The sequence below is a fragment of the Vogesella facilis genome (assembly GCF_042648525.1).
GTDB classification, from domain to species: domain Bacteria; phylum Pseudomonadota; class Gammaproteobacteria; order Burkholderiales; family Chromobacteriaceae; genus Vogesella; species Vogesella facilis.
The window spans coordinates 1-55209 of sequence record NZ_JBHRXN010000012.1 but is presented as its reverse complement, the minus strand read 5'-3'; the positions used below and the strand labels follow the sequence as shown (position 1 = coordinate 55209).

At 59.9% G+C, this 55209-nt stretch carries 58 protein-coding genes; 18 read left to right on the top strand and 40 right to left on the bottom strand.

The features are described 5' to 3' along the window. Positions 1 to 87: 87 nt before the first annotated feature. From ACFOLG_RS06825 to rfbB, 18 genes are all read right to left on the bottom strand, one after another. On the bottom strand, positions 88 to 1557 hold the full coding sequence (locus ACFOLG_RS06825; protein WP_386089949.1) for a lipopolysaccharide biosynthesis protein: 1470 nt from the start codon (positions 1555 to 1557) through the stop codon (positions 88 to 90). After that, positions 1550 to 2572, bottom strand: a complete 1023-nt coding sequence (locus tag ACFOLG_RS06820; RefSeq protein WP_386089946.1) for a glycosyltransferase family 10 domain-containing protein — start codon at positions 2570 to 2572, stop codon at positions 1550 to 1552. Before ACFOLG_RS06820 ends, ACFOLG_RS06825 begins: the two co-directional genes overlap by 8 nt. Beyond that, entirely contained in the window at positions 2569 to 3732 is a 1164-nt protein-coding gene (locus ACFOLG_RS06815) for a DegT/DnrJ/EryC1/StrS family aminotransferase (protein WP_386089944.1), read from the bottom strand. The genes ACFOLG_RS06820 and ACFOLG_RS06815 overlap by 4 nt, the downstream gene beginning before the upstream one ends. Before the next feature lie 2 nt (positions 3733 to 3734). Continuing rightward, positions 3735 to 4661: a GDP-L-fucose synthase family protein gene (locus ACFOLG_RS06810; protein WP_386089941.1), complete on the bottom strand. Its 927-nt coding sequence runs from the start codon at positions 4659 to 4661 to the stop codon at positions 3735 to 3737. 11 nt (positions 4662 to 4672) lie between these two features. Then, positions 4673 to 5791, bottom strand: a complete 1119-nt coding sequence (gene gmd, locus ACFOLG_RS06805) for a GDP-mannose 4,6-dehydratase (RefSeq protein ID WP_386089938.1) — start codon at positions 5789 to 5791, stop codon at positions 4673 to 4675. A 65-nt stretch (positions 5792 to 5856) separates the two neighbouring features. Beyond that, on the bottom strand, positions 5857 to 6849 hold the full coding sequence (locus tag ACFOLG_RS06800; protein WP_386089936.1) for a CgeB family protein: 993 nt from the start codon (positions 6847 to 6849) through the stop codon (positions 5857 to 5859). 46 nt (positions 6850 to 6895) lie between these two features. Then, positions 6896 to 7813, bottom strand: coding sequence for a glycosyltransferase family 2 protein (locus tag ACFOLG_RS06795; protein WP_386089933.1), 918 nt, complete (start codon positions 7811 to 7813; stop codon positions 6896 to 6898). Between the two features lie 245 nt (positions 7814 to 8058). After that, the gene (locus ACFOLG_RS06790) at positions 8059 to 9003 is read right to left on the bottom strand and encodes a transketolase family protein (RefSeq protein ID WP_386089931.1); all 945 of its coding nucleotides are present in this window, start codon (positions 9001 to 9003) and stop codon (positions 8059 to 8061) included. A gap of 1 nt (position 9004) precedes the next feature. After that, entirely contained in the window at positions 9005 to 9811 is an 807-nt protein-coding gene (locus ACFOLG_RS06785) for a transketolase (RefSeq protein ID WP_386089929.1), read from the bottom strand. A gap of 5 nt (positions 9812 to 9816) precedes the next feature. Beyond that, positions 9817 to 10860, bottom strand: coding sequence for an NAD-dependent epimerase/dehydratase family protein (locus tag ACFOLG_RS06780; protein WP_386089927.1), 1044 nt, complete (start codon positions 10858 to 10860; stop codon positions 9817 to 9819). Between the two features lie 8 nt (positions 10861 to 10868). Beyond that, positions 10869 to 12194, bottom strand: coding sequence for a lipopolysaccharide biosynthesis protein RfbH (rfbH, locus tag ACFOLG_RS06775; protein WP_386089925.1), 1326 nt, complete (start codon positions 12192 to 12194; stop codon positions 10869 to 10871). A gap of 5 nt (positions 12195 to 12199) precedes the next feature. Further along, complete coding sequence (gene rfbG, locus ACFOLG_RS06770; protein ID WP_386089923.1) at positions 12200 to 13285, bottom strand: CDP-glucose 4,6-dehydratase; 1086 nt, start codon at positions 13283 to 13285, stop codon at positions 12200 to 12202. Next, a complete protein-coding gene (gene rfbF / locus ACFOLG_RS06765; protein ID WP_386089921.1) occupies positions 13282 to 14055 on the bottom strand; it encodes a glucose-1-phosphate cytidylyltransferase in 774 nt (257 codons plus the stop codon). The genes rfbG and rfbF overlap by 4 nt, the downstream gene beginning before the upstream one ends. 14 nt (positions 14056 to 14069) lie before the next feature. Beyond that, positions 14070 to 14618 carry a dTDP-4-dehydrorhamnose 3,5-epimerase gene (gene rfbC, locus ACFOLG_RS06760; protein WP_386089919.1) on the bottom strand — a complete coding sequence of 183 codons (549 nt, stop codon included), beginning with the start codon at positions 14616 to 14618 and terminating at the stop codon, positions 14070 to 14072. 16 nt (positions 14619 to 14634) lie between these two features. Next, positions 14635 to 15504 carry a glucose-1-phosphate thymidylyltransferase RfbA gene (gene rfbA / locus ACFOLG_RS06755; RefSeq protein ID WP_386089917.1) on the bottom strand — a complete coding sequence of 290 codons (870 nt, stop codon included), beginning with the start codon at positions 15502 to 15504 and terminating at the stop codon, positions 14635 to 14637. Positions 15505 to 15521: 17 nt separating this feature from the next. Next, the gene (locus tag ACFOLG_RS06750) at positions 15522 to 16064 is read right to left on the bottom strand and encodes an SDR family oxidoreductase (protein ID WP_386089915.1); all 543 of its coding nucleotides are present in this window, start codon (positions 16062 to 16064) and stop codon (positions 15522 to 15524) included. Between the two features lie 13 nt (positions 16065 to 16077). Then, positions 16078 to 16416, bottom strand: a complete 339-nt coding sequence (locus ACFOLG_RS06745) for an SDR family oxidoreductase (protein WP_386089912.1) — start codon at positions 16414 to 16416, stop codon at positions 16078 to 16080. After that, on the bottom strand, positions 16413 to 17477 hold the full coding sequence (rfbB, locus tag ACFOLG_RS06740) for a dTDP-glucose 4,6-dehydratase (RefSeq protein WP_386089910.1): 1065 nt from the start codon (positions 17475 to 17477) through the stop codon (positions 16413 to 16415). The genes ACFOLG_RS06745 and rfbB overlap by 4 nt, the downstream gene beginning before the upstream one ends. 341 nt (positions 17478 to 17818) lie before the next feature. On the opposite strand from rfbB, the gene ACFOLG_RS06735 reads away from it, so the two are divergent. The 9 genes from ACFOLG_RS06735 (at position 17819) to ACFOLG_RS06695 (ending at position 25800) form a co-directional block, all read left to right on the top strand. Further along, on the top strand, positions 17819 to 18754 hold the full coding sequence (locus ACFOLG_RS06735; RefSeq protein ID WP_386089908.1) for an MraY family glycosyltransferase: 936 nt from the start codon (positions 17819 to 17821) through the stop codon (positions 18752 to 18754). A gap of 165 nt (positions 18755 to 18919) precedes the next feature. Then, positions 18920 to 19207, top strand: coding sequence for a co-chaperone GroES (gene groES / locus ACFOLG_RS06730; protein ID WP_088965452.1), 288 nt, complete (start codon positions 18920 to 18922; stop codon positions 19205 to 19207). A 47-nt stretch (positions 19208 to 19254) separates the two neighbouring features. Next, the gene (groL, locus tag ACFOLG_RS06725) at positions 19255 to 20895 is read left to right on the top strand and encodes a chaperonin GroEL (protein WP_386089904.1); all 1641 of its coding nucleotides are present in this window, start codon (positions 19255 to 19257) and stop codon (positions 20893 to 20895) included. 135 nt (positions 20896 to 21030) lie between these two features. Next, the gene (locus ACFOLG_RS06720) at positions 21031 to 21777 is read left to right on the top strand and encodes a Nif3-like dinuclear metal center hexameric protein (protein WP_386089902.1); all 747 of its coding nucleotides are present in this window, start codon (positions 21031 to 21033) and stop codon (positions 21775 to 21777) included. A gap of 124 nt (positions 21778 to 21901) precedes the next feature. Continuing rightward, positions 21902 to 22486 carry a ubiquinol-cytochrome c reductase iron-sulfur subunit gene (gene petA, locus ACFOLG_RS06715; protein ID WP_349590608.1) on the top strand — a complete coding sequence of 195 codons (585 nt, stop codon included), beginning with the start codon at positions 21902 to 21904 and terminating at the stop codon, positions 22484 to 22486. 14 nt (positions 22487 to 22500) lie between these two features. Continuing rightward, a complete protein-coding gene (locus ACFOLG_RS06710) occupies positions 22501 to 23838 on the top strand; it encodes a cytochrome b (RefSeq protein WP_386089898.1) in 1338 nt (445 codons plus the stop codon). 13 nt (positions 23839 to 23851) lie between these two features. After that, positions 23852 to 24613, top strand: a complete 762-nt coding sequence (locus tag ACFOLG_RS06705) for a cytochrome c1 (protein WP_386089896.1) — start codon at positions 23852 to 23854, stop codon at positions 24611 to 24613. Positions 24614 to 24768: 155 nt separating this feature from the next. Next, a complete protein-coding gene (locus tag ACFOLG_RS06700; protein WP_386089893.1) occupies positions 24769 to 25371 on the top strand; it encodes a glutathione S-transferase N-terminal domain-containing protein in 603 nt (200 codons plus the stop codon). A 9-nt stretch (positions 25372 to 25380) separates the two neighbouring features. Continuing rightward, positions 25381 to 25800 (top strand): ClpXP protease specificity-enhancing factor, encoded by a 420-nt coding sequence (locus ACFOLG_RS06695; protein ID WP_386089890.1) that lies wholly within the window; start codon positions 25381 to 25383, stop codon positions 25798 to 25800. A 184-nt stretch (positions 25801 to 25984) separates the two neighbouring features. On the opposite strand, the gene ACFOLG_RS06690 is transcribed toward ACFOLG_RS06695, so the two are convergent. The 8 genes from ACFOLG_RS06690 to dapC form a co-directional block, all read right to left on the bottom strand. Next, positions 25985 to 26800: an MlaA family lipoprotein gene (locus ACFOLG_RS06690; RefSeq protein ID WP_386089887.1), complete on the bottom strand. Its 816-nt coding sequence runs from the start codon at positions 26798 to 26800 to the stop codon at positions 25985 to 25987. Next, complete coding sequence (locus tag ACFOLG_RS06685) at positions 26797 to 27096, bottom strand: STAS domain-containing protein (RefSeq protein ID WP_386089884.1); 300 nt, start codon at positions 27094 to 27096, stop codon at positions 26797 to 26799. Before ACFOLG_RS06685 ends, ACFOLG_RS06690 begins: the two co-directional genes overlap by 4 nt. Then, positions 27093 to 27701, bottom strand: a complete 609-nt coding sequence (locus ACFOLG_RS06680; protein WP_386089881.1) for an MlaC/ttg2D family ABC transporter substrate-binding protein — start codon at positions 27699 to 27701, stop codon at positions 27093 to 27095. Before ACFOLG_RS06680 ends, ACFOLG_RS06685 begins: the two co-directional genes overlap by 4 nt. Before the next feature lie 32 nt (positions 27702 to 27733). Beyond that, complete coding sequence (gene mlaD, locus ACFOLG_RS06675) at positions 27734 to 28225, bottom strand: outer membrane lipid asymmetry maintenance protein MlaD (protein ID WP_386089878.1); 492 nt, start codon at positions 28223 to 28225, stop codon at positions 27734 to 27736. A 12-nt stretch (positions 28226 to 28237) separates the two neighbouring features. Continuing rightward, the gene (gene mlaE, locus ACFOLG_RS06670) at positions 28238 to 29023 is read right to left on the bottom strand and encodes a lipid asymmetry maintenance ABC transporter permease subunit MlaE (protein WP_386089875.1); all 786 of its coding nucleotides are present in this window, start codon (positions 29021 to 29023) and stop codon (positions 28238 to 28240) included. Then, complete coding sequence (locus tag ACFOLG_RS06665) at positions 29020 to 29832, bottom strand: ABC transporter ATP-binding protein (RefSeq protein ID WP_386089873.1); 813 nt, start codon at positions 29830 to 29832, stop codon at positions 29020 to 29022. Before ACFOLG_RS06665 ends, mlaE begins: the two co-directional genes overlap by 4 nt. Positions 29833 to 30012: 180 nt before the next feature. Further along, the gene (gene dapD / locus ACFOLG_RS06660) at positions 30013 to 30834 is read right to left on the bottom strand and encodes a 2,3,4,5-tetrahydropyridine-2,6-dicarboxylate N-succinyltransferase (protein ID WP_386090039.1); all 822 of its coding nucleotides are present in this window, start codon (positions 30832 to 30834) and stop codon (positions 30013 to 30015) included. Between the two features lie 53 nt (positions 30835 to 30887). Further along, the gene (gene dapC, locus ACFOLG_RS06655) at positions 30888 to 32069 is read right to left on the bottom strand and encodes a succinyldiaminopimelate transaminase (protein ID WP_386089870.1); all 1182 of its coding nucleotides are present in this window, start codon (positions 32067 to 32069) and stop codon (positions 30888 to 30890) included. Between the two features lie 58 nt (positions 32070 to 32127). On the opposite strand from dapC, the gene ACFOLG_RS06650 reads away from it, so the two are divergent. From ACFOLG_RS06650 to ACFOLG_RS06630, 5 genes are all read left to right on the top strand, one after another. Further along, a complete protein-coding gene (locus tag ACFOLG_RS06650) occupies positions 32128 to 33042 on the top strand; it encodes a DMT family transporter (protein WP_386089867.1) in 915 nt (304 codons plus the stop codon). Between the two features lie 137 nt (positions 33043 to 33179). Continuing rightward, positions 33180 to 33500 carry an ArsR/SmtB family transcription factor gene (locus ACFOLG_RS06645; protein ID WP_386089865.1) on the top strand — a complete coding sequence of 107 codons (321 nt, stop codon included), beginning with the start codon at positions 33180 to 33182 and terminating at the stop codon, positions 33498 to 33500. Positions 33501 to 33514: 14 nt separating this feature from the next. Next, the gene (locus tag ACFOLG_RS06640; protein WP_449369281.1) at positions 33515 to 34093 is read left to right on the top strand and encodes an ArsI/CadI family heavy metal resistance metalloenzyme; all 579 of its coding nucleotides are present in this window, start codon (positions 33515 to 33517) and stop codon (positions 34091 to 34093) included. Beyond that, positions 34086 to 34580 carry an arsenate reductase ArsC gene (locus ACFOLG_RS06635; RefSeq protein ID WP_386089862.1) on the top strand — a complete coding sequence of 165 codons (495 nt, stop codon included), beginning with the start codon at positions 34086 to 34088 and terminating at the stop codon, positions 34578 to 34580. The genes ACFOLG_RS06640 and ACFOLG_RS06635 overlap by 8 nt, the downstream gene beginning before the upstream one ends. Then, a complete protein-coding gene (locus tag ACFOLG_RS06630; RefSeq protein ID WP_386089860.1) occupies positions 34577 to 35272 on the top strand; it encodes an aquaporin in 696 nt (231 codons plus the stop codon). Before ACFOLG_RS06635 ends, ACFOLG_RS06630 begins: the two co-directional genes overlap by 4 nt. Here ACFOLG_RS06630 and ACFOLG_RS06625 read toward each other — a convergent pair. From ACFOLG_RS06625 to ACFOLG_RS06595, 7 genes are all read right to left on the bottom strand, one after another. Continuing rightward, positions 35254 to 35979, bottom strand: coding sequence for a substrate-binding periplasmic protein (locus ACFOLG_RS06625; protein WP_386089857.1), 726 nt, complete (start codon positions 35977 to 35979; stop codon positions 35254 to 35256). The two genes, ACFOLG_RS06630 and ACFOLG_RS06625, sit on opposite strands and share 19 nt — an antisense overlap. Before the next feature lie 64 nt (positions 35980 to 36043). Further along, complete coding sequence (locus ACFOLG_RS06620; protein WP_386089855.1) at positions 36044 to 36586, bottom strand: hypothetical protein; 543 nt, start codon at positions 36584 to 36586, stop codon at positions 36044 to 36046. 3 nt (positions 36587 to 36589) lie between these two features. Further along, positions 36590 to 36793: a SlyX family protein gene (locus ACFOLG_RS06615; protein ID WP_386089853.1), complete on the bottom strand. Its 204-nt coding sequence runs from the start codon at positions 36791 to 36793 to the stop codon at positions 36590 to 36592. Positions 36794 to 36866: 73 nt separating this feature from the next. Further along, positions 36867 to 38150: a Na+/H+ antiporter family protein gene (locus tag ACFOLG_RS06610; RefSeq protein WP_386089851.1), complete on the bottom strand. Its 1284-nt coding sequence runs from the start codon at positions 38148 to 38150 to the stop codon at positions 36867 to 36869. Between the two features lie 176 nt (positions 38151 to 38326). Next, positions 38327 to 39955: a methyl-accepting chemotaxis protein gene (locus ACFOLG_RS06605; RefSeq protein WP_386089849.1), complete on the bottom strand. Its 1629-nt coding sequence runs from the start codon at positions 39953 to 39955 to the stop codon at positions 38327 to 38329. Between the two features lie 145 nt (positions 39956 to 40100). Continuing rightward, complete coding sequence (locus ACFOLG_RS06600; RefSeq protein WP_386089847.1) at positions 40101 to 40568, bottom strand: outer membrane lipoprotein; 468 nt, start codon at positions 40566 to 40568, stop codon at positions 40101 to 40103. A gap of 111 nt (positions 40569 to 40679) precedes the next feature. Then, a complete protein-coding gene (locus ACFOLG_RS06595) occupies positions 40680 to 41621 on the bottom strand; it encodes a LysR family transcriptional regulator (protein ID WP_386089845.1) in 942 nt (313 codons plus the stop codon). Positions 41622 to 41705: 84 nt separating this feature from the next. Between ACFOLG_RS06595 and ACFOLG_RS06590 the strand changes: the two genes are divergently transcribed. Further along, on the top strand, positions 41706 to 43121 hold the full coding sequence (locus ACFOLG_RS06590; protein ID WP_386089843.1) for an MFS transporter: 1416 nt from the start codon (positions 41706 to 41708) through the stop codon (positions 43119 to 43121). 53 nt (positions 43122 to 43174) lie between these two features. Here ACFOLG_RS06590 and ACFOLG_RS06585 read toward each other — a convergent pair whose 3' ends face one another. Next, the gene (locus ACFOLG_RS06585; protein ID WP_386089841.1) at positions 43175 to 43570 is read right to left on the bottom strand and encodes an acyl-CoA thioesterase; all 396 of its coding nucleotides are present in this window, start codon (positions 43568 to 43570) and stop codon (positions 43175 to 43177) included. A gap of 113 nt (positions 43571 to 43683) precedes the next feature. Next, entirely contained in the window at positions 43684 to 44472 is a 789-nt protein-coding gene (locus tag ACFOLG_RS06580) for a class I SAM-dependent methyltransferase (protein WP_386089839.1), read from the bottom strand. 96 nt (positions 44473 to 44568) lie between these two features. Here ACFOLG_RS06580 and ACFOLG_RS06575 point away from each other — a divergent pair, with 96 nt between their 5' ends. Continuing rightward, a complete protein-coding gene (locus ACFOLG_RS06575; protein WP_386089836.1) occupies positions 44569 to 46791 on the top strand; it encodes a DNA internalization-related competence protein ComEC/Rec2 in 2223 nt (740 codons plus the stop codon). On the opposite strand, the gene ACFOLG_RS06570 is transcribed toward ACFOLG_RS06575, so the two are convergent. Genes ACFOLG_RS06570 through ACFOLG_RS06555 form a run of 4 tightly spaced genes read right to left on the bottom strand, consistent with a single transcriptional unit; the run spans position 46761 to position 51576 of the window. Continuing rightward, entirely contained in the window at positions 46761 to 47669 is a 909-nt protein-coding gene (locus ACFOLG_RS06570; RefSeq protein ID WP_386089834.1) for a response regulator, read from the bottom strand. The two genes, ACFOLG_RS06575 and ACFOLG_RS06570, sit on opposite strands and share 31 nt — an antisense overlap. A gap of 2 nt (positions 47670 to 47671) precedes the next feature. After that, positions 47672 to 50224: an ATP-binding protein gene (locus ACFOLG_RS06565; protein WP_386089832.1), complete on the bottom strand. Its 2553-nt coding sequence runs from the start codon at positions 50222 to 50224 to the stop codon at positions 47672 to 47674. Between the two features lie 33 nt (positions 50225 to 50257). Continuing rightward, positions 50258 to 51025 (bottom strand): ParA family protein, encoded by a 768-nt coding sequence (locus ACFOLG_RS06560; protein WP_386089829.1) that lies wholly within the window; start codon positions 51023 to 51025, stop codon positions 50258 to 50260. 41 nt (positions 51026 to 51066) lie between these two features. Beyond that, positions 51067 to 51576, bottom strand: a complete 510-nt coding sequence (locus ACFOLG_RS06555; RefSeq protein WP_386089827.1) for a surface-adhesin E family protein — start codon at positions 51574 to 51576, stop codon at positions 51067 to 51069. A 143-nt stretch (positions 51577 to 51719) separates the two neighbouring features. On the opposite strand from ACFOLG_RS06555, the gene recQ reads away from it, so the two are divergent. Together recQ and argJ are read left to right on the top strand one after the other, a co-directional pair. Then, on the top strand, positions 51720 to 53519 hold the full coding sequence (recQ, locus tag ACFOLG_RS06550; protein ID WP_386089825.1) for a DNA helicase RecQ: 1800 nt from the start codon (positions 51720 to 51722) through the stop codon (positions 53517 to 53519). A 60-nt stretch (positions 53520 to 53579) separates the two neighbouring features. Beyond that, positions 53580 to 54797, top strand: a complete 1218-nt coding sequence (gene argJ / locus ACFOLG_RS06545) for a bifunctional glutamate N-acetyltransferase/amino-acid acetyltransferase ArgJ (RefSeq protein WP_386089822.1) — start codon at positions 53580 to 53582, stop codon at positions 54795 to 54797. 206 nt (positions 54798 to 55003) lie between these two features. Here the strand turns inward: argJ and ACFOLG_RS06540 are convergent. Next, positions 55004 to 55209: hypothetical protein (locus tag ACFOLG_RS06540; protein ID WP_386089820.1), on the bottom strand; the 206-nt coding region annotated here is incomplete at its 5' end.

The following is a 55209-nucleotide window of genomic DNA, read 5'->3' as shown; positions in this document are numbered from 1 at the left end:
ATTTATGAAACATGATTTCATACGCTGAGTGCTTGGATGTCGCTCTCGAGTATCTAGCCGATCTGGTAACAATTATCCTCTTGATCTCTATTTTTTTTCTACCGGAAGACAAATCGTCATAAGCGCATGAAAAGAAGAGTTGTATTTCGTCAGCGTAATAATGCCAGCCATGCTTATCGTTCCGCATGTGACTAGAATGGCAATGTGTTGCCAAACCGTTGTGGCGTCAAAGCTGGCAGAGAGCAACACAGGCAATAATCCTAATAGGGAGGCCATTGCCCATATCTTATAATCCGGTAATAGACGAGCGATCTGTTGCATTTTAAAAGTTGAAGTAACCAATGCAAGGAGCATGGCTGCAGTCAGTACCCATGGTACAGCAGAGATCGGCGCATCAATCTTGTAAAGAAAGGTAAAGCCTATTAAAGAAAAAATGACGGCGACTAGATAAGGGTAAATCATTGATGTTGTTTTTTTGTTAATCTGTGCGGCTTGGTTGATCATGTTGGTGCTAGCGCGGCATCCTTCCAGAAGCATGGCGATGCTACAAAAAATAGCGGCCCCTGCAAAACGTGGGTCAGCCAAGATAGCCAGAAAATTGGATGCCGTTGCAACGCCTAAGCCCAACATGGCCAAATAAATTGGCATGATCGTATTAATCATCTGATTGAATGCAATAAGACTGTCGTTACGGTTGTTAGCGCTCAAGCGATGATAATATTTTGGGTATACGATCTGAGTGGTGATGGCTTCGATAATTGACCAGAACTGGCTAGCAACACCCATGCCAAGAACAAGCAGCCCCAAATTGTAAGCCCCCCACCTTGATTCAACTACAAAACGATACCCTCCTGTCAACGCCCAAAGCATGCCAGCCGTTATTGCTAACGGAAGGCAGTAGTCTTTAACTGATGACCAATCCAAGAAAGATCGGTTGACTTCTGCTTGGCTGCTATTATTGGCCGATAATAAATGTAGGGCCACCGCAGCACCAACTGCCAGGCCAATCAGTTGTCCATAAAGCCAGGTTACAGCCTTAGCTTGCCACATGACTAGTAGAATGGATGCAGATAGTGCCAGCGTGACGGTTAGCATGCCTAGCAGTGCTGACTGACCACGTCTGCCAAGCATATTTAGCATAGGAACCAACGTGTTATTCCATGTTCCAAACCATACGAACAAGCCCAGCGAGCAAGCTATTAATACCGACGTTCCAAAATCTTTAGTAAGGCTTTGAACATGAGTTGAACCATACCAAACCAGCCCCGCTACCGTGGCAAGTAATGACAAGATACTTAAATAGGAGTTATATTTTTTCATTTGCTCCAGTAATATACCTTGCTGATGCCAGTGGTGAGTATGCCTGTTGATGTATTGGCCAACGGGGTTGATCAAAAACAAGCCAAAAAAACTAGCAAATGCGGTCATGAGCCCTAGCAAGGCAAACTGCTCGACGGATAGCCAATATGTCATTGCACGCAAAGCCAGCAGGCCAATGAGTGCTTGACCTAGCCTTGCTAAGGCTAACCAAACCATTCCTAAATTTTTTTTATTCAAAACTAATTCCAATATCTTTTGCAATATTTTTAGCGACCACTTCGGAAAAGTGCTCAGCTGAGAATGGTATCGCAGAATCGCTTTTCAAGAAATTAATAATATTTTTTTGATAATCAATGTATTCTTCTTCGCTGATTCGTTTCAGGGCCTCATGCAATTGATCGTGATTTTCAAACTTCCTTCGATCAATAAAACAATTTGCCGGAATGATGTCCGTGATGTTCGGAGCGCCCCAATAAATTGGTATGCAGCCTGCAAAGAAACAGTCAAATATTTTTTCGGTTACATAGTTGTTGAAGCCCGTAGCATTTTCGTAACAAAAGCAGTATTTATAGTTTTTCAATACGGCTATTTTTGATTCAACCCTTCCTCTATAGGATGGAAAGGGCGTGTGGCCAAGTGCCGAATAAATCTTTCCTTCAATTTTTGTTAATAATCTCCCCGATTTACCGTAGCGCATTGGCGGAATGTTCCAGCCAGTACCATAAAGGTGAAAGTCGTCTAGAGCATTCTTTTCATACCAGCGTATGGTTTCGACTCTCTCAGAGTAAAGCTCTCTTTTATCGGGTTCGGCTGCTGTTTTGTTTCCAGAAATCATACAAGAAAACGTAGCTCTGTCAGCAAAGCCATCACAAGATGGAAAACTTAGCTCTTGTGAAAAAAATACCTCTGTAAGTGGAGTCGATGTTGAAAGACTTTTATCCCAAGAAAAAACTCTATCAAAGCTATCTAAAACTTCTTTATTTGATCCGTTAGGTACAATAAGTGGTGTTTCAAGCTTTATCAAGAATTTTTTTATTTGGCTCTTCCGCTGAATATTTTTTGCATCAATATGAATTTCAAACTCCGAGTCTGATTCGTTAATCATGTCGGCAGTTTGTAAATCAAATCCAAGTATGCCTAATTTGTTTTTTAAAAGGCGCATCGGAAGCATGCAGTTATCACGGTTGGCGGCCGAGTCGGGGTCGAAAGCGACGTTTTCAACCCCTAACCCAAATATCTTGGCTTTCTTCATTTGTTAAATGTGGTGTGAAGATATTTGAGATGGTCTTTCAGATTGTAATGATGGTTTCCAACAAAAAAACCATATTGATCGATGTGCTCTGCATTTTCGAGCTCATTGTGGATGGAGTAGTTACACCATTTTAAGACTTCATTCTTTGCAAAATTTCCTGCAACAATAGGTCGGACATCAATACCAGCATGCATGAGTTTGTCTGTTAGTTGATTACGGCTGGTAGGTGCATCTGATTTTAGAATCAAGGCAAAGCCAAACCAGCTGCTATCTCCAATTTCTTGTTGAATATCCAGCCACGGATGGTTTGCGAACAGCTCTTGGAAATAAGCGGCATTCTCGCGGCGAGCCTGGATCATGCCGGGTAGTTTTTTGAGCTGTTCCTGACCAATTGCTCCACTCATTTCCAATGGACGTAGGTTGTAACCAGGCAGAACAAAACGGAATGACTCTTCGAATGGGTTATCGCTCTTTTCGCTGCATACATGGTTGAACTTTGGCAGGTTGCGTGTCCAGCCGTGTGCGCGCAGGCAAAGCAGAATGTGGTAGAGTTCTTCATCGTCGGTAACAACGAGGCCGCCTTCCATGGTGGCGATGTGATGACTGAAGAAGCTGCTGAACGTCCCCATCAGGCCAAAGGTGCCGGCCTGTTTGCCATCAAGCTGTGCTCCCATGGATTCGCAGTTATCTTCAAGCAGGATGATATTGCGTCCAGCTATAATTTGCTTGATACGTGCAAAATCGTTGGGATTGCCCAGCAGGTTGACGGCCAAAATAGCACGGGTATTTTCCGTAATGGCTGCTTCCAACTGGGCCAAATCCATATTTAGGGTTTGGCGGTCAATATCAACAAAGCGTAGCTTGAGTCCATACTGCTGAAGTGGATAGTAGGTGGTGCTCCACGATACGGCAGGGACAATCACTTCGTCCCCTTGCTTGAGGGCGCCGTTTTTCCGGAACATCAGTGCGCCGATCATGGCCAGGTTGGCCGAAGAGCCCGAGTTAACCATGACGGCATAACGGCTACCCACCCAGTCAGCAAATTGTTCTTCGAACTTCGCCACTTCTTTGCCCATGGAAAACATGCCCGAATCAACAACGCGTTGGATTGCTGCATATTCGGCCTCATCCCAGGTAGTGCTGGCAAGTGGATAGTGCATTATTAAATCCCTTCAATAGTTTTCAGATAGAATTCGTAAGTTTTGGCTAGGCCTTCTTTCAGGGTGGTACTTGCTTGCCATCCCCATTCGTGGGCCTTGCTGACGTTGGTAAGCTTCCGGTTCATCCCAATCGGTTTGGTTAGGTCATGAACAAATTTACCAGCGAAGCCAACAACTTCGGCTGCTGCCTGATAGTAATCATTGACTGAATAATCATGACCCAAGCCAATATTCATCAAGCTTGGTAATTCTTCGATTTTATCCGCAGCCCCAAGTAGTGCTCCAGCTAAATCTCCCGCATAGAGAAATTCACGACGGGCCTCGCCTGACCCCCAGATTTCCACTTCTTTGGCCCCTGTGATTTTGGCGTCATGCAGTTTGTGAATGATAGCAGGAATCAGATGGGACCAGCGGGGGTCAAACTTATCATGGCGGCCATAAAGATTACACGGGATGACCGTTTTGTAGTGCAGCGATGATTGTTCTCGGCTGATATATTCGGCCAGCCGTGCAACTGCAATTTTGGCTAATGCGTAACCTTCGTTAGTGGGTTCTAGCTCACCGGTGAGAACATCCTCTTCCTTGAGTGCATCATTACGGTTTCTGGGGTACATGCACGAACTGCCGATATTTAGCAGTTTTGGTACGCCAACTTGTGCTGCCGCCAGCAGCACGTTGCGCCCCATATCGAGGTTTTCAACCAAAAAACGCACGGGCTCGCGCATGTTGGCCTGGATGCCGCCCACACGACCCGCAGCATGGATGATCAGATCGGGCTGCTGTTGATCTACAAAGTGACAAACTGTTCCGAAGTCTGCCAAATCAAGATCCGTATGGCGCGGGACGAGCCACTGATGCTGCTGTGCTGCCGGGTGCTCCAGCAGGTTGCGCCCGACCATACCGGATGCGCCTGTCAATAGTATTTTCATCTAGATCCTACTCAGCGTTCGATGCTTACCGCTACAGGGTAACCGTGCTGTTTCAGCAGCGCATGCTGCCGTGCCTGTTCAATGTCATAGGCCACCATTTCCGCACACATTTCCTGTACGGTTGTCTCCGGAGTCCAACCCAGTTTCTCTTTGGCTTTGGTGGGGTCCCCCAGGAGTGTTTCCACTTCGGAAGGACGGAAGTAGCGTGGGTCCACCAATACGATGGTATCGCCTACTTTGAGGGCCGGGGCTTTGTCACCAGTAATACTGGCTACAATTGCCTTTTCTTCCACTCCTTTACCCCTGAACTCTAGAGTAATTCCCAGGTTGGCTGCTGTCATGCGGATGAAGTCACGCACGCTATATTGCACTCCTGTAGCAATGACAAAATCTTCCGGTTGTTCCTGTTGCAGCATGAGCCATTGCATTTTGACGTAATCACGGGCATGTCCCCAGTCGCGTAGCGCATCCATATTGCCCATGTACAAGCAGCTTTCCAAACCTTGAGCAATGTTGGAAAGGCCACGGGTAATCTTGCGCGTGACAAAAGTCTCCCCACGACGCGGGCTTTCATGGTTGAACAAAATGCCATTGCAGGCATACATGCCGTAGGCTTCCCGATAGTTTATCGTAATCCAGTAGGCATACATCTTGGCCACTGCATAGGGACTACGCGGGTAAAAAGGCGTGCTCTCCCGCTGCGGAATTTCCTGTACCAGACCATACAGCTCAGAAGTCGATGCTTGATAGAAACGAGTTTTCTTCTCTAGCCCCAAAAAGCGAATCGCTTCGAGAAGGCGGAGGGTGCCCATCGCGTCCACATCAGCGGTGTATTCAGGAGACTCAAAACTTACCGCAACATGCGACTGGGCGCCCAAGTTGTAGACTTCATCGGGCTGAACTTCTTGCACAATGCGAGTGAGGTTAGAACTATCAGTAAGGTCACCGTAGTGCAGCTTGATTCGGACGTTTTCTACATGCGGATCTTGAAAGATATGATCTATTCGATGAGTGTTAAAGAGTGATGCCCGCCGCTTTATGCCGTGAACTTCATATCCCTTTTCAAGCAAGAGCTCTGCGAGATAGGATCCGTCTTGTCCGGTGATGCCTGTAATAAGTGCTTTTTTCATTTTGAATTTTTCAATGTCTATGCGGTTTAAGTGGTATTTGTGCTTGTTGAAAGTTGACTTGGTTTTTAGGTCAAACCAATTTCTCGAAATACCTTTCCGAAGCGGGCCTCAAAGGAGTGCTCTTGAAGTGTTCTGGCATAACCAGCATTGGCCACGCTTTCGCGAAGCTCTGAATCTTCTAAATAGTAGTGCACTTTTTCGACGAGATCATCAGTGTCGACAAATATCCCAATTTCCTCGCCTATTTTGTAATAATTTTCTAACCCTTCAACATAATATGAAAGCTGAAAAGATGAAGTTGCCGCTATTTCAAAATGGCGAGCCTTTAATTGCTCTACTGTTTTCTTTGAGCGAAGACGGGAAAGCAACCCGCGGGGTGAGCTTATCAAATATCGGGCATCCCAATTTGAAGAGTTGGATAGGTTGAGATTGATTTTGCTTTGGTTGAATATTTTTACCATTTTCTCGTGTGGGACTATCCCATTTTTCCAGCCGTAACCAAAAGTGTGAACTTTGACTCCTGATTTTCTGATTTTTTCAACCAGCCACTGGCGATAGGGGTGCCAGCCACCAACAAAACTCACATCGTAGATTTTCTCTACATCAAGTCGTTTGTATAGCTCATGGTTGGCCCCAAATGGAAAGTGGTGAGCATTGTTCATGCCCAACTTGCTATACTTATAAACCCCATAAATATCGGGGGTGGTGAAATGATCAAAATGGCCTGCCCAATATCTGGAAAAATCAACCCGCCAAGTATCATCATGAAAAAAGCAAAGGGTCTTAGTAATGGCACGCAGGGCAGAAACCGTGCTCGGCTCAATTTCGTCTGTGTACAGAGAGAAAATCATTAAATCTGGATTTTCTTTTGTTGCTGTGTCCAGCAACATTTTATTCATGTTTTCTTTGCCATGCGCATTCATGAGGCTCATGTAGTCAAATATTGATACGTCATGCCCGATGTTTTTTAAACTACAAAAGAAATTGTAATATTCGTATGATTCTCCTCGTGTGGGAATGCCATAATCATACTTCATAATAACTAAAATAATTTTCATCGCGGAATTGGAACCTATTTGAAAGTGATCGCCCAACTACTGTTGGCTACCCAAGTTTTAATATTTTTTTAATAGTCTTAAAGAGAAAACTTGGCTGTGTCCATGAATATGTAAGGCCATATTTGATAACGGTTCCGGTTATGGTTCTCATTTTTTTTGTTGAAAGGCGACTTCCTTTTTTAAGCTCTTTCCGCCACCATGAAGACCAAAGACGGAATTTATACTGTCTTATCGCTCTTGAGTTTTTGGTTAGTCTCGTTTTTTTAAAAACAAAGCGAAGTAGTCGTAGCTGCTGGCCAATATTTATGGTAGAGCTGTCGTTCCCTGAATGAATCCGATAGTGCATTAGCGCTTGTTTGGTCCAGATTATTGGCCCGCGTTCTGCCACTTTCATTAAGTAAGAAACGTCCGAGTATTTTCCGCCTTCTTTGTGGTCCAAAAATAAATCTTTAACTTTACTTGTGCGGTAGATGTATCCTGGGAAGGGAGCGGCGCTGGTAGTTAAGTTGCAATAAAGCAAGAACAGTTCTTCCGGATTTTTTATTTCAAGTAGATCATAATCGCTATGGAAAAAATCTGCTTCAGTTTTTGTGTTGTTGCGTATGATTTTTGCGTTGCAAGCGACGGCAGAGCACTCAGGGTGGCTAATTATTAGTTTCCGCATTGTTTCAATGTAGCCAGGCATCATTATGTCGTCGTCGTGAAACAAAACGAAATATTCAGCCTCAATGTTTTGTAGTATGATTTTAAAGTGATCTAGCGCCGCCAGTTGCGGTGTGCGGCGAACGTATTTTACATCCGGATAGCTTGTTTTGATTAAGTCTCCGACATCATCTGTTGATGAGTTGTCGGATATATAGAGATCGAAACTCGAGTAGCTTTGCCGTAGAACCGAGTCTATGGTTAAAGATATATATTCTGGACGGTTGCAGCTCAATACGTGGATTTCGATTTCTTTTTTCATTGGTTAGGTTGAGCTAAGTTGGCAGATTTATGTCGTCAAATAAATAATGTAATAGGTTTTGTGCGGTTTATCAGGGTTCGGATCCTGTTTTGGCTAAAAGCCTCGCATCTTTCGGCCGAAAATATATTTTCACTTTATTGCGATTAACAGAGTGGGAAAGCTTTTCGCATGAGTTAGTGGTGCTGAAATAAGATAAAGCATCCCCGTGCCTTCAGTATTTCCAACTGTAATTAGTGACACTTGGGTCATGCCCTGACTATGTCAATGGTTGAGTCATGTTGTGCATTGAATTCATTATTAAGTAGGGTTTCAATTTTTTGATAGCTTAGTTCGTGATAATCCATTAAGTAGTGATAGTCACCGCAGTATTTCGAGAATTTGTCGTTAATCCCAATTTTTTTGAAATTACAAATTATATCGCCGGCAATTATCTCGGAAATGCAGCTGCCCAAACCGCCATAAATTGAGTGCTCTTCTAGTGATAGGATGTTATCTCTATTCTTGCAGAGCTCATAGATGTGATTTTTTGCCATGGGTTTTATACAGGGAACGGAGTAGACATCGACGTCATGTCGCTGGCTTGCCAGTTTTAGTGCCGTACTTACCATGGAGCCGGTTGCCAGAATCAAGTTCTTGGCATTGTCCCTAACTAATATTGGCAGTATTGTCTGCATATCTGAGTCTGGCATTGTGGAATGAACATCGCCCAAGTCCGCTTTCCCCATTCGCAAATAACTAGCTTGACTGGATGCCATCGCCGTCTGCATGGTGTACGTTAGTTCATGGCGATCTGCAGGGGAGTAAATTGCCAGATTTGGAATTGCGCGTAGTGCCGCAATGTCTTCCACGCATTGATGACTCGATCCAAGGTGGCTATAAACCACGCCTGCGCCATCTCCGATAAAAATCACTTTGAGTGATTCATAGCAGACATCTATCTTTATTTGCTCCAACACGCGCATTGGAACAAATGCGCTGAGTCCATAGACGATAGGTAAAAATCCGCCTTTGGCCAAACCTGCTGCCACCCCAACCATATTTTGCTCTGCAATACCACAGTTTACATACTGCTCCGGGCATTCTTTACGGAATGCATCGAACAGTGCATACCCGTGATCCCCCGTTAGCAGCAGAACGTTGGGATTGGCTTTTGCGGCCGCAACTAACACTTCTGAGAAGGCAGCCCTCATGCTATTTCTCCTCCAGTTCGGCCATTGCTGCAGCATAGGTTTCGCTGCTGAGTCGTGTGTAGTGCCAGATGTTGTTGTTTTCCATAAAGGAGATACCCTTGCCCTTTATTGTCTTGGCAATAATGGCTTTGGGTTTGCCATTTTTCTTTGATTTTAACTGATGAATTGCATCATCAATTTGCGATTCGTCGTGTCCATCCAACTGGATTGACTCAAATCCAAAGGCAGTAAATTTCTCCATTATATTGCCAAGCTTCAATACTTCGTCTGTACTACCCATTGCCTGGAAACCATTTTCGTCAACAACCACGATCAAGTTATCTAGCTTAAAGTGACTGGCGAAGAGTGCAGCCTCCCAAATGCTGCCTTCGTTGATTTCTCCATCGCCGACGATGGCATAACACATTTGATTAGTTTTTCTGCGCTGGGCGCCATAGGCCATGCCAACTCCTACCGAGAGGCCATGCCCGAGTGAGCCAGAAGTGACCTCTACACCTGGAACATGAGCATCGGCAAGGCCTTTAAGCTGTGTCCCATTGTTGAAGTAATTCTTGATATCTGCAGAGGATAGCCAGCCTTTTTCATGTAAGCAGGCATATTGCGCCATTACTCCGTGTCCTTTGCTTAGCACTAGATAATCACGATTAGGGTGCGCGTGTGCATCATCAGGGAAGCGTAAATGATTTCGATACAGGACAGCCATTATTTCAATGATCGAGAAAGCACAGCCAATGTGGACCGTTGCGCCAGAGAAGGCCATATCTAATACTGTTTTTCTTAGACTTTTTGCGTCAAACACTTGTGTCATCGCAATTAACCTCGATTCCAATCAATAGTTTTTTGCAGTGCGGTGGAAAAAGGCGTGTACTCCCTCACTCCCAATTTATGCTGTGCCTTGCTTGTGTCAGGGATGTAGCGAGCTGGCAGAGCATTAGGAATTGACGATTGCATCACTTCGACTGATAAATTGGGATCAATCTGATGTTGCACAGCCTCGGCAAGTTCCTTGATCGATAGATCAGCAGTTGCACCTAGGTTGTAGGCTTCAGTGTTTTTACCATACCAGAATATATGCCATAGCCATATCGCCATGTCGGCAGCATAAAGATAGGAGCGTCGCGGTGATCCATCACCGTTGACTGTGATATTTTTTCCTTCCAGCGCATCTCTTATAAAATTACCCGCTGCAAATGGACCATGAAGTGGCATACCTGGCCCTATCAAGGCAAATATCCGAGCAATCTTGGCTTCCAAGTTATATTGTCGAGCATAAGCCGTCGATAGCCATTCTGCTGCCCGTTTACCCTCACCGTATGCTGAGCCAAGCTGGCGTGGGTCTGGGGCTCCTTGCCAGTTCTCCATCAGTCGTTGCAGCGCCGGAGGCTGCACTCCATACACTGCACCGCTGGACGTCAACAAGAAGCGAGTGGCTCCACGCTCGATTGCAAAATCCAGTACCCGTCTTGTTCCAGACACATTGACGTCAAATATTGCTAGATAGTCAGCTGTATTTTGGGTGTTGCCAACATCAGTCGCAGCATGGATTACCCCATCAAAACTTCCATCCGGGAAATTGAACGATAAAACATCGCCAGAACAGAAAGTGATGCTGGGAGCACTTGCAATATGGGGTAGGCGCTGTGCATGGATATTTGGAGTGCGGGTTAATACGACCGCACGAATGTCTGTCTGTAGATGCTTGTTTGCATGTGTTATCGACTCAAGTAGCCATGTGCCAATAAAGCCGGTGCCCCCGGTGATAAAAAAACGGGTGCCTGATAGATTTCGCCATATTTCACGGGTATGTTCAATGATCAAATCAAGATCATCGGATGGCAGCGGCTTTTGTACGGTCATGGTTTAGCTCAGAAATTCACACCAACAATCGTCTCGATTTTTTCTACTGCAAAATCGAGCATTTCTCTGCTCAACCCCGGATGCACGCCAATCCAGAAGGTGTTGTTCATGATCAGGTCGGTGTTGGTCAGTTCACCACTCACGCGATAGACCTGGCCGTCCATATACGGCTGGCGGGTGAGGTTGCCGGCAAATAGCAGCCGGGTACCGACGCGATGTTCATCCAGGTACTTGAGCACATCCACACGGCTGATGCCGCTGTCGGGGCGGAGGGTGATTGGGAAACCGAACCACGACGGGCTGCTGTTTTCGGTAGCTTCCGGCAGGATCAGGAACTCAATACAGCTTTGCAGTCGCTCGGTCAGATAGGCAAAGTTGTCTTTACGGGCTTGGATAAAGCCTTCCAATTTGTCGAGCTGGGCCAGTGCGCAGGCGGCCTGCATGTCAGTGATCTTGAGGTTGTAGCCTAAGTGACTGTAGGTGTACTTGTGATCGTAGCCAGCCGGCAGGCTGCCCAACTGCCAGCCAAAGCGCTTGCCGCAAGTATTGTCGCAACCCGGTGCGCAGTAACAATCGCGGCCCCAGTCGCGGAAGGACTCGATAATTTTTTTCAGATCGGAGTCGTTGGTGAACACGGCACCACCTTCACCCATAGTGATATGGTGGGCGGGGTAGAAACTGAGAGTACCGATGTCGCCAAAGGTGCCAACCAGTTTGCCGTCGTAGGTGCCGCCCAGTGCATCGCAGCAGTCTTCGATCAACCACAGATTGTATTTTTCGCACAGTGCCTTGATGGTCTTCAGGTTGTACGGGTTACCCAAGGTGTGGGCCAACATGATGGCTTTGGTCTTGGGGGTGATGGCGGCTTCAATCAGCTCGGCCTTGATGTTGTAGGTGGGGATGTCGACATCGACAAACACAGGTACTGCACCAAACTGGATGATGGGGTTGACGGTGGTGGGGAAGCCCGCCGCCACACCGATGACCTCATCCCCTTTCTTGATGGCCCGTGCACCCAGCTTGGGCGAGGTCAGTGCCGAAAATGCGAGCAGGTTGGCCGACGAGCCAGAGTTGGTGGTCAGCAGGTGCTTAACACCCAGGAAATCGGCCAGGCGTTTCTCGAACATGTCGTTGAAGCGGCCTGTGGTCAGCCAGCCATCCAGCGAGGCTTCAACCATGTTCTTCAGTTCAGCGCCATCGATCACTTTACCCGACGGCGGAATTACGGTCTTGCCTGGCTCGAAGCTACGCGGCGCCATGGCGATAGCGGCGTATTCGTCGACGAGCTGAGCAATTTGTTGACGGAGTTGTTGGGCTTTCTCTTGTTGGCTCATTGCAATTATTCGCTAGTTTGGTTGGTGCCTTGGTAGGCGACGATCTGCTGCAGCGTAATTTGCTGCATATCTTGTTTGGAACGGTGGGCTTGGTGCCAGTTGCAGATATGTTTTAAGGTCGTGGCGAGCGACCAGCGCGGTTGCCAGCCAAGATGTGTGTGAGCTTTGGTACAGTCGAGCTTGAGATAATGTGCTTCGTGCAGATTAGCCGCCGCTGGGTCGATGACATAGCGGGCACCCTCACCCCACACTTGGGTGAGGGTCTTGACAATCCACTCCACAGGCTTGGCATCGCTCTCTTGAGGGCCGAAATTCCATCCTTCGGCGTAGGCAGGCCCTTCGGTGTAAAGCTTTTCAGCCAGGGCGAGATAACCTGATAGGGGTTCCAGCACGTGTTGCCACGGGCGGATGGCGTGGGGGCTGCGGATGGTGACTGCTTCGCTAGCTTCGATGGCACGCATGATGTCGGGGATCAGCCGGTCACCGGCCCAGTCGCCGCCGCCAATGACGTTCCCGGCACGAGCGCTGGCCAACGCCACGCCGTGCCGGGAATAGTCTGCGGGATTGAAAAACGAGTTGCGGTAGGCGCTGGTGACGAGTTCAGAACAACCTTTGCTGTTGCTGTACGGATCATAGCCGCCCATCGCTTCGTTTTCGCGGTAACCCCACACCCATTCGCGGTTTTCGTAGCACTTGTCGCTAGTGACGTTGACCACCACCCGGACTGTGGGCGTGGTACGAACGGCTTCCAGTAGGTGCACCGCGCCCATCACGTTGGTGGAATAGGTTTCTACCGGGTTGGTGTAGGAATAGCGCACCAGCGGCTGGGCTGCCATATGGATGACGATGTCCGGCTGGCTATTTTGCATGGCTTGAGTGAGTGCATCGAGGTCGCGCACGTCGCCCAGGATGGAATGCATGCCGTCGGCTACGCGGGCTTCTTCAAACAAGCTGGGCGCAGTGTTTGGGGCCAATGCGTAGCCGGTTACCTCTGCACCGATGTGCTGGAGCCATAGAGAGAGCCAGCTGCCTTTGAAGCCGGTATGCCCGGTGAGGAAAACCCGCTTTCCATGCCAGAATGCCGAGTTCATTCCCATACCTTCCACGGCGCCTTACCACTTTGCCAAAGTTCTTCCAGATAAACCTTGTCTCGCAGTGTATCCATTGGCTGCCAGAAGCCTTCATGGGGAAAGGCTGCAAGCTGACTGGTTTCTGCCAGTTTTTCCAGTGGCTCACGCTCCCAGATGGTGGCATCGTCATCGATCAGATCGATCACCTTGGGCGATAGTACAAAGAATCCGCCATTGATCATGCCCCCGTCGCCCTTGGGTTTTTCCTTGAATGTGATGACCTTGCCGTCATGGATGTCCAATGCACCGAACCGACCAGGAGGGTAGGTGGAGGTAAGGGTCGCATTGACACCTTGGGCTTTATGAAATTCGATCAACTGAGCAATATTGACGTTGCTGACGCCGTCACCGTAGGTAAAACAAAAGGCTTCATCGTTCTCTACGTAATTGCGGACTCGCTTCAGGCGTCCGCCTGTCATGGTGTCTTCACCAGTGTCCACCAAGGTGACACGCCAAGGCTCTGCATAGCGCTGATGAACTTCCATCTTGTTATTCGACATGTCGAAGGTGACATCGGACATATGCAGGAAGTAGTTGGCGAAATATTCCTTGATAACGTAACCCTTATAGCCGCAGCAGATTACGAATTCGTTGATCCCGTAATGAGAGTAGATCTTCATGATGTGCCATAGAATCGGTTTGCCACCGATTTCTACCATTGGCTTGGGACGAACCGAAGTTTCTTCACTAATGCGGGTGCCGAGGCCACCAGCCAAGATGACTGCTTTCATTTTTCTCTCGTCATTCAATAAAAAAATTGTGCCGCCGGAAAATGGCTGCCCTGCAAATCCTTGGCGGATAGTGAAGGTTGCCCAGCAATTGGCCAATCTATGTTCAGATCTGCGGCATCCCAAATAATGCTGCGCTCACTTTCGGGGGCGTAATAGTCGGTAGTCTTGTACAAAAACTCCGCCTCATCGGATACCGTTAAGAAGCCATGTGCAAACCCTTCCGGAATCCACAACTGCCGTTTGTTTTCTGCCGACAGATTTACCCCAACCCACTGGCCGAAGGTCGGTGACGACTTGCGGATGTCCACCGCCACGTCGAACACTTCGCCCACCACGCAGCGTACCAGCTTGCCTTGTGCATGGGGCGCTAACTGGTAGTGCAGCCCGCGCAGTACTCCTTTAACTGAGCGGGAGTGGTTGTCTTGTACGAAGTCGACCTTGTGGCCAATGGCTTCCTCAAATCGCTTCTGATTGAAACTTTCGAAGAAAACCCCCCGGTCGTCGCAAAATACAGCCGGTTCAATGATTTTGACGTCCGAAATTGCGGTATCGATAATTTTCATGAAAAGGCGTGCTTTCTTACTTCAGCAGCTGCAGCAGGTATTGCCCGTAGGCATTTTTCTTCAGCGGTTGTGCTAGCTGTTCCAGTTGGCCCGCATCAATCCATTGCTGAACATAGGCTATTTCTTCCAGGCAAGCCACTTTCAGTCCCTGCCGATTTTCTACGGTGGCAATGAATTGGCTGGCTTCCAGCATGGATTCATGTGTGCCGGTATCTAGCCAGGCATACCCCCGCCCCATTGTTTGTACGTCAAGCTGGCCTTGCTGTAGGTAGCGGTTGTTAACATCGGTAATTTCTAGCTCGCCACGGGCAGAGGGTTTTATTGACTTGGCTATATCCACTACCTGGTTGTCGTAGAAATACAGGCCGGTTACCGCGTAATTTGACTTAGGCTGGGCGGGCTTTTCTTCAATGGACAAGGCTTTGCCCTGCCTGTCGAAGGCCACTACTCCGTAGCGTTCCGGGTCGTGTACATGGTAAGCAAATACACTTGCTACTTCCGCTTTGGCATTGGCCGCCTTTAGCAGTTTCGGGAAGTCATGGCCATGGAAAATGTTGTCGCCAAGAACTAGTGCGGACGGTGCGCCGTCCAGAAATGCCTCGCCTATGATGAACGCTTGCGCGAGCCCATCGGGGCTGGGCTGTACTGCGTATTGCAGGTTGATGCCCCATTGGTTGCCGTCGCCGAGTAATTGCTCAAAGCGCGGGGTGTCTTGCGGGGTGGAGATAATCAGTATGTCCCGGATACCTGCCAGCATCAGTGTGCTTAGCGGGTAATAGATCATCGGCTTGTCGTAGATGGGCAACAACTGCTTGCTCACTGCCAGGGTGGCCGGGTACAGGCGGGTGCCGCTACCCCCGGCTAGAATGATGCCTTTTCTACTCATGGACACAATCTCGTTTGTCAACGTTGGTCAAGCTGGGCCAAGACGTGCTTTACGCTGTCATGCCAGTCTGGTGGGTGAGTGCCAAAAATTTTCTGAATTTTACTGCAATCCAGCTGTGAGTTGCGCGGTCTGCGCGCTGGCGTCGGGTAGCCTGATGTAGGGATGGGCTGGATGTCAGCGGCGGACAGCTTCAGCGGAAAGCCATGTGTTGCGGCCAACTCAACAACCAGTTGGGCATATTCGTACCAACTGGTGCTGCCGCTGCAGCTGAGATGGTAGAGCCCGCTAGGAAAGTCACATTTGTCCCGGCGATATTGCTGAATGATGTGTGCGGTTACATTAGCAAGCAGGCTGGCCGGGGTCGGCGCCCCTATCTGGCCCGCGACGATGCTGAGCTGGTCGCGTTCATTGGCAAGCCGCAGGATGGTTTTCAGAAAGTTGCCGCCATGTGCACCAAATACCCAGCTGGTACGCAAAATGGCATGGGCGGTCCCCGCTGTGGCAACGGCCTGTTCCCCGGCCAACTTGCTGCTCCCATAGACACATTGAGGGTTGGCCACATCTGTCTCTATATTAAGAGCCGTCTTTTTCTCCATCGAACACGTAGTCGATGGAGTAGTGAATCAATAGTGCTTGGTGCTCTGCGGCCCATGCGGCCATGGTGGCGGGCGCATCGGCATTCACTTGTTTAGCTGTTGCGGGGTCGCTCTCTGCTTTGTCCACCGCGGTGTAGGCTGCAGGGTTTACGATGATGTCCGGTTGCACGCGGTCCAGCGTTTGCCGGATAGCAGCTATATCGCACAAATCAAGGCTGGATCGGTCAAGGCACACGGTTTCGCCTGTTACGGCCAGGGCACGTTGCAGCTCAAAACCAAGTTGGCCGTTTCCCCCCGTTAGCAAAATCCGGGTCATGCTTCGTCCCCGTACTGGCGGTCTATCCATTGCCGGTAGCTGCCACTCGTTACGGCCTCTGTCCACTCACGGTTTGCCAGGTACCAGGCTACTGTTTTACGAATGCCTGTTTCGAAGGTTTCGGCGGGTTTCCAGCCAAGTTCTTGTTCCAGTTTGCGTGCGTCAATCGCGTAGCGGCGGTCATGACCGGGGCGATCCGCTACAAAAGTGATTTGTTCTGCGTATGGTTTGCCGTCACTACGTGGCTGCAGTTCGTTAAGAATGCTGCAGATGGTGCCAACTACGTCCAGATTGGCTTTTTCGTTCCAGCCGCCCACGTTATAGGTTTCGCCTACCTTGCCGGCTTCCAGTACGCGACGTATTGCAGCGCAGTGGTCCTTTACGTAAAGCCAGTCTCGAATCTGCTGGCCATCGCCGTAGATGGGAAGTGCTTTTCCTGCGATGGCGTTTAAGATCACCAGCGGGATCAGCTTCTCCGGGAAGTGGTAGGGGCCATAGTTGTTGCTGCAATTGGTGGTGAGTACCGGCAGGCCATAGGTATGGTGCCAGGCGCGTACTAGATGGTCCGATGCGGCCTTGCTGGCGGAGTAGGGGCTGTTGGGTTCGTAGCGGTTGGTTTCGCTGAAGGGGGCATCTGTGGCGGCCAACGTACCATAGACCTCATCCGTTGATACGTGCAGAAAACGGAAGGACGATTGCTCTTCTTCACTCAAGGTCGCCCAGTAATCACGGATGGCCTCCAGCAAGTTAAAGGTACCAACGACGTTGGTCTGGATGAAGTCACCCGGGCCGTGGATGGAGCGGTCAACATGTGACTCAGCTGCAAAATTGACAACGGCCCTGGGGCGATACTCGAGCAAAAGACTTGCTACCAGATCCCGGTCACCGATATCTCCACGGATGAAGTGGTGGCGAGGGTCCCGTTCAAGCGATGACAAGGTCTGCAGATTGCCTGCGTAGGTAAGCTTGTCGAGATTGATGACTGGTTCATCCTTGCAGGCTAGCCAGTCAAGAACGAAATTGGCGCCGATGAAGCCGGCCCCGCCAGTAACAAGGATCATGGGTTAGGGTTCCAAAAGTCATATTGAGGCCCGCGAAAAGTCAGGCAGAACGCTTGTCTGTTGATGAGACTGCGAAAAGTCCGAGTATATCCTACTATCTGTTATCCTCCCGATCCTGCTGCCGGAGCCTGGCTCTGGTATGGGCCTGGCAAAGGCCTTAACCTTGGACTTGCTTCTCGATGCTGCAAATATTACTGACGGCAATGTTGGTTTCTATTCTTGCGGGCCTTGGCCTCATTAGATACTCACATTTGCACTCGCATCTCACTGCCGACTTTGATACCGCCGGGGTGCAGAAATTTCATGCCGTGCCTGTGCCACGAGTCGGGGGTATCCCGATCATGTTGGGGCTACTGGTGGGGTGTGCGCTGTCTGGCTATCTGAATACTTCGGTGTGGGTGCTGCTGTTGCTGCTGTCTACCGTGCCCGCATTCGGCTTTGGCCTGCTGGAGGATGTCACCAAGAAGATTGGGCCGCTGATCCGTTTGTTGGCAACATTTGTGTCCGCCGGATTGGGGTATCTGTTGATACAGGCTGCTCTGACACGGTTGGGGATTCCCGCGGTTGATCATCTGCTGGCGCGCTATTGGTGGCTATCTCTGGTGGTAACCATGGTTGCCGTAGGGGGTGTAGCGCATGCTTTCAATATCATCGACGGCTACAATGGCCTTTCTGGTATGGTGGCAGTGCTTGTTTTTACGGCCATGGCTTATGTGTGTCTCAAGGTGCATGACATCCTGCTGATGAGCGTATGCATGGCCATGATAGGTGCAGTGCTTGGCTTCCTGTGCTGGAATTTCCCGCGTGGGCTGATTTTTGCTGGTGATGGTGGGGCCTACTTGGTGGGCTTCATGATTGCAGAAGTCTCTGTGCTGCTCGTTGCGCGTAACCCGCAAGTGTCGCCCTGGTTTCCACTACTGTGTGTGATTTATCCGGTGTTCGAGACCTTGTTTTCCATTTACCGGCGCAAGTTCCTGCAAGGTCGGGCAGTGGGCTGCCCAGATGCGCTGCATCTGCATCAAATGATCTACCGACGGCTGGTGCGTTGGATGGTAGGGTCTCGTGAAGCACGCCACCTTACCCAGCGTAATAGTCTGACTTCCCCCTATCTCTGGCTGCTCTGTTCTTTTTCTGTACTGCCCGCCATGCTCTTCTGGAACCGGACATGGGTGCTGCTGGTCTTTGTGGTGCTCTTTATTGCGGCCTACCTCTACTTGTACCAGCTTATTGTGCGCTTCCGTGCCCCGCGATGGCTGACCTTGCGCAAGGGCGGCTAGTGCACGGGCGTAGTTCTGATTCCAGAATTTCTTCACATGTCCCTCTTGAAAGCTGGCGACCCCGTCCCTATGATTAGCACTCACAAGGGGGGAGTGCTAACGGCGTTTCCTCACACCCACAAGCATAGTCTCTGTTCACACAGCTACTGATTTTAGGAGAGATCAATGGCAATCCGTCCTCTGCACGACCGTGTTGTTATCAAGCGCCTTGAAGCTGAAGAGAAGACCGCTTCCGGCATCGTTCTGCCGGGCGCTGCCGCCGAGAAGCCGGACATGGGCGAAGTGGTCGCCGTGGGCCACGGCAAGATTCTGGAAAACGGCGAGCGCCGTGCGCTGGAGCTGAAGGTTGGCGACAAAGTGCTGTTTGGCAAGTACTCCGGCCAGACTGTCAAGGTCGACGGCGAAGAGCTGCTGGTGATGCGCGAAGAAGACGTGATGGGGATCGTCGAGTAATCCGACCCATCACAATTTTTTGATACAGATTCTGGAGATTATTGAGCATGGCTGCTAAAGACGTACGCTTTGGTGATTCCGCCCGCGCCAAGATGGTGGTGGGTGTCAACATTCTGGCTGATGCCGTTAAAGTGACCCTGGGCCCGAAAGGCCGCAACGTGGTACTGGATCGCTCCTTCGGCGCGCCGACTATCACCAAGGATGGTGTTTCCGTTGCCAAGGAAATCGAACTGAAGGACAAGTTCGAGAACATGGGCGCGCAGATGGTGAAGGAAGTGGCTTCCAAGACTTCCGACGTGGCCGGTGACGGTACCACCACCGCTACCGTACTGGCCCAGGCCATCGTGCACGAAGGCATGAAGTTCGTGACCGCCGGCATGAACCCGATGGATCTGAAGCGCGGCATCGACAAGGCGGTAATCGCCTTGGTCGGCGAGATCGCCAAGATCGCCAAACCGTGCGCGACCACCAAGGAAATCGCCCAGGTTGGCTCCATCTCCGCCAACTCCGATTCCGACATCGGCGACATCATCGCCAATGCGATGGAAAAAGTGGGCAAGGAAGGCGTGATCACCGTTGAAGACGGCAAGAGCCTGAACAACGAGCTGGACGTGGTGGAAGGCATGCAGTTCGACCGCGGCTACCTGTCCCCGTACTTCATCAACAACCAGGAAAAGCAGATTGCCGCGCTGGACAATCCGTTCATCCTGCTGTTCGACAAGAAAATCTCCAACATCCGCGACCTGCTGCCGGTACTGGAACAGGTGGCCAAGTCCGGCCGTCCGCTGCTGATCATCGCCGAAGACGTAGAAGGCGAAGCGCTGGCTACCCTGGTGGTGAACACCATCCGCGGTATCCTGAAAGTGGTTGCCGTGAAGGCGCCAGGCTTTGGCGATCGTCGCAAGGCCATGCTGCAGGACATCGCCGTACTGACCGGCGGTACCGTTATCGCTGAAGAAGTTGGCCTGACCCTGGAAAAAGTTACCCTCGACATGCTGGGCCAAGCCAAGCGTGTTGAAGTGGGCAAGGAAAACTCCACCATCATCGACGGCGCCGGCGACGTTGCCGCCATCCAGGCCCGCGTGACCGAAGTACGCCAGCAGATCGAAGCCGCGACTTCCGACTACGACCGTGAAAAACTGCAAGAGCGCGTGGCCAAGCTGGCCGGCGGTGTTGCCGTGATCAAGGTTGGCGCCGCTACCGAAGTGGAAATGAAAGAGAAGAAGGCTCGCGTGGAAGACGCGCTGCATGCTACCCGCGCCGCGGTTGAAGAAGGCGTGGTCCCTGGCGGTGGCGTGGCCCTGCTGCGCGCCCGTGCTGCCATCGAGAACGTTGTCACTGTCAACGCCGACCAGGCCGCCGGCGTGAAGATCGTGCTGAAGGCGATCGAAGCGCCGCTGCGCCAGATCGTGCAGAACGCCGGCGACGAGCCGTCGGTGGTGGTGAACAAGGTGCTGGAAGGCAAAGGTAACTTCGGTTACAACGCCGCCTCTGGCGAGTATGGCGACATGATCGAAATGGGCGTGCTGGATCCGGCCAAGGTAACCCGTTCGGCGCTGCAACATGCAGCATCCGTTGCCGGTCTGATGCTGACTACCGACTGCATGATCGCGGAGCTGCCGGAAGACAAGCCGGCTGCCGGTATGCCGGACATGGGCGGCATGGGCGGTATGGGCGGCATGATGTAAGCAGCCCTCCGTGCTGAATCAGAACCCCGCAGCGTGCTGCGGGGTTTTTCTTTGCGGCCAACCTTGGCAAGGTTGGCCGCATTGCTTGGTGGCTCTGGCACAATGCGAGCAGACGCAAGCAAAAGGGAGTAGGGAATGGAATTGCAGCAGCTGGTGTTGGCGCTTAACCAGAAACTGGAGCCGTGGCGTTTCAAGGATTACGCGCCTAATGGCTTGCAGATAGAGGGGCGGGCGCAGGTACAGCGAATCGTCACCGGCGTCACGGCGTCACAGGCGCTGCTGGATGAGGCGGTGCGCTTGCGGGCCGATGCCATCCTGGTGCATCACGGCTACTTCTGGAAAAGCGAGCCGGCGCCACTGACCGGCATCAAGCGCCAGCGCATTGCCACGTTGCTGCAAAACGACATCAGCCTGCTGGCCTACCACTTGCCGCTAGATGCGCATCCTGAGCTGGGAAACAATGCACAGCTGGCGAAGAAGCTGGGCTTGCAGGCATGCCAAGCCAGCCCGGATGAGCCGCTGCTGTGGCAGGGTGAGCTGGCGCAGCCGTTAAGCGGAACACAGTTGGCCGCACAGTTGGCACACAGCCTGGGGCGTGAGCCGCTAGTGCTGGGCCCGACTGAGCGTCCTATCCGGCGGCTGGCATGGTGTACGGGCGGGGCGCAGGGCTACTTCGAGCAGGCGGTCGCGCTGGGGGTGGACGCCTTTATCACTGGTGAGGTGTCCGAGCAGAACCTGCACCTGGCAGAGGAGTATGGCGTCACATTCCTTGCGGCAGGTCATCATGCAACGGAGCGCTATGGTGTAAAAGCCTTGGGTGAATGGCTGGCTGCGGAATACGCACTGGATGTCAGCTTTATCGATCTGTTCAACCCGGTCTGACGACAATCCCATGTTGGCAATGAGGCGATTTCTCGCATATGCGCTTCAAGTTCCGTGTTGGATTCGGGTAGAATCGTAAGGTTTCAAGTTTAGAGCTCGGTTTCCACGTTTGAGGATGACTGTAATGAGTGAACAACACGTTGATGCGGGGCGCCGTCGCTTTCTGACGGTGGCCACCAGCGCGGTTGGTGGTGTGGCGGCGGCCGGTGTGGCCGTGCCGTTTTTGATGAGCTTTGCGCCGTCTGAGCGTGCCAAGGCTGCTGGTGCCCCGGTCGAAGTAGATATCAGCAAGCTGGAGCCGGGTCAGAAGATCAACGTCGAGTGGCGCGGCAAGCCGGTATGGGTGCTGTCCCGCACCCCGGAGCAGCTGAAGAACCTGGCCACCATCGAAGGCGATCTGCTGGATCCGTCGTCCGAGGGTTCCGAGCAGCCGGAGTACTGCAAGAACAAGCATCGCTCCATCAAGCCGGAGGTGCTGGTTGCCGTGGGTATCTGTACCCACCTGGGCTGTTCTCCGACCCACCGCCCGGATATCGCCCCCGCTGATCTGGGGCCGAAATGGGTGGGTGGCTTCTACTGTCCGTGTCACGGCTCCAAGTTCGACCTGGCCGCCCGCGTTTACAACGGCGTACCGGCACCGAAGAACCTGGTCATCCCGCCGCACAAATACCTGGCCGACACTCGCCTGTTGATCGGCGAAGACAAATAAGCGAGGGAGTGAACATGAGCATTGGGCAAAAAGTGCTGAACTGGGTAGACGATCGCTTCCCGCTGTCTTCGATGATGAAGGAGCACGTTACCGAGTACTACGCACCGAAAAACTTCAACTTCTGGTACTTCTTCGGCTCGCTGGCCATGCTGGTGCTGGTGATCCAGATTGTTACCGGTATTTTCCTGACCATGAACTACAAGCCGGATGCCACGCTCAATGGCGCGGGTATCCCGGTAGCGTTCGCCTCGGTCGAATACATCATGCGCGATGTGGCGGGTGGCTGGATCATCCGTTACATGCACTCCACCGGCGCCTCCATGTTCTTCGTGGTGGTGTACCTGCACATGTTCCGCGGCCTGATCTACGGCTCCTACAAGCAGCCGCGCGAGCTGGTGTGGATTTTCGGTACCCTGATCTTCCTGCTGCTGATGGCCGAGGCCTTCATGGGTTACCTGCTGCCGTGGGGCCAGATGTCGTTCTGGGGGGCGCAGGTGATCGTGAACCTGTTTGCTTCCATACCGGTGATCGGTCCGGATCTGTCGGTGTTCATCCGTGGCGACTTTGTGGTTGGCGATGCCACCTTGAACCGCTTCTTCGCGCTGCATGTGATCGCCATTCCGCTGATCCTGCTGGCGCTGGTGGTAGCGCATCTGATCGCGCTGCACGAAGTGGGCTCCAACAACCCAGACGGCGTGGAAATCAAGAAGCTGAAGGGCGAGGACGGTACGCCGCTGGATGGCATCCCGTTCCATCCGTACTACACCGTGAAGGATATCCTGGGTGTAGCGGTATTCCTGATCGTGTTCTCCGGCATCGTGTTCTTTGCGCCGGAAATGGGCGGCTACTTCCTGGAGCATCCGAACTTCGACCAGGCTGACCCGCTGAAGACCCCGCCGCACATTGCGCCGGTTTGGTACTTCACCCCGTTCTACGCCATTCTGCGCGCGGTGCCGTCCTTTGCCGGTACCCAGGTATGGGGTGTGCTGGCGATGGGCGCGGCGGTGGTGCTGATCGCCTTCCTGCCGTGGCTGGACAAGTCGCCGGTGAAGTCGATCCGTTACCGCGGTCCGAAGTTCAAGTTCATGTTGGTGCTGTTCATTATTGCCTTCATCGGTTTGGGTATTCTGGGTGCCGCCCCGTCTACCAACGTACGTACCGTGGTAGCGCAGTTGCTCTCCGTCATTTACTTCGCCTTCTTCCTGGGCATGCCGTTCTATACCAAGAACGACGTTGGCAGCACGCCGGTTCCGACCCGCGTGACCATGAGTACCCCGGCCCGCCAGATCCGTTTCCTGGTGCTGGTAGCGGTTACCGTGGTAGCTGCGACCCTGTTTGCGAAATTCATCTGATAGAGGGGGCACTATGAACAAGACCATTCGTCAATTGATTGCTGCTGCTGCCCTCGTCCTGCCGGCCGTCGGTGCATTTGCTTCCTCCGAGGGTCCGGCCCTGGAGAAGGCGCCGATCAACATTCAGGACACCGAAAGCCTGCAGCGCGGTGCGCAGACTTTCGCCAACTACTGCCTGTCTTGTCATTCGGCGAGCGCGATGCGCTACAACCGGCTGACCGACATCGGCCTGTCTGAAGAGCAGATCAAGGGCAACCTGATGTTCGCCACCGACAAGATCGGTGAGCAGATGAACGTTGCCATGGACAAGAAAGACGCCAAAGCCTGGTTCGGTGCCACACCGCCGGACTTGTCCGTGATTGCTCGCTCGCGCGGTGCCGACTATCTGTATGGCTACCTGCGTGGTTTCTACCGTGACGACTCCCGTCCGACCGGCTGGAACAACCTGGTATTCGACAAGGTGGGCATGCCACACATCCTGTGGCAATGGCAGGGTGAGCAGGTACTGAAGACCGAGAAGAATGCGGAAGGTCATGAGGAGCATTCGCTGCAGCTGGTCAAGGCCGGCACGTTGACCAAGCTGGAAAACGGCAAGGCCAATACCGCCGAATTCGACAAGCGTATGGCTGACCTGACCAACTTCCTGGTCTACATGGCCGAGCCGGCACAGGTTAAACGTCAGCAGATTGGTTACGTGGTGCTGATGTACTTGATCCTGCTGCTGTTGCCGTTTGCCTACTTCCTGAAGAAGGCCTACTGGAAAGAAATCCACTAAAGCACCGTGGGTTCTTGCAGAATAAAGCGGAGCGAAAGCTCCGCTTTTTCTTTTGAAATCATTGGCTTATGCAATTTTATTCGCTATTTGCCAAGCGAAAGTGCTAAAATTGCCTGTTATTTCATCAATTGCCGCCAAAAGGAAGTCAGTCCGCCATGATGACACTCTATTCCGGAACCACTTGCCCGTTCAGCCAGCGTTGCCGCATCGTGTTGTACGAAAAGGGTATGGATTTCGAGATTATTGACGTGGACGTGCTGAACAAGCCGGAAGATCTCGCCGTGATGAACCCGTACAACGAAGTGCCGGTACTGGTGGAGCGCGATCTGATCCTGCATGAGTCCAATATCATCAACGAATATATTGATGAGCGTTTTCCGCATCCGCAGCTGATGCCGGCCGACCCGGTAATGCGCGCCCGCGCCCGTCTGTTCCTGTTCCGTTTCGAGCAGGAACTGTTCATTCATGTAAAAACCATGGAAGCAGGGGCAACCGGCAAGGAAGCCACCAAGGCTCGCGAAGCGATTCGCGATGGCCTGATCACCATTGCGCCGATCTTTGCCAAGCAGAAGTTCATGCTGGGCGATGACTTTTCGATGATCGACGTGGCCATTGCGCCGCTGATGTGGCGCCTGGAACACTACGGCATCGATCTGGGCAAGAATGCCGCGCCGATCCTGAAGTATGCCGAGCGCCTGTTCCAGCGCCAGTCTTTCATCGATTCGCTGACTCCGGCCGAAAAGGCCATGCGCAAGTAAGAGGCGGCCATGACAGTCAGTACCCGGCCTTATCTTCTTCGCGCCATTCACCAGTGGTGTACCGACCAGGGGCAGACGCCTTACATGGTGGTATGGGTGGATGAAAACGTGCAGGTGCCGATGGAGTATGTGAAGAACAACGAGATCGTGCTGAACGTAGCTTATGGCGCGACGCAGAATCTGCAGCTCGATAACGACTGGATTTCCTTCGCTGCCCGTTTTGGTGGTGTCTCCCGGGAGATCTGGGTACCGGTCGGTAATGTGCTTTCTATCTTCTCGCGGGAGTCGGGCGAGGGGATGGGGTTCGAGTTGGAGGCGCTGTCGCAACCGGCCACGCCGCCGCAAGCCGTCGCTGCTAGCGAGCCTGAGCCGGCAGTGGACGAGGCGGCCAAGACGGCAAAGGTGATTACCTTTCCGGGGCGGCGCTAAGGCCTGGTTGGCGTCGTGAGGTTTCTGCGGCAGAGCTGACACCCCAAGTGTGAACTCCGGTTCGGCTGTGGGGTGTTTTACTTGGCTGCTGGCGTTGTCTGACTGCCATCGCCAAGGTGTTGCGAGTAGCTTGCATAATAAAAATGGCCACCGACAGGTGGCCATTTTTTATTGCCGTGAGCGCTTATTGTGCTGCCGAGGCCGCCGCGGATGCCGGGGCTGCCGCGAGCGGAGCAGAGGCTGACGGTGCGACAGCATCGGGTCCAACCAGGTCGTCGATATTCTCTTCCTGCACCGGGCTGCTGGCATCCGGCTGGGCGCTCGGCTGAAAACCAACCTGGCGGTTGCGGTACTGCAGCCAGGCATCGCGCATATAGCTGTACGGGTCCAGCGCCGCTTGCTGCAGGGTATCTTCCACGCCCAGCATCTGCTCGCGGGTGCTGATGCCCTTGAGCACGGTGGCCGCGGTCGCCTGCGACTCGGTGTGGAACACCAGGTCGTGCTGATTGGCGACGGTGAAGTTGGCCGCAGTGCCCAGGCCATCGCGCACGGTGGACGGGCCCAGCAGTGGCAGCACCAGGTAGTTGCTGTTCTTCCAGCCGTAGTGGGCCATGGTGTCCCCCAGCGTGGCCGGCTCGCGTTGCAGCCCCATCGGGGTGGCGATATCGATCAGGCCGAACAGACCGAAGGTGCTGTTGAACGAGATGCGCATGAAGTCGGTCAGCGTCTTGCGCGGCTCCAGCTGCAGGCCGTGGTTCAGCATGCTGTAGAGGTCTTCAAGGTTGTTGAAGAAGTTGCCGACACCGGTGCGCACCGGCTGCGGGGTGATTGCACGGTAGCCTTCCGCCACCGGTTTCATCACATAGCGATCCGCTTTGTCGTTGAACTGGAATACTGCCCGGTTCATCGGCTCCAGCGGATCCTGCGGATGGCTGGGGGTACTGGCACAGCCCGCCAGCAATACACTGCTGGCTAGCAGGACGGTAAGGCGCTGTTTCATGGTGCGTCTCCTGGCATGCCCAGCAGGTCGGCAATGCCATACAGGCGTGCCTGGCTGGCCAGGCTGGCCGGCAGGTGCTGCAGCAATAGCTCCCCGCCGCGCTGCTGTTGCTGGCGTGCGGCGCCCAGCAGCATGGCCAGGGCGGCGGCGTCGGCTTTCTCGACGGCGGACAGGTCCAGGTGCAGCGTGCCGCCTTGCATGGCTTGCAGCAGCTGGGGCTGGACGCTGGCAACCGTGTCCATGTCCAGCACGCCTTGCAGCGCAAGCTGGCCGGCGGTGACGGTAATCAGGCTCATGCCGGCTTCACGCCCTCGTTCTTGTCTTTCAGCTGCTTGATCAGGCCGTCGATGCCGTTCTTGCGGATTTCTTCACCGAACTGGGTGCGATAGACGGTAACCAGGCTGGCGCCTTCCACGCTGACGTTGAAGATTTTCCAGCCCTGGGCGCCCTTGTACAGGGTGTAATCGATGCTGACGTTTTTCTTGTCGGCATTGCCCGGCAGGGTCACTTCCGATTTCACCACGGCTTCACGGCCGCCATTATTGAACTGCGCGGCGGGCTTGACGTCGATCTGGGCGGTCTTGAAACGTACCATGGTGGACGAGTAGGTGCGTACCAGCAGGGTCTTGAACTGGCTGGCCAGCTGTTCCTGCTGTGCCGGGTTGGCCGCACGCCAGTCCTTGCCGACTGCCAGCGCGGTCATGCGGGTGAAGTCGATCAGCGGGATCACCATGCTTTCCACTTGTTCGCGCACCTGGCGGGTGTTCTTGCCGTTTTCCTTTTTCAGGATATCCAGCGCCTTTTGCGAGGTGTCCTGCACAAGGCCTACCGGCTCGTCGGCGGCCAGTGCCGGGGTGGCGAGGCCCAGCAACAGCATCAGGGAGGTAAGCAGCTTTTTCATGATGTGCGTCTTTCTTTTATCTATGCGAAGAATTATTGGCTCTGGCTGGCATCGCTGCCGCCGGCGGCCGGTTTATCGGCAAAGCTGGTCATGAACTTGCCAATCAGCTGCTCCAGCACCATGGCGGAGGAGGTGATGCTGATATGGTCGCCAGCTTTCAGATTGTCCGGGTCGCCGCCCTGGGTCAGGCCGATGTACTGTTCGCCCAGCAGGCCGGCGGTCAGGATCTCGGCACTGGTGTCGCGGCTGAACTGGTATTTGCCATCCAGAACCAGTGTCACATCGGCGACGTAGCGCTTGGTGTCCAGCGCGATATTGCTGACGCGGCCAACCAGTACGCCGGAGGATTTCACCGGCGCCTTGACCTTGAGCCCGCCGATATTGTCGAACTCGGCAGTGAGGGTATAGGTGTTGCTGTCGCTCTGCGGGGTGAGGTTGGCCACTTTCAGGGACAGGAAAGTGACCGCCGCGATGCCGATAGCAACGAACAGGCCAACCCACAAATCAATGGTAGAACGTTTCATCAGTGTTTATTCCTAGAACATGAAGGCCGTCAGGACGAAGTCCAGCGCCAGGATGACCAGTGCCGACGTCACCACGGTGCGGGTGGTGGCGGAAGAGACGCCGCTGGCCGTTGGCGTGGCGTCGTAGCCTTCGAATACCGCGATCAGCGTGACCGCCATGCCGAAGAACAGGCTCTTGATTAGGCCGTTGACCACGTCGTAGTGCAGGTCGACGTTGTTCTGCATCTGCGACCAGAACGTGCCTTCGTCCAGGCCGATCATCACCACGCCCACCAAGTAGCCGCCGAAAATGCCCATCACGTTGAAGATGGCGGCCAGCACCGGCATGGAGATCACGCCGGCCCAGAAGCGCGGCGCCACCACGCGGGCGATGGGGTTCACCGCCATCACGCTCATGGCTTCCAGCTGCTCGGTGGCCTTCATCAGGCCGATTTCGGCGGTCATCGCCGAGCCGGAGCGGCTGGCAAACAGCAGTGCCGCCAGTACCGGCCCCAGCTCGCGCAGCAGCGACAGCGCCACCAGCGCGCCCAGCGCATCGGAAGAGCCGAAGCGTGCCAGCGTGTTGTAGCCCTGCAGGCCCAGCACCATGCCGACGAACAGGCCGGATACCATGATGATGATCAGCGACAGCACGCCGGCGAAATACACCTCGCGGATGGTGAGCTGGAAGCGCAGCAGGCTCTGCCCGGAGTTGAGCAGGATGGCCAGCAGGAAGCGGCTGGCAAAGCCCAGGCGCCAGATAGCGTTGACGGTCAGCTCGCCCAGCTGGCGGAACGGAGACAGCAGTTTTTCCATCATGCGTTCTCCTGCAGGCCGAACGCTTGCGCCAGCGTATCGGTGGCCGGGTAGGCGAAGTGCACCGGGCCGTCCGGTTCGCCGGCCACGAACTGCGCCAGCCACGGCGATTCGGCGTGGCGTACCTGCTCTGGCGTGCCCTCGGCCACGATGCGGCCGTTGGCGACGAAATAGACGTAGTCGACGATATCCAGCGACTTGTGCACATCGTGGGTGACCATGATGGCGGTGGTGCCCAGCGCGGCGTTGAGCTTCTTGATCAACAACGCGATGGTGCCCAGCGAGATCGGGTCCAGCCCGGTGAACGGCTCGTCGTACAGCATCAGCTGCGGGTCGAGCGCGATGGCGCGTGCCAGCGCGATGCGGCGCGCCATGCCGCCGGACAGCTCGGCCGGCATCAGCCGCTCGGTACCGCGCAGGCCGACGGCGGCCAGCTTCAGCAGCACCAGGTCGTGGATCACGCTTTCCGGCAGGCGGGTGAGTTCGCGCAGCGGAAACGCCACGTTGTCGAATACGGACAGGTCGGTGAACAGCGCGCCGAACTGGAACAGCATGCCCATGCGGCGGCGGTGCTGGTACAGCTCGGCATTGCTCATGCGGCCAACGTCGCGGCCGTCGACCAGCACTTCGCCGTGTTGGGCGCGTACCTGGCCGGAGATCAGGCGCAGCAGCGTGGTTTTCCCGCTGCCGCTGCCACCCATGATGGCAACCAGCTTGCCGCGCGGAATCGACAGCGACACATCCTGCAGGATGGGGCGGTCGTTGTAGGCAAAGCCGACATTGCGAAGGGTGATGAAACTGTCGGAAGACACATTCAGTCCTGTGGGTAACAGAAAAACAGGGAGCCGTAGTCACGACTCCCTGTTGGTATTTTATCTGCCTAGTGTGCACTGCGACAAATGCCACTGCGCTAAAACGGTAGGAAAAGTGTTACCGCGAGTGACAATTTCCCGACAAATGCACAGTCAGATCAAGCGTTTGTATGTAGTTGCTTACACGCCGCGCAGCAGATCGTTGATGCTGGTCTTGCTGCGGGTCTGCGCATCCACCTTCTTCACGATCACCGCGCAGTACAGGCTGTGGCTGCCATCCTTGGACGGCAGGCTGCCGGACACCACTACCGAGCCCGGCGGTACTTTGCCGTAGTGTACTTCGCCGGTTTCGCGGTCGTAGATCTTGGTGGACTGGCCGATGAACACGCCCATGGAGATCACCGAGCCTTCGCCGACGATCACGCCTTCCACCACTTCGGAACGGGCGCCGATGAAGCAGTTGTCTTCGATGATGGTCGGGTTGGCCTGCAGCGGCTCCAGTACGCCGCCGATGCCGACGCCGCCGGACAGGTGCACGTTCTTGCCGATCTGGGCGCAGCTGCCCACGGTAGCCCAGGTGTCCACCATGGTGCCTTCATCGACGTAGGCGCCGATGTTGACGAAGGACGGCATCAGCACGGTGTTCTTGGCCACGAAGCTGCCCTTGCGCGCCACGGCGCCCGGCACGGCGCGGAAGCCGGCATCGCGGAACTGCTGCTCGTTCCAGTCGCCGAACTTGGTGTCCACCTTGTCGAAGTAGCGGCTCACGCCATCGTCCAGCACTTCGTTGTCGCGGATGCGGAACGACAGCAGCACGGCCTTCTTCGCCCACTGGTTCACCACCCACTCGCCGTCGATCTTCTCGGCCACGCGCAGCTGGCCGTTGTCCAGCTCGCTGATCACCTGCTCGATGGCGGCTTTCAGTTCCGGCGAAACGCTGGACGGGGTGATGTTGGCGCGGTCTTCGAACGCGGCCTCGATGATGGGCTGGATCGGGTGCATGTGGTTGAGTCCTTTAGTTATATGGATCGTGGTCATGGGGGTATCCGGTTGGGTCAGCGTACAAACTGCTCGATGCGCTCGGCGGCGGCCACGCAGTCGGCCAGCGGCGCCACCAGTGCCAGGCGCACGCGGCCGGCGCCGGGGTTCACGCCGTGGGCGTCGCGCGCCAGGAAGCTGCCGGGCAGTACGGTAATGTGTTCGCGGGCAAACAGCTCGCGGGCGAAGGCGGCATCGTCGCCGCCGGGCACTTCCGCCCACAGGTAGAAGCCGGCATCGGGGCGGCTCACCGGCAATACCTGGCCGATGCGCGCGGTCACCGCGGCGAACTTGGCGGCGTAGGCGGCGCGGTTGTCCACCACGTGCGCCTCGTCATTCCAGGCGGCGATGCTGGCTTCCTGCACGGTCTGGCTCATGGCGCTGCCGTGGTAGGTGCGGTATAGCAGGAATTTCGCCAGGATGGCGGCGTCGCCGGCGACGAAGCCGGAGCGCAGCCCCGGCGCGTTGGAGCGCTTGGACAGGCTGGTGAACATCACCAGCCGCTCGTGGCCGCGGCCCAGCAGGCGCGCCGCCTCCAGCCCGCCCAGCGGCGGGGTGTCGAAGTAGATCTCGGAATAGCACTCGTCGCTGGCGATCACGAAGCCGTAGCGGTCGGACAGTGCGAACAGCTCGCGCCAGTCGTCCAGCGACATCACCGCGCCGGTGGGGTTGCCCGGGCTGCAGACGATGACGATCTGGGTGCGGCGCCAGGTTTCCTCGCTCACACTGCGCCAGTCCGGCTGGAAACGGTTGGCCGCCACGCAATTCACGTAATGCGGAACTGCCCCAGCGAGCAGTGCGGCGCCTTCGTAAATCTGGTAGAACGGGTTGGGCGAAATCAGTACCGGTTTGTCATCGCCGCGCGGGTCGATCACCGCCTGCACGAAGGAGAACAGCGCCTCGCGGCTGCCGCACACCGGCAGCACCTCGCGCGCCGGGTCCACCGTTACCTGGTAGCGGCGGGCCAGCCAGTCGGCGCAGGCGCCGCGCAGCGCCTCGCTGCCCAGCGTGGCCGGGTAGGCGGCCAGGCCGTCCAGCGCAGCGATCAGCGCCTGTTTCACCACTTCCGGTGTCGGGTGTTTCGGCTCGCCGATCGACAGGTTGATGTGGGCCTTGTCGGCCGGCGGCGTGACGCCGGCGAGCAATTGGCGCAGGCGTTGGAACGGGTACGGGTGCAGCAACTCAAGATGCGGATTCAACGCGGACTTCCTCGCGGGATTTGCGGTGCAACAAAAACAGCAATAGTAAGAAAATACAATGGATTTTGTAAAACAAAAGCTGCTCGCCGTCGGCTGTGCCATTACCACGGCGCTAGTATGGGGCCTGATGTGGTACCCGTTCCGTCACCTGCACGCCGCCGGTTTTTCCACCGCCGCCACCTCGCTGGCGGTATACGCGGTGGCCACCGTGGCCGGGGTGGCGATCTATCGCGAGGTATTCCGCCGTCAGGCGCGCTTCGAGTTCATGCTGCTGCCGCTGGCCTTGCTGTATGGCTGGTGCAACTTCGCCTACACCTGGGCGGTGGCGGAAGGCGAGGTGATGCGCGTGCTGCTGCTGTTCTACCTGTCGCCGCTGTGGAGTGCGCTGTTCTCGCGCCTGCTGCTGCACGAGCGCCTCAGCCGTATCGGCTGGCTGGTGGTGGCGATGTCGCTGAGCGGGCTGGTGGTGATCCTGTACCGCCCCGGCCTGTTTGCCGGCGACTTCTTCTCCAGCCGCGCCGACTGGCTGGCGCTGTCCGGCGGCATCAGCTTCGCCTTGGGCAATGTGCTGTCCAAGAAGGCGCATGCGTTGCCGGTGGCGCTGAAGTCGGCGATGGTGTGGCTGGGCGTGGCCGGCTGCGGGCTGGCATCGCTGCTGTGGCGCGGCCAACTTGCTGCCGAGCTGGCGCTGCTGCCGCAGCCGGAAGTGCTGCTGGTGGTACTGGCGCTGGGCTTCACCCTGCTGGCCACCAGCATCATCTCCATGCACGGGCTGTCGATTCTGCCGGCCACCCAGGTGATGACGCTGATGCTGCTGGAGTTGGTGTTCGCCGCCATTTCCGCCTATTTCCTTGCCGGCGAGGCGATGAAGCCGCAGGAATGGCTCGGCGGCCTGCTGATCGCCAGTGCCAGCCTGATGTCCGGGCATATCATTGCCAAGCCCCGGCCGGCGCCGGCAACGGCCAGCGCCTGAGTTCAGTCGACGTCGCAACCAGCCGCTCTGCCGAGCGGCTTTTTGCTGCCTGTCCGCCTGCGTCTGCCGCCGCCGGTGCTTGCCTTGTCGGTGCAGGGCGGCGATAATCGTTTCAATATTTCAATGATTATCAAAATATGGAAACGAAATCTGCCGTCAAGATGTTGGCCGCATTGGCGCAGGAAACCCGGCTGGCGGCGTTTCGCCAGCTGGTGGAAGCCGGCCCGGCCGGCCGCGCCGCCGGCGAGCTGGCCGCGGCGCTGGACTGCGCGCCGGCTACCTTGTCCTTTCATCTCAAGGAGCTGGCCAACGCCGGGCTGATCGAAGGCCGCCAGGAAGGCCGCTTCGTGATCTATGCGGCCAACTTTGCCGCCATGAACGGCCTCTTGGGCTACCTCAGCGAAAACTGCTGCCGCGGATCGGCAGCGGACGGCCTGGCCGCTGGCTGCGGCTGCTGAACAGGAGAACTGTCATGAAACGCCTGCATATTCACGTCGCGGTGGACGACCTGGCTACCAGCGTCCGTTTTTACAACGCGTTGTTTGGCGCCGCGCCGACGGTATTGAAACCCGACTACGCCAAGTGGCTGCTGGACGATCCGCGCGTCAACTTCGCCATCAGCCAGCGCGGCGCCCCAGCCGGGCTGGATCACCTCGGCGTCCAGGCCGAGAACGGTGACGAGCTGGCCGAGCTGAAGCAGCGCATCGACGCTGCCGGCATGGCGGCGCTGACGGAAGAGGGCACCACCTGCTGCTACGCCAAATCGGACAAGCACTGGCTGCAGGACCCGTCCGGCATCGCCTGGGAGGCCTATCACACGCTGGGCAGCGCGCCCACTTACCACGACGCGCCGGCTGCCGCTGCGGCCAACCCTGACAGCTGTTGCGCGCCGGCCCCGTCGACGCTGGCCAGCGCCGACGCCTGTTGCGCCCCGGCGGCCACTAGCGCGGATGCCGGCAGCTGCTGCGCCCCAGCACCGCAAAAAGTGCAGCTGATCGCACGCAAGAACATCGAAGCCATCGTTTCCCGCGAAAGGAAAGCCCGTGACTGACAAGACCTACAACGTACTGATCCTCTGCACCGGCAACTCGGCGCGCAGCATCCTCGGCGAGGCGCTGATCAACCACCTGGGCCAGGGCCGCTTCAAGGGCTACAGCGCCGGCAGCCAGCCCACCGGCACGGTGAACCCGTATGCGCTCAAGACCCTGCAAAAGCACGGCCTGCAAAGCGAGGGCTACCGCAGCAAGAGCTGGGACGAGTTCGCCGCCCCCGGCGCGCCGCAGATGGATTTCGTGTTCACGGTGTGCGGCAATGCCGACGGCGAAGCCTGCCCGCTGTGGCCCGGCCACCCGATGCGCGCGCACTGGGGCGTGGACGACCCGGCCGGGGTTGGCCGCAACGATGAAGAAGCCATGGCGGCGTTTGCCAAGGCCTTCATGCTGCTCAAGCGCCGGGTGGAGCTGTTCATGTCGCTGCCGGTGGACAAGCTGGACGCGCTGGCGCTGCGCCAGAAGCTGCAGGAGATCGGCCAGCAATGAGTGCACGGGCTTACGTGGCGGAAGCGCTGGGCAGCGCCTTGCTGCTGGCGGTGGTGGTGGGCTCCGGCATCATGGCGCAGCAGCTGGCGGCGGGGAATGTCGCCGTGGCGCTGTTGGCCAATGCGCTGGCCACCGGCGCCGGCCTGCTGGTGTTGATCACGCTGTTGGCACCGCTGTCCGGGGCGCATTTCAATCCGGCGGTGAGCGTGGTGATGTGCTGGCGCGGCGAGCTGCCGCGCCGCCGGCTGCTGCCGTATTTCGGCTGCCAGCTGCTGGGCGCGCTGGCCGGGGTATGGCTGGCGCACGCCATGTTCGGCCTGCCGCTGTGGCAGCTGTCGCAGCATGCGCGCCATGGTTGGCCGCAGTGGCTGGCCGAGGTGGTGGCCACCGCCGGCCTGCTGCTGACGATACTCGGTGGCGTGCGGCATGCGCCGCAGCGGCTGCCGCTGCTGGTGGCGCTGTACATCGTGGCGGCGTACTGGTTTACCGCCTCGACCTCGTTCGCCAACCCGGCGGTGACACTGGCGCGCAGCCTCACCGATACCTTTGCCGGCATCCGCCCGCAGGATGTGGCCGGCTTCATCGCCGCCCAGTTGCTCGGCGCCGCGCTGGGCGGCGGGCTGGGCAGCTGGCTGTTTGCCGCACCGGCGGCGCAGCCGGACGCGGCGCGCGTTTACGGCGCCACGCCGTAGCGACGCAGAATGCGCAGGTAGTCGCCGGATTGCCGCAGCATGGTCATGCCCAGGTTGAACTCGGTCTGCAGCATGCCGCCGTCCGGGTGGCGCTTGCTGAAGCCGATGTACAGCGGCATCGCCTCCACCGCCGGCTCCTGCCAGCACAGCCGGGAGGCGGTCTTGTCCAGCTGCTGCTCTTGCAGGTAGCGGCCAACCTCGCGGTCCATCAGCGCCAGTTCCAGCCGGTTGGCGGCCAGTTTCTTCAGGTTGATCAGGTCGTCGTCGGCGTCGATGCCGCGCAGGCCGGCCTGCTCGAAGCTGTCCGGGTTCTTGTAGCCGCGCACGGTACCGATGCGGTAGCGCTGCAGCATGGGCAGCGACGATACGTCGATGGGGCGGTCGCAGCGGGCGTAGAAGCCGACGGTGGTGCTGAACAGCGGCAGGCTGTAGAACAGCCGCTCGGCGCGTTCCGGCGAATACCACAGCGCCAGCACGCCGGCAAAGCGGCCGTCCTGCGCGCCGGCCAGCGCGCGCGCCCACGGGCGGAATTCCACCCGCAGCTGCAGCCCGCGCTGGGCAAAGGCGGCGCGCGTCAGCGCCACCATCACCCCGTCTTCCGGCTGGGCGGTGCTGGTGTAGGGCGGGAACTCGGTGGCGGTCAGCACCACCTGGCGGGCGGCCAGGCACACCGGGCTGAGCAGCAGTAACAGGAGCAGGGATTTCATGGCAGGTCGGCGTTCAGGCAGCGTTCAGCATAGGCAATGCTCGGCGCGCTTGTCGAGCGGGTGATCATTCCTCCCACGGCCACCAGGCCGGGGGCGGTTGCAGCAGTTTTTCCGGGTACTGCGCAAACAGGTTGGCCGCCAGCCGCTGCGGCTGCTGCACGCCGTGCTCTTCCAGCCACTCGTCCAGCGCCTCGCTCTGCTCGTGCCGTGCCAGCAGCCGGTACAGCAGCGCCCAGTCCTCGGCGTAGCACCACGGCAGGCCGTCGGCCAGCTGCAGCGCGCCGGCATCGAACGGCCAGCGATAGCTGCCCTTGTCCAGTTTGATAGTCAGCTCGGCGCTCAGGTCCACGCACAGGCCATCGCCGACGTCGAAACGGGCGAAGTGCGGCGTGCCGAACGGCGGCTGCGGCGACGGCGTGATGTCACTGCCGCGCGTGGCCAGCACCGCGCGCACGGCGGCAAAATCGGCGGCGGTGGTGACCAGGTTCAGGTCGCGCGGCTGTTCCACCAGCCCCAGCTGTTGCAGCAGCGTGCTGCCGCCAATGGCCCAGCAGTGGCCGGCCAGCGCCGGCGCCAGCGCGCGGGCAAATTCCAGTGGTGTGGTCATGGCTTAGTAGTGGGGCGGGATGTCGTCGCGCAGCGAGCCGTGGCCGTCCTGCTGGTTGCCGGCCTGCTGCAGGCGGTACAGGTGGCGCAGCTGTTCCTGCAGCAGGTCGAGCTGCTGCTGCTGGCGCACCACGGTCAGGTTCAGCGCGTCCAGCAGTTCATCCTGCAGCGCGACCTTGATTTCCAGTTCGGTAAGGCGGGAGTCCATAGCGGTTCCTTGCGGGGTCAGCGCGCATTGTAGGGCAATGTTGGCCGCATGGCTGCGGCCAACATGTACAGGCTTACAGCACCAGCGCCGCCAGCCAGCCGGCGGCCAGCAACGGCAGGTTGTAGTGCAGGAAGGTGGGCAGCACCGTGTCGCGCATGTGGTCGTGCTGGCCGTCCACGTTCAGGCCGGCCGTGGGGCCGAGGGTGGAGTCCGACGCCGGCGAACCGGCATCGCCCAGCGCGCCGGCGGTGCCGATGATGGACACCGTGGCCAGCGGCGAGAAACCCAGTTGCAGGCACAGCGGCACGTAGATGGCAGTGAGAATCGGCACGGTGGAAAACGACGAGCCGATGCCCAGCGTCACCAGCAGCCCCACCAGCAGCATCACGAACGCCGCCGCCGCGCGGCTGTGGCCGAATAGCTCGGCGGAGGCCGCCACCAGCGGGCCGATCTGCCCGCTGGCCTGCAGCACCTCGGCAAAGCCCTGCGCGCTGATCATGATGAAGCCGATCATCGCCATCATCTTCATGCCCTCGCCGAACACATTGTCCGCCTCGTGCCAGCGCACCACGCCGCTGGCCAGGAACAGCAGGAAACCGGCCAGCGCGCCCAGCAGCATCGAATCGCTGTACAGCTGCACCGCGAACGCCGCGGCGATGGCCACCACGGCGGTCCACAGCGCGCGCGGGCGGATCTTGCTGCGGGTGCGCTCCACGTTCTCGATGCGGCCAAGGTCGTAGTGGCGCGGCTTGCGGTAGCTGACGAACACCGCCAGCAGCAGCCCGGCCAGCATGCCGGCGGCCGGGATCGCCATCGCCTGCATCACGTTGACGCCGCGCACATCCATGCCGGCCTTGGCGATATTGCCCAGCAGGATCTGCTGCAGAAAGATGTCGCCAAAACCGACCGGGAACAGCATGTACGGTGTTACCAGGCCGAAGGTGAGCACGCAGGCCACCAGGCGGCGATCCAGCTGCAGCCGCGCCATCACGTACAGCAGCGGCGGCACCAGCAGCGGGATGAAGGCGATGTGGATCGGCACCAGGTTCTGGCTCATCACGCTGACGGTGGCCAGCAGCAGGATCAGCAGCCATTTCAGCCGCGTCTTGCCGCCGCCGTGCTGCAGCTGGCGCACCGCGACATCGGCCAGCGCGTGCGGCAGGCCGGACTTGGCGATGGCCACGGCGAAGGCGCCCAGCAGCGCGTAGGACAGCGCCACCGAGGCACCGTTGGCGATGCCCTTGTTGAAGGCGGCCAGGGTCTGCGCCAGATCCATGCCGGCCAGCAGGCCGGCGCTCAGCGACGCCAGCAGCAGGCTGATGACGACATGCACACGCGCCAGCGACAAGGCCAGCATCAGGAGAATAGCAACGGGTATCGCGATCATTTGTATAGACAAAGTTATGATTTGCCAGGGAAAAAAGGGCGCGAGGATAGCGGCAGACGGTGGGCTTGTCGAGCCGGCCACGGGGTGAAACGACGCCGCCCGCCGCGGTGGCGGCGGGCGGAGAGGGCGGGCGGCGGCGCGGCGGCTCAGACCTGGAAGCGGGCGACCATTTTCTCCATGTCCGCCACCACGTCCTTCATCACGCTGGAGGTGGCGGCGGCATGGTGCGCGATGTGGGTGACGTTCTCGGAGTGGTTGACCACCACCTCGATGCGCTGCGCCACCTCGGTGGAGGCGATCGACTGCTGCCGCAGCGCGCTGCTCAGCCGGTCGACGATGCTGGCCACCTGCTGCGACAGCTGGCGCAGCTGCGCCAGGGCGTCGCCGGCCAGCTGCGCATTGCTCATGCTGTCGTTGGCCAGGCTGACGCTGTTGCCCACCTCCTGCACCACCTCGCCGGTGGCATGCTGGATGGCGCTCACCATCTGCACGATCTCGCTGGTGGACTGCGCGGTGCGCTCCGACAGCTTGCGCACCTCGTCGGCCACCACCGCAAAGCCGCGGCCGTGCTCGCCGGCGCGCGCCGCCTCGATGGCGGCGTTCAGCGCCAGCAGGTTGGTCTGGTCGGCAATGTCGCGGATCACCGCCACGATGCTGGAAATGCGCGCCGATTCCTGCTGCAGCTGGGCGATGCGCTCGGCGGCCGACATCACCACGCGGGTGACCTCGCGCAGCTGGCCGATCAGCCCCTGCAGCACGTCATGGCCCTGGCTGGCCTGCAGGTCGGAGCTGTGGGTCAGCTCGGCGGCTTCCACCGTGCTGTCGGCGACGTGGCTGATCGAGGTGGTCAGCTGCTCGGCGTTGGCGGCAATGCCGGCGGCGGCCTCGCTTTGCAGGTCCACCGCCTGCTCCATGCGCAGCACCGAGTCGTTGAGATCCAGCGACGACTGCCGCAGCGAGTCGGCATTGCGGCGGGTGCCCTGCATGGTTTCGCGCAGCGCCTGCTGCATGTCCGCCATCGCCTGGATCAGTTTGCCGACTTCATCGCGGCTGCCGGCCGGCAGCGCACTGCGCAGGTCACCGCCGGCAATGCGCCGCGCCGCCGCCACGGTGTCCGCCAGCCGGCCGGCAATGCGCCCGGCCATCAGCAGCGATAGCAGCAGCGCCAGCGCGATGCCCAGCAGCAGCGCGATCAGGCTGTTGCGGATACTGCTCTGCGCCGCCGCCTGCGCCCGTTCGCCGGCCGCCTGCGCACTGGCGGCATTGAGCTTGCTCAGCGCGTCGGTGTGGTCGCGCAGCGCGTTGGCGCGCTTCACCCATTCGCCCTTGCGCAGCGCCTGCGCGGCGTCTTCCTGGCCGCTGCCGCGCAGCGAGATCGCCTGCGCCACCGCGGCCTTGTAGTCCGCCGCCGCCTGCACCGCCTGCTGGAACACCTGGCGCTCCTCGTCGTTGCCGATCAGCGGCTGGTAGGCCTGGAACGCCTTGCCCAGCGAGCCGTCCAGCTCGTCCATCGACTTGCTCAGCTTGGCTTGTTCTTCCGGCTGGCTGGCCAGCATGTATTCCAGGCTGCGCACCCGGTAGCGCAGCCGCAGCTGGCTGATGTCGGCCACCGCCTGCAGCGAGGGCAGCGCGGTGTCGGTGATGGCGCGGGTATCCTGGCTGATATCGCGGATCTGCCACAGGCAGTAGAGGATGGCCAGCACCAGGATGCCGCCGCTGCCCAGGAAGTTGACCAGGAACTTGGCGCGCAGCCCAAGGTTGTCGAGAAATCGCATGTGGCTCTCCTCTGTGTTCTGCATGGTGCAGCCAGTATAGGCAGCACCATGGCATGGCGCTGGCAGAGGCGAGCGGCAAAGGTTGGCCGCAAATGACAATGCCGCCGGGCGGGGCCGGCGGCATCGGGTACGGCGGGGGCGCTGCTTACATCGGCAGCACGCGGGCGGTGCCGTTGCCGGTGATCACCTTCACGCGCTGGCCGACGCTGATGGCCACGTCGGCTTCCTGCACGATGGAGATGGTGCGGCCCTTGTCGGTGTGGATGGTCAGCTCGTAGGCGTCCTTGGTGGCGCCACGCTGCATGGATTGCGCCGCTACGCCGCCGACCATGGCGCCGATCACCGCGCCGGCGGCGGAACCGCGGCCCTGGCCGATGCTGCTGCCGGCGATGCCGCCCAGCGCGGTGCCGCCCAGGGTCAGCAGATCATTCTTGTCGCCTTCCATCTTCACGACCTTCACATCCAGCACCTTGCCGTATTCCACTTCCTGGATCTGGCGCATGTCGGACTTGCTGTACACGGCGGCGGATTCGGAGCCGTACATATTGGCGCAGCCGCCCAGCAGGGCAACAGACAGCAGGGTCAGCGTGGCGGTGGCGAGACGGGTGCTCATGGTGGTGTTCCTGTAGAAATAAGCTGACAGTGATTTGACCATATTCACGGCCGGCAGGTTGCGCTATCTGCGTGACACTTTGTGACCGCGTGTGACCTGGCGCCGGTGGCGCTAGTCGGCGGCGAACAGCCGGGCGAACTGCGTCAGCAGCAGCTCGCGCAGGTAGCGGTGCAGCGGGTTGCCGTCGTTGCGGCGGTGCCACACCAGGTCGATGCGGATGCGCACGTCGGCCGGCAGCGGCACGCTGCGGATATCGCCCTGCTGGCGGAACAGCGGCAGGTACAGCGTGGGCTGGATCGACAGCAGCGGCGCCTGCTGCAGGATGTGGCCGATGGCCATCAGGCTGGCCGACAGCGCCACGATGTGGCGGCTCAGTCCGTGCTGGGCGAACAGGTGGTCCACCACCCCGGCGGCGGTGCCGCGGTAGCTGCTGACTACCTGTTCCACCGCTGCCAGGTCGGCCAGCGTCGGCGTGGCCGGCAGGCTGAGCCGGCTGGGCGCGTACACCGCGCTGAAATCGGTCTCGCGCAGCGTCAGCCGGCTGTGCCAGTCGTGCAGCGGCAGCGGCGCGGCGGTCAGCAGCAGGTCGACGTCGTCGTTGTCCAGCGCCGCCAGCTGCTGCTCGATCTCCAGCAGCTGCGAGCGCAGCTGCACCCCCGGCGCCTGCTGGCGCAGGGCGGCGATCAGCGACGGGTACAGCATCGCCTCCATGCCGTCCGGCGCCGCCAGGCGGAAGCTGGCGTTGGCCGCCGCCGGGTCGAAGGCCGCCGGCGCCGCCAGCAGCTGCCGCGCCTGCTGCAGCCAGTCGCGCACCGCCGGCGCCAGCTGCTGCGCGCGGGCGGTGGGCTGCATGCGGTTGCCGCTGCGCACGAACAGCGGGTCGTCCAGCAGCAGCCGCAGCCGCGCCAGCGCATGGCTCATCGCCGGCTGCCCCAGGTACAGCCGTGCCGCGGCGCGGCTGACATGGCGCTCCTGCATCAGCGCGTCGAACGCCACCAGCAGGTTGAGGTCCAGCCGCCGCAGCTCGTCGTGATGGAAATCGAATTCATTCATGAGCTGTATGTTAACAATCGATTTCCATGATGGTAAGGCGCTTGCCGATAATGCCAGTGTTGCCGTTGCCCCTTGTCCGTCGCCATGTCTACGCCCTCGCTGTTTGCGCCGCCCTACACGCGGCATCACCTCGCCATCGCCCTGATCGTGCTGCTGGAATACCTGCAGAGCGTGATGGTGGCGTTCGGCTCCCACGCCGTCAGCCTGGGGGTGGGCGCCACGCCGCAGCAGTTCAGCCTGGCGGCCGCCTGCTACGCCGCGGTGGCGGTGCTGATGATACTCAGCCACCGCTGGTGGGTGCAGCGGCTGGGCTATCGCAGCATGCTGCGCTGGTCGCTGCTGGCCTTCGGTGGCGGCGCGCTGCTGTGCGCGCTGGCCAGCACGCCGCAGCTGTTCATCGCCGCGCGCATGGTGCAGGCGCTGGGCGGGGCGGCGTTCTTCACCGCCTCGCGGGTGCAGATCATGCATTACCGTGGCCCGCAACGGCTGCAGGCGATGCTGTTCCTGCCCGGCGGCATCATGCTTGGCTCCGGGCTGGCGCCGCTGCTGGCGGCGTTGCTGCTGGCGCTGGCCGGCTGGCAGGCGCTGTTCCTGGTGATGCTGCCGCTGGTGTGGCTGACCGACTACCTGGTGCGCCGCGCGGTGCCGGAGCACGAGCCGGTGGAAAACGAGCGTCCGGACCGGCTGCACCCGTGGGCGATTGCTTTGCTGGCAGCCGGGGTGTTCCTGCTGCAGTTCGTGCTGGAGCGCGCGCGGTTCGAACTGTGGACCCACGGCGCGTTGCTGTGGGCGCTGGGCGCTGTGGCCTGCCTGCTGCTGTTGCTGTACCTGCGCCACGAATGGCGCCGCCGTTCGCCGCTGGTGCCGTACCGCCGCTTTACCAGCGAGCGCTACCTGTGGGGCATGGCGGTGTATGGCGTCGGCTACCTGGTGGTGTCCGGCTGCGGCTATGTGCTGCCGCTGTACATGGCGCAGGGGCTGGGCATGGATCAGCTGCACAGCGGGCTGTGGCTGGGCCTGAGCGGCCTGCTGGCGCTGCCGTTCGCCATCCTGCACCTGCAGCTGATGCTGCGCTGGCCGGATGTGCGCCGCTACCTGTTTGCCGGCGCCTTGTTGCTGGCGGCGGCGGCGCTGCTGCTGGCCAACATCACCCACGCCAGCCCGGGCTGGCTGCTGCCGGCCGGGCTGTTCCTGCTGCACAGCCTGTTCATGCCGTTCTTCCTCGGCACCACCGCGGCGGCCACCTTCAGCCAGGTGGACGAGACGGTGTTCAGCCATGCCTACCAGGTGAAGAACGCCATGCGCGAGGTGGCCAATGCGGTGGGGCTGTCGTGGGGGGTGATCATCATGCAGCAGCGCAGCATGGCGCATGCGGCGGAGCGGCCGGCGGCGGAGTCGGCGCAGCTGGTGCTGCAGTCCGGGCATGATTTCTTCTGGCTGCTGGTGCTGCTGGCGCTGGCGTTGGCGCTGCTGCTGCGCCTGCAGCGGCGTTTCGTGTAGCCAGAAAAAATGCGGCCAACGTTGGCCGCATTTTTCATGGTGCTAGCTTGGCATCAGGCCATCAGGCTGGCGGCGAATTCGGCCGGAATCGCCGGCCGGCCGCGCTCGTTGATGGCGGTGCCGATGATCAGCCCTTCCAGCACCACTTTCTGATCGGCGAGGCGGATCACCTGCTGGCGGAAGCCGAAGCGCACTTTCGACACCGCCTCGAACGCCACCGTCACCACGAACTGGTCGCCGCTGGTCAGCGACGCCTTGTAGTCCAGCTCGGAGCGCACCACCACCAGGTTGATGTGCTGCCGCGCCAGCTCGGCAAAGTCGATGCCTTTTGCCAGCAAAAACTCGTGGCGGGCGTGCTCCAGGTAGTTGAAGTACACGCCGTTATTGACGATGCCCTGCATATCGCATTCGTAATCACGCACCTTGAATTCAACGGCAAAAACAGACATCAGCGGCTCCATCGGCTGGTTACTGGATAAGTCGCGGGCGGCTGCGCGCCCGCATCACGGGGTAGGGAGTGTAGCGCAGCCGGGCGCTGGCCGGCGGTGCAAGCTTGGCCGCCTCAGCCTTGCGGCCGCAGCGCCTTGATCACGTACAGGTCGAAGCGGGTGGATTTGCCGTCCAGCACCACCGACGGCTTGACGCCGGCGATGGCGGCGCCGCGCTGCGGCCGCTTCACCACCACGCGCACGGTGGCGGCGGCGATGGCGGCGGCCAGCAGCTCGCTGCTGTCCAGGTCGTCGCCGATCACCTGCTGGAACGCCTGCATGCCTTTCTTGGCGGCGGCGCTTTTCTTGTCGGTGTCGGGGAACATCGGGTCGACGAACACCACTTCCGGCCGCTGCGCCGCCGGCAGCTCGGCCTGCGCCGCCAGCCAGCTGCGGGCGTCGGCGTGCACCAGCGTCATGCGGGCGGCGATGTCCATGGTGTCCGGGTGCCAGCGCGCGCGCTCCAGCGCATCGAACAGCAACGCCGCCGCCACCGGCGAGCGCTCCAGCAGGGTGACCTGGCAGCCCAGCGTGGCCAGCACGAAGCTGTCGCCGCCCAGGCCGGCGGTGGCGTCCACCACCCGCGGCAGTTCTTTCGCCCCTTTCAGGCCGATGGCCTTGGCCACCGGCTGGCCGCGGCCGCCGCCCTGTTCGCGGCGGTGCTTGGCAGCGCCTTCGACGAATTCGGCATACACCGCGCCGTGCTTGCCGCTGGTGAGCAGCTCCAGCCGCTCCGGCCCCAGCTCCAGCCAGTAGCCGTCGGTCGGGCGCTGGGTCAGCAGCGGCAGCGCAAAGCGCGCGGCCAGTTGTTGCGCGTGGTCGCGGCGTGCCGGTTCGGCGCAGTAGAGCGGGGTAGCAGTCATCGGGCGGTGTCCTTGCAAGTGGCGGCGAAGATACGGCAAGCGCGCGGCGGCGGCAATCTGCTGGTCACTTCAATGCCTATTGCATAGCATGTCGGCATGGAAAAACTCGTCGCCTTCTGCCTCGGGCTGCTGCTGGCGGTCTGGCTGCCGCAAACGCCGGACTGGCACCTGCTGCTGGCGCTGCTGATCGCCGCCAGGCCGCTGTGGTGGCGGCGGCGTCTGCCGCTGCTGCTGGCCGTGCTGCTGCTGGGCATGGCCTATGCCGGCTGGCGCATCGAGCTGCGCCACGACGGGCGGCTGCCGGCGGCGCTGGAAGGCGTGCCGCTGCAACTGAGCGGCACGGTACGCGGCCTGCCGGATCCGGGCGAATTCGGCGTGCGCTTCCGTTTGGTGCCGGACGCGGCGGAGCAGGCGCGCTTGGCGCTGCCGCCGCTGCTGGAGCTGAACGATTACGCCAAGCGGCCGTGGCCGCCGGGCAGCCGCTGGCAGCTGCAGGTGCGCCTGCGCCAGCCACGCGGCACGGCCAACGTGGCCGGTTTCGATGCCGGCCGCTGGTACTGGAGCGAGGGCGTGCTGGCCAGCGGCAGCGTCGGCAAGGGCCGGCAGGCGCTGCCCGCCGCCAGCGGTTTCTGGCCGTGGCTGGATGCCAGCCGGCAGCGGCTGGTGGTGCGGCTGAACGCGGCGATCGGCCCCGGGCGCGACGCCGCGCTGGTGGCGGCGCTGGCGGTGGGCGCACAGCAGGGCATTGAGCGGCGCGAGTGGCAGGCGCTGGCGGCGACGGGCTTGACGCACGCGGTGAGCGTGTCCGGGCTGCACATCACCCTGCTGGCCGGGCTGGTGTTGTGGCTGCTGCGCCGCCTGCTGCAACGTTGGCCGCAGTGCCAGCCGCAGCGGCTGGCGCTGCTGGGCGGCATGCTGGCGGCGCTGGCCTACGCGCTGCTGGCCGGTTTTTCGGTGCCGACGCAGCGCACGGTGTGGATGCTGGCGGCGAGCACCGTGGCGCTGTGGCGCTGGCGCAGCCTGTCGCCGTGGCAGGTGTGGCTGGCGGCGCTGACGCTGGTGTTGCTGCTGGACCCGTTCGCGGCGCTGGCGGCCGGCTGCTGGCTGTCGTTCGGCCTGGTCGGCGCCTTGCTGGCGGGCGAGGTTGGCCGCCGCCGCCGGCCCGGCTACTGGCCGGCGCTGCTGGCGGCGCAGTGGCGGGTGACGCTGGCGTCGCTGTTGCCGCTGGCGCTGATGTTCGGGCAGTGGCCGCTGCTGTCGCCGCTGGCCAATGCGCTGGGCATTCCGCTGGTGTCGCTGTTGCTGACGCCGCTGGCGCTGCTGGCCGCCGCACTGCCGTGGGCCTGGCTGGCGCAACTGGCCGGCTGGGTGGCCGCCGGCTTCTGGCTCTGGGTGGACTGGCTGGCGGCCGGGCCGCAGTGGTGGTTTCCGGCACTGCCGTGGCAGCTGCTGCCGGCGGCGCTGTTGGGCACGCTGTGCCTGCTGCTGCCGCTGGCGCGCAGTCTGCGCCTGGCCGGGCTGCTGCTGTTGCTGCCCTTGCTGCTGTATCGCGCGCCACGGCCGGCGGATGGCGAGCTGGCGGTGGAGGTGATCGACGTGGGGCAGGGGCTGGCGGTGCTGCTGCAGACCGCACGGCACGATCTGCTGTTCGACACCGGCGCCGGCGACGCCGGGCGCAATGTGCTGCCGGTGCTGCGCGCGCTGGGGGCGACGCGGCCGGCGCTGATGCTGTCGCACCACGATGCCGACCACGACGGCGCCGCCGAAGGGCTGCTGGCGGTGCTGCCGGTGACGGCGCTGTGGCGCGGCCAGCCGGGCAGTGTGCCGCAACACGCCGCCACGCCGTGCCGCGCCGGACAGAGCTGGGTGTGGGACGGCGTGCAGTTCGACGTGCTGTGGCCACGGCCGGAGACGGCGGGCGACGACAACAGCCACAGCTGCGTGCTGCGGGTGGCCACCTGGCGGCAGGCGATCCTGCTCAGCGGCGATGCGCCGCAGGCGGTGGAGGAAGAACTGCTGGCGCGCTACGGCACGGCGTTACGCAGCCAGGTGCTGGTGCTGGGCCATCACGGCAGCCGCAGCGCCACGGCGGAGGCGTGGCTGGATACGGTGCAGCCGCAGCATGCCATTATCAGCGCCGGTTACCGCAACCGCTACCGCCACCCGCATCCGCAGGTACTGGCCAGGTTGGCCGCACGGCCGATCCGGCTGTGGCGCACCGATCAGCACGGCGCGTTGCAGCTGCGGCTGGGGCGGGACAGTGTGCTGCTGGCGCGGCGGACGGCGCGCTACTGGGAGGCGCCGCCGGGCGGCAGGTAGCTGATGGCGGACACCACGTTGCCGCGCTCGCGGTATTCCAGCTCGTCGAACGACAGCCGGCGCGCAATCATGATGCCGCGGCCGTGGCTGGCCAGCAGCTCGCCCGGCTCGCGGGTGAGGAAGTGCTGCCAGTCGAAACCGTCGCCCTGGTCGCGGATCACGAACTGCAGCTGGCGCGGGCTGCGTGTCAGGCTGACGCTGATCTTGCGCTGCCCCAGCACCGGGTCGGCCAGCCGTTGCTCCAGCTCGTGCTCCCATTGCTCCTGCTGCTGCAGCCGGGTTTTCTCCTCGTAGCTCACCCCCAGGTTGCCGTGTTCGATGGCGTTGACGATCAGCTCGAACAGGCCGGTGGCGACTTTTTCCGGTTCCGGGCTGGTCTTGGCCAGCAGCGCGGTGACGTGGCGTGCCTCGTGCGGGGTGCGGAAGCTGAACTCGGCGTGGTCGAGGTGCTGCAGCGCGCCGCTTTGCTGGTTGGCCAGCTCGCGGAAGTACTGGTGGCGATCCCAGTGCACGGCGGCGGCGGCCACCACCGCCAGCAGCATGTCGCGCGAGAACGGCTTGGTCAGGTAGTAGAAGGCGCCGGAGGACAGCCCTTCCTGCACGCTGGCGGCGGCGCCCACCGCGGTCTGCATGATCACCGGCAGGAACGCCAGCCGCGGCGTGGCCTTCATGCGCCGCAGCAGCTCGAAGCCGTTGAGGCCGGGCATCATCTTGTCCAGCAGTACCGCGGCGTACTGTTCGCCGTCGCGTTGCAGGATCTGCCAGGCCTCTTCGCCGTTGTCGGCGGCCACGGTCTGGTAGCCGGCATCTTCCAGCAGCTCGCCCAGCAGCTCCAGGTTGAATGGCTCGTCGTCCACCAGTAACACGCGTTTGGCCATGGTCAGTTCTCCTTGTGCGGGCCTTGTTGCCGGCGCGGCAGGCTGACGCTGAATACCGCGCCGCCGCCACTGGCATTGTGCACGCTGATGTCGCCGCCGTGGGCATGAATGATTTCACGGCAGATGGCCAGGCCGAGGCCGGTGCCGCCGGCGCCGGTCTTGGTCAGGCTGCTCTGGATGAATTTGTCGAAGATGCGCTCGCGCTCGTCTTCCGGCACGCCGGGGCCATAGTCGCGCACCTCTAGCCGTACCGGCGCCTCGCTCTCCGGACCGCTCTGGATGTCCAGCGTCACCCGCGCGCCGTGCGGGCTGAACTTGATGGCGTTGGACAGCAGGTTGCGCACCACCTGGCCGATGCGGAACGGATCCATCTCCAGCACCACCGGGTAGGCTTGCGGCACGTACAGCAGCGCGATGGCGTGCTGGTCGGCCAGGCCTTTCAGCTCGTCCAGGCAGTCGCGCACCACCTGCTGCAGGTCGCTGCGCTGCATCTGGTATTCCATGCGGCCAACTTCCATTTTCGACAGGTCCAGCAGCTCGTTCAGCAGCGCCAGTAGCCGGCTGCCGCTGTTGTGGATGCGCTCGAAATAGCGCTGCAGGCGCGGGGCGGCCACCGCGGCCTCCTGTTGCTGGCCCATTTCGGCAAAGCCGAGGATGGCGTGCAGCGGGGTGCGCAGCTCGTGCGACATATTGGCGAGGAAGTCGGTCTTGGCGCGGCTGGTCTCTTCCGCCAGGTCGCGCGCGCGGCGCAGCGCGTCCTCGGTATTGCGTTGCGCGGAGATGTCCTGGTACAGCCATACCGAGCCCAGCGCCGGCTGCCCCGGCTTCACCGCGCGGCCGTACATGCGCACCCACAGGCTGCTGCCGTTGCCGCGCTGCAGGCAGACATCGTCCTGCGACACGCTGCCGGTGTTCAGCGCCGGGTAGATGCTGCGCCCGGTGCGCTGGAAGTGCTCGTCGCTGTCGTACAGCAGGCGGGTGGATTGCTCGGCGATGTCATCCTCGCGGTAGTGGAACAGCGCCAGGAAGGCCTTGTTCACCTGCTTGAAATGGCGGTCGACGATGTAGGCCATCGCCATCGGGCTGGCATCCAGCAGCGCCGCCAGCTGGCGCGACTGGGTTTCCACCTGCTCGGCCAGGGTGTCGGTCAGCCGCAGCAGCGCGGCTTCGCGCTCCTTGCGCGCGGCGATATTGCGGCACACCACCAGGTAAAACGGCGCGGCGTTCGCCGGCAGGATCAGGCTCAGCGACAGCTCCACCTGCAGCATGAAGGCCTGGTCGCAGATCAGCAGCGCCTCGAACGGGTGGCCCAGCAGCGGCGCGACATGCTCGGCAAAGTGGCCGTGCAGCGGCGGGTACAGCTCGCTGATCAGCGCGCCGGCCGGCAGTTGCAGCAGCGCGTCCGGGGGCTGGCCGATCAGGTGCGCGGCCTCCGGGTTCACCTGCAGGACCTGGCCGTCCGCGTCGAGCAGGATCACGCCGTCGCTCTGCTGCGTCAGCAGGCTGCGGTAGCGGTCCTCGACTTCCTGCAGCGGTTTCAGCCGTTGCTGCTGGCGCGCCAGCTGGGTTTTCAGGCCGGCGTTGTTTTCCTGCAGCCGGGCGATCATGCCGCTCTGGTACTGCAGCGTCTGGCGGCCCTGGCGTGCCAGCTGCTGCGCGGTGGCGGCCAGCAGCGCCAGTGCGACCAGCAGCAGGGTGCCGGCTAGCAGGTGGCCGTGGTTGCCGTGTTCTTCCACCGGCAGCAGTTCGAAGGTGAGCTGCTGGCCGCCGATGATGCGGCTGGCGCGCAGCAGCGGCAGCGCTGGCAGCGGCAGGGTGGGGTGGCTGTCGGCCAGCAGCGGGTGGCGGCGGTCCTGGATCAGGATGCGCAGCCGCAGCTGCTCGGCGGCGGCGCCCTGGCTGTTGCCGGCCAGCAGTTGTTCCGGGTTGAGGCCGATGGCCAGCAGCAGCGGCTGCGGCCGCGCCTTGGTGGTGAAGAACAGCACCAGCCGCTGGTTGCTGCCGGTATGCAGCTGTGCCAGCGCCGGCAGGCCGTCGGCGGCAGCGCGCAGCAGGGTGGCCAGCACCTCCGGTTGCGCGCCCAGGTCCAGGTGCAGCGGCAGCGCCTGGCTGTCGTCCGGGTATTGCTGGGCGACCGGGAAGTACATCGCCCGCCTGGCGGCCGGCTCCAGGCGGTTGCCATTGAACTGGCGCAGCAGCATGCCCTGGTTCAGCTCGATATTGTCGCGCTGGCGCGGGTCGACGCGCTGGATCACCGCCAGGAAGTCAAAGGCGCTGTTGGACGACAGCACATAGGGGGCATAACGCGCAAAGCTGCCGCCGGTGCTGCCGTTTTCCGCGCTCAGCAGCAGCTCGGTGGCGGTCTGGCCGCTTTGCAGCAGCTGCAGCAGCTGCTGGTTCAGCTGCGCGAGGTGTTGCGCCGCCTGCGACAGCTGCTGGCTGCGGCGGTTGCTGTCTTCGGCCTGTTGTTGCAGCAGCATCGCCAGCAGCCATAGCCCGCCCGCCAGCAGCACGCTGGTGAGCAGCAGGGTGGCGGGCTTGAGTCGGGCCTTCATCGGCGGGGGCCGGCGCGCGTCCGCGGTGGCGGCTCAGTGTTGCGCCAGGTTGGCGTACAGCTGGCTGAACTCCTGCGCCAGTTTGTGGCGGGGGTCGAGGAACACCATCGGCAGGCTGCGTTCGTGCGATTCGCGGATCTTCACCGACGCCGACAGCGGCGGCTGTAGCACCGGGTGGCCGGCGTCGCGCAGCTCCTGCACCATGCGCACCGGCAGGCTGGCGCGCGGCTGGAACTGGTTCACCACGATGCCTTCGATCTGCAGCTCCGGGTTGTGGTCGGCGCGGATTTCGGCGGCGCTGTCCAGCAGGCCCAGCAGCGCCTGGCGCGAGAAGGTGTCGCAGTCGAACGGGATCAGGCAGCGGTTGGCGGCGATCAGCGCCGAGCGGGTGTAGAAGTTCAGCGCCGGCGGGGTGTCGATCCAGATCTCGTCGTAGCTGTGCTGGAGCTGTAGCAGGGTTTCGCGCAGCTTGAACATCTTGTAGCGCGCTTCCAGCTTGACCATCAGCTCGGACAGTTCCGGGTGTGAGGCCATCAGGTGCAGATTGTCGTGCCGGGTGGGGGCGATGAAATCCTGCGCCTGCTTTTCGAACAGGCTGATGTTCAGCATCTGGTTGAAAAAGCTGGCGGCGTTGGCCTCGGGCACCGTGCTGCTGCCGGTCAGGTAGTGGCTGGCGTTGCCCTGTGGGTCCAGGTCCAGCAACAGCACCTTGCGGCCGGCCTTGGCGGCGGCGGCGGCCAGGTTGACGGTAATGGTGGACTTGCCCACCCCACCTTTCTGATTGAATACCACCCGTCGCATGATCACCCTTTTCAAGTTGGCCGCAGCCCGCCCGTGCGTGCTCAGGCGGCGATGGCCTGTTTGCAGACGTAGTCCAGCTGCTGGAAGGAGGCCGACTGGCGCACTACCGGCATCGGTCGAATTTCGCTGTCATTATACGTGCGGCTGAGGATTTCCCGGCCGTTTTCGTCCAGCAGCTGCATGGCGGCCAGGCGGAAAGTCGAGGCGACGCAATCCACTTCCCAGCTATTGATCGACTGCTTGTGCTGCGGCGTGGCGAGGAAGTTTTCCTTCTTCGGATTGAAGATGGTCTTGCGGTCGCGGAACAGCGTCAGTGTGCCTTTGCGGCGGATGCTGAGCTTGTCGATCTCGTGCAGGATGTTGCCGTTGGGCGATACGCCCAGAATCACCCATTCCGCGTTGGCCACCACCGGCGGCCGGCCCTGCGGCGCCTGGCGCGAAGGCAGCTGGATCACGCCCTTGTTGGCGCTGCTCTTGCCGCCGACGCTGCTGGTGCTGGCGCAGCCGGTCAGGGCCAGCAGGGCAAGGGCAAACAGGATATAAGGCTTCATGGTCAGGCTCTGGCTGCATAAACAGCGCAAGTCTCGCATATAGGGCGGCTTCACAATAGTGTTTCTCCGAAAAGCCGCTGCCGTTGCCGGCAACGGGGCGGGCGGTTTTTGCGTACAATGGCGCCCTTCACGCGGAAAACCCGATGCAGGACGCACTCTCCCTTCTCCAGACTACCTTTGGCTACCCGGCGTTCCGGGGCATGCAGGCCGATATCATCGACCACGTCAGCGGCGGCGGTAACGCGCTGGTGCTGATGCCCACCGGCGGCGGCAAGAGCCTGTGCTACCAGATTCCGGCGCTGTTGCGCCCGGGCCTGGCGCTGGTGGTGTCGCCGCTGATCGCGCTGATGCAGGACCAGGTGGCCGCGCTGCGCGAAGCCGGCGTGGCCGCCGCCTGCCTGAATTCCGCCACCTCGCCGGACGAGGCGCGCGCCATCGCCCACTTCGCCCGCGAGGGCCAGCTCGACCTGCTGTACGTGGCGCCGGAGCGGCTGTTGTCGCCGCGCTTCCTGGAATTCCTCGCCAGCCTGCCGCAGATCGCGCTGTTTGCAGTGGACGAGGCGCACTGCGTCAGCCAGTGGGGGCACGACTTCCGCCCGGAATACCAGCAGCTGGGGCAGCTGTTCCAACGTTGGCCGCAGGTGCCGCGCATCGCGCTGACCGCCACCGCCGACGCCGAAACCCGCGCCGACATGCTGCATTTCCTGCAGCTGCAGGACGCGCGCCAGTTCGTCACCAGTTTCGACCGCCCCAATCTGTTCTACCAGGTGGTGGAGAAGGACAGCGCCAAGAAGCAGCTGCTGGCCTTCATCGAGAACGACTACCCCAGCGCCTCCGGCATCGTCTATTGCCTGTCGCGCAAGCGGGTGGACGACACCGCGCAGTGGCTGGGCGAGAACGGCATCCGCGCCTTGCCCTACCACGCCGGCATGAGCCACGACGAGCGTGACCGCAACCAGCGCACCTTTTTGCGCGAGGACGGCATCGTGATGGTGGCCACCATCGCCTTCGGCATGGGCATCGACAAGCCGGACGTGCGCTTCGTCGCCCACATCGACCTGCCGAAGAGCCCGGAGAACTTCTACCAGGAGTCCGGCCGCGCCGGTCGCGACGGCCTGCCGGCCACCAGCTGGCTGTGCTACGGCCTCAACGACATGGTGCAGCTGACGCAGATGATAGAAGGCGGCGACAGCCCGGGGCAGCAGAAGCAGGTGGAGCTGACCAAGCTGGACGCCATGCTGGGCTATTGCGAAACCGCCAGCTGCCGGCGGCAGCAGATCCTGGCCTACTTTGGCGAGGCGGCGCAGCCCTGCGGGCAGTGCGACAACTGCCTGCGCCCGCCGGCCACCTACGACGCCACCGTGGCGGTGCAGAAGCTGTTGTCCTGCATCTATCGATGCGGCCAACGTTACCCGGCCGGCCACATCATCGACGTGCTGCTGGGGCGCCCCAACCAGTATGTGCAGCAGGCCGGCCACGACCAGCTGTCCACCTTCGGCATCGGCAAGGAACTCAACCAGAAAGCCTGGCGCTCGGTGATCCGCCAGTTGGTGGCGCGCAAGCTGTTGCAGGTGGACGTGGTGCGTGGCCAGTCGCTGCTGCTCACCGACGCCTGCCGCGCCATCCTCAAGGGCGCCGAGAGCATCGAGCTGCGGCCGCTGGCCGAGGCGCGCCAGCGCCAGAGCGTGTACAGCGAACGCTGGCTGCGCACCGAGCGCGAGGAGCGCTTGTGGTCGGCGCTGCGTCGCTGGCGCAAGGCCACCGCCGACGAGCACAATGTGCCGGCCTACGCGGTATGCAATGACCGCACCTTGCAGGAACTGGTGCAGCAGCGGCCGGCAACGTTGGCCGCATTGCGGAAAGTCTATGGCCTGGGCGAATTGAAGGTGGCGCGCTACGGCGAGGCGCTGCTGGCGCTGGTGCAGGAGCCGGGCGACAGCTGAAGGTGATCGGGGCGCGGCGTTCAGTTACAATCTTGCGACATCGAATTTCGGAGAAACGTCATGCCCGTGAATCTCAAGCCTGTAGATAACAGCCAGCTCGCCGCCATCGCCGGTGTCGATCTGGCCTATGCCGAAGCCGGCATCAAGAAGCCGGGCCGCAAGGACGTGCTGGTGATTCGCCTCGACAAGGGCAACACTGTGGCTGGCGTGTTCACCCAGAACCGCTTCTGCGCCGCGCCGGTGCAGCTGTGCAAGCAGCACCTGGATGCCGGCGTGCAGATCCGCGCGCTGGTGGTGAATACCGGCAACGCCAATGCCGGTACCGGTGAATCCGGCCGTCAGCACGCCCGCGCGGTGTGCGAAACGTTGGCCGCAGAGCTGGACTGCCTGCCGGAACAGATTCTGCCGTTCTCCACTGGCGTGATCCTGGAACCGCTGCCGGTAGACAAGATCGTGGCCGCACTGCCGCAGCGCAAGGCCGCCAGCTGGGCCGACGCCGCCGAGGCCATCATGACCACCGATGTGGCGCCCAAGGCCACCAGCCGCAGCATCCAGGTCGACGGCCAGACGGTGAACATTACCGGCATCGCCAAGGGCGCCGGCATGATCCACCCGAACATGGCCACCATGCTCGGCTTTATCGCCACCGATGCGCCGGTGACCCGCCCGCTGCTGAACCAGCTGGTGAAAGAAGTGGCCGACCTCAGCTTCAACAGCATCACCATCGACGGCGACACCTCCACCAACGACAGCTTCATGCTGATCGCCACCGGCCAGAGCAATGCGCCGCGCATCGACAGCGCCACCTCTGCCGCCTACGAGCAGCTGAAGGCGGCGGTGCTGGAAGTGGCCATCGAGCTGGCGCAGGCCATCGTGCGCGATGGCGAGGGCGCCACCAAGTTCATCACCGTGCAGGTGGAAGGCGGCCGCACTGTCGCCGAGTGCAAGGCGGTCGGCTACGCCATCGGCCGCTCGCCGCTGGTGAAGACCGCCTTCTTTGCCTCCGACCCCAACCTCGGCCGCCTGCTGGCGGCCATCGGCTACGCCGGCATTGCCGACCTGGATGTCGACCGCCTGGAGATGTATCTGGACGACGTGCTGGTGGCCAAGGATGGCGGCCGCAATCCGGAATACAAAGAGGAAGACGGCCAGCGGGTGATGAAGCAGGATGAGATCACCGTGCGCGTGGTGCTGGGGCGCGGCCTGTCCAACGCCACGGTGTGGACCTGCGACTTCTCCTATGACTATGTGAAGATCAACGCCGACTACCGCAGCTGATCAGATAGTTGTTGCCAGCCCAGGCTGGCACTGTGCAAGGGCCGCATTCGCGGCCCTTTGTTTTTCATATTGACCATTCACGATAAAAAACAGCATTAAATGACCGAAATGGCACATCTGCCTCGGTGGCGCGGCCGTATTCCAGCCTCCTTTCTCCGTTTGCTCGCTGGTTAATTGAAATTTTCATTTGGTATTTTTATTTGATTTCAGGTGGTTATGTGGCGTTTGCTTGAAATGTGGCGGTTTTTGTAAAAAAACGTGTTGACGAGGTGAAATCGGCTGCGTATAGTTCGCTCCATCAGCTGACGACGCAACGAAACGAAGTCAGCACCGCTCTTTAACAAACCAAATAACCGATAGGTGTAAGTGCCTGGCAAGCCAGACACTTGCACTGCAAGAGAAAGTGACACGG

Bases quoted from the DNA above. Each gene is read 5' to 3' on its own strand.
- rfbF (WP_386089921.1), bottom strand. From the start codon at position 14,055: ATGAAAGCAGTCATCTTGGCTGGTGGCCTCGGCACCCGCATTAGTGAA.
- ACFOLG_RS06595 (WP_386089845.1), bottom strand. From the start codon at position 41,621: ATGAATGAATTCGATTTCCATCACGACGAGCTGCGGCGGCTGGACCTC.
- rfbG (WP_386089923.1), bottom strand. From the start codon at position 13,285: ATGAACTCGGCATTCTGGCATGGAAAGCGGGTTTTCCTCACCGGGCAT.
- gmd (WP_386089938.1), bottom strand. From the start codon at position 5,791: ATGAAAAAAGCACTTATTACAGGCATCACCGGACAAGACGGATCCTAT.
- ACFOLG_RS06745 (WP_386089912.1), bottom strand. From the start codon at position 16,416: ATGACCCGGATTTTGCTAACGGGGGGAAACGGCCAACTTGGTTTTGAG.
- ACFOLG_RS06800 (WP_386089936.1), bottom strand. From the start codon at position 6,849: ATGAAAATTATTTTAGTTATTATGAAGTATGATTATGGCATTCCCACA.
- argJ (WP_386089822.1), top strand. From the start codon at position 53,580: ATGCCCGTGAATCTCAAGCCTGTAGATAACAGCCAGCTCGCCGCCATC.
- ACFOLG_RS06585 (WP_386089841.1), bottom strand. From the start codon at position 43,570: ATGTCTGTTTTTGCCGTTGAATTCAAGGTGCGTGATTACGAATGCGAT.
- ACFOLG_RS06700 (WP_386089893.1), top strand. From the start codon at position 24,769: ATGATGACACTCTATTCCGGAACCACTTGCCCGTTCAGCCAGCGTTGC.
- ACFOLG_RS06685 (WP_386089884.1), bottom strand. From the start codon at position 27,096: ATGAGCCTGATTACCGTCACCGCCGGCCAGCTTGCGCTGCAAGGCGTG.
- ACFOLG_RS06610 (WP_386089851.1), bottom strand. From the start codon at position 38,150: ATGCTGGCCTTGTCGCTGGCGCGTGTGCATGTCGTCATCAGCCTGCTG.
- petA (WP_349590608.1), top strand. From the start codon at position 21,902: ATGAGTGAACAACACGTTGATGCGGGGCGCCGTCGCTTTCTGACGGTG.
- ACFOLG_RS06590 (WP_386089843.1), top strand. From the start codon at position 41,706: ATGTCTACGCCCTCGCTGTTTGCGCCGCCCTACACGCGGCATCACCTC.
- ACFOLG_RS06565 (WP_386089832.1), bottom strand. From the start codon at position 50,224: ATGAAGGCCCGACTCAAGCCCGCCACCCTGCTGCTCACCAGCGTGCTG.
- ACFOLG_RS06580 (WP_386089839.1), bottom strand. From the start codon at position 44,472: ATGACTGCTACCCCGCTCTACTGCGCCGAACCGGCACGCCGCGACCAC.
- rfbC (WP_386089919.1), bottom strand. From the start codon at position 14,618: ATGAAAATTATCGATACCGCAATTTCGGACGTCAAAATCATTGAACCG.
- ACFOLG_RS06640 (WP_449369281.1), top strand. From the start codon at position 33,515: ATGAAACGCCTGCATATTCACGTCGCGGTGGACGACCTGGCTACCAGC.
- ACFOLG_RS06600 (WP_386089847.1), bottom strand. From the start codon at position 40,568: ATGAGCACCCGTCTCGCCACCGCCACGCTGACCCTGCTGTCTGTTGCC.
- ACFOLG_RS06810 (WP_386089941.1), bottom strand. From the start codon at position 4,661: ATGAAAATACTATTGACAGGCGCATCCGGTATGGTCGGGCGCAACCTG.
- ACFOLG_RS06680 (WP_386089881.1), bottom strand. From the start codon at position 27,701: ATGAAAAAGCTGCTTACCTCCCTGATGCTGTTGCTGGGCCTCGCCACC.
- ACFOLG_RS06620 (WP_386089855.1), bottom strand. From the start codon at position 36,586: ATGACCACACCACTGGAATTTGCCCGCGCGCTGGCGCCGGCGCTGGCC.
- dapD (WP_386090039.1), bottom strand. From the start codon at position 30,834: ATGCACCCGATCCAGCCCATCATCGAGGCCGCGTTCGAAGACCGCGCC.
- ACFOLG_RS06555 (WP_386089827.1), bottom strand. From the start codon at position 51,576: ATGAAGCCTTATATCCTGTTTGCCCTTGCCCTGCTGGCCCTGACCGGC.
- ACFOLG_RS06570 (WP_386089834.1), bottom strand. From the start codon at position 47,669: ATGGCCAAACGCGTGTTACTGGTGGACGACGAGCCATTCAACCTGGAG.
- ACFOLG_RS06710 (WP_386089898.1), top strand. From the start codon at position 22,501: ATGAGCATTGGGCAAAAAGTGCTGAACTGGGTAGACGATCGCTTCCCG.
- ACFOLG_RS06790 (WP_386089931.1), bottom strand. From the start codon at position 9,003: ATGAGGGCTGCCTTCTCAGAAGTGTTAGTTGCGGCCGCAAAAGCCAAT.
- ACFOLG_RS06575 (WP_386089836.1), top strand. From the start codon at position 44,569: ATGGAAAAACTCGTCGCCTTCTGCCTCGGGCTGCTGCTGGCGGTCTGG.
- ACFOLG_RS06695 (WP_386089890.1), top strand. From the start codon at position 25,381: ATGACAGTCAGTACCCGGCCTTATCTTCTTCGCGCCATTCACCAGTGG.
- ACFOLG_RS06690 (WP_386089887.1), bottom strand. From the start codon at position 26,800: ATGAAACAGCGCCTTACCGTCCTGCTAGCCAGCAGTGTATTGCTGGCG.
- ACFOLG_RS06815 (WP_386089944.1), bottom strand. From the start codon at position 3,732: ATGCACTATCCACTTGCCAGCACTACCTGGGATGAGGCCGAATATGCA.
- ACFOLG_RS06735 (WP_386089908.1), top strand. From the start codon at position 17,819: ATGTTGGGGCTACTGGTGGGGTGTGCGCTGTCTGGCTATCTGAATACT.
- ACFOLG_RS06820 (WP_386089946.1), bottom strand. From the start codon at position 2,572: ATGAAGAAAGCCAAGATATTTGGGTTAGGGGTTGAAAACGTCGCTTTC.
- groES (WP_088965452.1), top strand. From the start codon at position 18,920: ATGGCAATCCGTCCTCTGCACGACCGTGTTGTTATCAAGCGCCTTGAA.
- ACFOLG_RS06630 (WP_386089860.1), top strand. From the start codon at position 34,577: ATGAGTGCACGGGCTTACGTGGCGGAAGCGCTGGGCAGCGCCTTGCTG.
- ACFOLG_RS06785 (WP_386089929.1), bottom strand. From the start codon at position 9,811: ATGACACAAGTGTTTGACGCAAAAAGTCTAAGAAAAACAGTATTAGAT.
- ACFOLG_RS06615 (WP_386089853.1), bottom strand. From the start codon at position 36,793: ATGGACTCCCGCCTTACCGAACTGGAAATCAAGGTCGCGCTGCAGGAT.
- ACFOLG_RS06645 (WP_386089865.1), top strand. From the start codon at position 33,180: ATGGAAACGAAATCTGCCGTCAAGATGTTGGCCGCATTGGCGCAGGAA.
- ACFOLG_RS06705 (WP_386089896.1), top strand. From the start codon at position 23,852: ATGAACAAGACCATTCGTCAATTGATTGCTGCTGCTGCCCTCGTCCTG.
- ACFOLG_RS06605 (WP_386089849.1), bottom strand. From the start codon at position 39,955: ATGCGATTTCTCGACAACCTTGGGCTGCGCGCCAAGTTCCTGGTCAAC.
- mlaE (WP_386089875.1), bottom strand. From the start codon at position 29,023: ATGATGGAAAAACTGCTGTCTCCGTTCCGCCAGCTGGGCGAGCTGACC.
- ACFOLG_RS06625 (WP_386089857.1), bottom strand. From the start codon at position 35,979: ATGAAATCCCTGCTCCTGTTACTGCTGCTCAGCCCGGTGTGCCTGGCC.
- ACFOLG_RS06780 (WP_386089927.1), bottom strand. From the start codon at position 10,860: ATGACCGTACAAAAGCCGCTGCCATCCGATGATCTTGATTTGATCATT.
- groL (WP_386089904.1), top strand. From the start codon at position 19,255: ATGGCTGCTAAAGACGTACGCTTTGGTGATTCCGCCCGCGCCAAGATG.
- ACFOLG_RS06795 (WP_386089933.1), bottom strand. From the start codon at position 7,813: ATGAAAAAAGAAATCGAAATCCACGTATTGAGCTGCAACCGTCCAGAA.
- ACFOLG_RS06720 (WP_386089902.1), top strand. From the start codon at position 21,031: ATGGAATTGCAGCAGCTGGTGTTGGCGCTTAACCAGAAACTGGAGCCG.
- rfbA (WP_386089917.1), bottom strand. From the start codon at position 15,504: ATGAGTAGAAAAGGCATCATTCTAGCCGGGGGTAGCGGCACCCGCCTG.
- ACFOLG_RS06560 (WP_386089829.1), bottom strand. From the start codon at position 51,025: ATGCGACGGGTGGTATTCAATCAGAAAGGTGGGGTGGGCAAGTCCACC.
- recQ (WP_386089825.1), top strand. From the start codon at position 51,720: ATGCAGGACGCACTCTCCCTTCTCCAGACTACCTTTGGCTACCCGGCG.
- ACFOLG_RS06650 (WP_386089867.1), top strand. From the start codon at position 32,128: ATGGATTTTGTAAAACAAAAGCTGCTCGCCGTCGGCTGTGCCATTACC.
- rfbB (WP_386089910.1), bottom strand. From the start codon at position 17,477: ATGATCCTTGTTACTGGCGGGGCCGGCTTCATCGGCGCCAATTTCGTT.
- mlaD (WP_386089878.1), bottom strand. From the start codon at position 28,225: ATGAAACGTTCTACCATTGATTTGTGGGTTGGCCTGTTCGTTGCTATC.
- rfbH (WP_386089925.1), bottom strand. From the start codon at position 12,194: ATGAGCCAACAAGAGAAAGCCCAACAACTCCGTCAACAAATTGCTCAG.